This is a genomic window from Dolichospermum planctonicum, assembly GCF_005402965.1.
Classification (GTDB): domain Bacteria; phylum Cyanobacteriota; class Cyanobacteriia; order Cyanobacteriales; family Nostocaceae; genus Dolichospermum; species Dolichospermum planctonicum.
In genome coordinates, this window is sequence record NZ_BJCF01000004.1 from 115015 (window position 1) to 170429 (window position 55415).

At 38.5% G+C, this 55415-nt stretch carries 45 protein-coding genes, 2 tRNA genes and 1 pseudogene (1 of these 48 running past the window's edge); 29 read left to right on the plus strand and 19 right to left on the minus strand.

Features of this window, described 5'->3' with window-relative positions:
* The 3 genes from FFO06_RS03290 to FFO06_RS03300 form a co-directional block, all read left to right on the plus strand.
* A protein-coding gene (locus FFO06_RS03290) for a cytochrome c oxidase subunit II (protein ID WP_137906741.1) crosses the window boundary here: on the plus strand, window positions 1-194 show its end. Its footprint begins 730 nt before the window's first position; 194 of the gene's 924 nt are visible here — the last part of the coding sequence; its start codon lies beyond the left edge, outside the window; it ends in the stop codon at window positions 192-194.
* 74 nt (window positions 195-268) lie between these two features.
* Window positions 269-1924 carry a cytochrome c oxidase subunit I gene (ctaD, locus tag FFO06_RS03295; RefSeq protein ID WP_137906742.1) on the plus strand — a complete coding sequence of 552 codons (1656 nt, stop codon included), beginning with the start codon at window positions 269-271 and terminating at the stop codon, window positions 1922-1924.
* A 173-nt stretch (window positions 1925-2097) separates the two neighbouring features.
* A complete protein-coding gene (locus tag FFO06_RS03300; protein WP_137906743.1) occupies window positions 2098-2700 on the plus strand; it encodes a cytochrome c oxidase subunit 3 in 603 nt (200 codons plus the stop codon).
* Between the two features lie 360 nt (window positions 2701-3060).
* Here FFO06_RS03300 and FFO06_RS03310 read toward each other — a convergent pair whose 3' ends face one another.
* The 3 genes from FFO06_RS03310 to FFO06_RS03315 form a co-directional block, all read right to left on the minus strand.
* Window positions 3061-3264, minus strand: coding sequence for a RelB antitoxin-like protein (locus tag FFO06_RS03310; RefSeq protein WP_137906744.1), 204 nt, complete (start codon window positions 3262-3264; stop codon window positions 3061-3063).
* Between the two features lie 450 nt (window positions 3265-3714).
* Entirely contained in the window at window positions 3715-3849 is a 135-nt protein-coding gene (locus FFO06_RS22255; protein WP_268904583.1) for a hypothetical protein, read from the minus strand.
* A gap of 49 nt (window positions 3850-3898) precedes the next feature.
* The gene (locus FFO06_RS03315; RefSeq protein ID WP_236097058.1) at window positions 3899-4270 is read right to left on the minus strand and encodes a hypothetical protein; all 372 of its coding nucleotides are present in this window, start codon (window positions 4268-4270) and stop codon (window positions 3899-3901) included.
* Between the two features lie 52 nt (window positions 4271-4322).
* Between FFO06_RS03315 and FFO06_RS03320 the strand changes: the two genes are divergently transcribed.
* The 3 genes and pseudogenes from FFO06_RS03320 to FFO06_RS03330 all read left to right on the plus strand — a co-directional run bounded on the left by FFO06_RS03320 (window position 4323) and on the right by FFO06_RS03330 (window position 7562).
* Entirely contained in the window at window positions 4323-5516 is a 1194-nt protein-coding gene (locus FFO06_RS03320; protein ID WP_201275408.1) for a DNA cytosine methyltransferase, read from the plus strand.
* Window positions 5517-5646: 130 nt separating this feature from the next.
* Window positions 5647-6432 (plus strand): annotated as a pseudogene (locus FFO06_RS03325) (Uma2 family endonuclease).
* A gap of 110 nt (window positions 6433-6542) precedes the next feature.
* Complete coding sequence (locus FFO06_RS03330) at window positions 6543-7562, plus strand: ABC transporter ATP-binding protein (RefSeq protein WP_137906746.1); 1020 nt, start codon at window positions 6543-6545, stop codon at window positions 7560-7562.
* 62 nt (window positions 7563-7624) lie between these two features.
* Here FFO06_RS03330 and lepB read toward each other — a convergent pair whose 3' ends face one another.
* Both lepB and FFO06_RS03340 read right to left on the minus strand, forming a co-directional pair.
* Window positions 7625-8701, minus strand: a complete 1077-nt coding sequence (lepB, locus tag FFO06_RS22435) for a signal peptidase I (protein ID WP_137906747.1) — start codon at window positions 8699-8701, stop codon at window positions 7625-7627.
* Window positions 8702-8861: 160 nt separating this feature from the next.
* Window positions 8862-10121, minus strand: a complete 1260-nt coding sequence (locus tag FFO06_RS03340) for a dicarboxylate/amino acid:cation symporter (RefSeq protein WP_137906748.1) — start codon at window positions 10119-10121, stop codon at window positions 8862-8864.
* 206 nt (window positions 10122-10327) lie between these two features.
* On the opposite strand from FFO06_RS03340, the gene FFO06_RS03345 reads away from it, so the two are divergent.
* Window positions 10328-11053, plus strand: coding sequence for a cyclase family protein (locus tag FFO06_RS03345; protein WP_236097059.1), 726 nt, complete (start codon window positions 10328-10330; stop codon window positions 11051-11053).
* A gap of 475 nt (window positions 11054-11528) precedes the next feature.
* Here the strand turns inward: FFO06_RS03345 and FFO06_RS03350 are convergent, their stop codons facing one another.
* Complete coding sequence (locus FFO06_RS03350) at window positions 11529-11723, minus strand: hypothetical protein (protein WP_028083365.1); 195 nt, start codon at window positions 11721-11723, stop codon at window positions 11529-11531.
* Window positions 11724-12471: 748 nt separating this feature from the next.
* On the opposite strand from FFO06_RS03350, the gene FFO06_RS03355 reads away from it, so the two are divergent.
* Both FFO06_RS03355 and FFO06_RS03360 read left to right on the plus strand, forming a co-directional pair.
* Window positions 12472-13581 carry an SGNH/GDSL hydrolase family protein gene (locus tag FFO06_RS03355; protein WP_137906749.1) on the plus strand — a complete coding sequence of 370 codons (1110 nt, stop codon included), beginning with the start codon at window positions 12472-12474 and terminating at the stop codon, window positions 13579-13581.
* A 219-nt stretch (window positions 13582-13800) separates the two neighbouring features.
* Window positions 13801-14667, plus strand: a complete 867-nt coding sequence (locus tag FFO06_RS03360) for a hypothetical protein (protein ID WP_137906784.1) — start codon at window positions 13801-13803, stop codon at window positions 14665-14667.
* A gap of 33 nt (window positions 14668-14700) precedes the next feature.
* Here the strand turns inward: FFO06_RS03360 and nadA are convergent, their stop codons facing one another.
* Window positions 14701-15666, minus strand: coding sequence for a quinolinate synthase NadA (nadA, locus tag FFO06_RS03365; protein ID WP_137906750.1), 966 nt, complete (start codon window positions 15664-15666; stop codon window positions 14701-14703).
* A 151-nt stretch (window positions 15667-15817) separates the two neighbouring features.
* On the opposite strand from nadA, the gene FFO06_RS03370 reads away from it, so the two are divergent.
* Both FFO06_RS03370 and FFO06_RS03375 read left to right on the plus strand, forming a co-directional pair.
* Window positions 15818-16729: a TIGR04168 family protein gene (locus tag FFO06_RS03370; protein WP_137906751.1), complete on the plus strand. Its 912-nt coding sequence runs from the start codon at window positions 15818-15820 to the stop codon at window positions 16727-16729.
* Between the two features lie 76 nt (window positions 16730-16805).
* Window positions 16806-16890: transfer RNA gene (locus FFO06_RS03375), tRNA-Ser, on the plus strand.
* Window positions 16891-17024: 134 nt separating this feature from the next.
* On the opposite strand, the gene purF is transcribed toward FFO06_RS03375, so the two are convergent.
* From purF to ptsP, 3 genes are all read right to left on the minus strand, one after another.
* Window positions 17025-18515 (minus strand): amidophosphoribosyltransferase, encoded by a 1491-nt coding sequence (gene purF / locus FFO06_RS03380; protein WP_137906752.1) that lies wholly within the window; start codon window positions 18513-18515, stop codon window positions 17025-17027.
* Between the two features lie 212 nt (window positions 18516-18727).
* Window positions 18728-21112, minus strand: a complete 2385-nt coding sequence (purL, locus tag FFO06_RS03385) for a phosphoribosylformylglycinamidine synthase subunit PurL (RefSeq protein ID WP_137906753.1) — start codon at window positions 21110-21112, stop codon at window positions 18728-18730.
* Window positions 21113-21216: 104 nt separating this feature from the next.
* A complete protein-coding gene (gene ptsP, locus FFO06_RS03390) occupies window positions 21217-23718 on the minus strand; it encodes a phosphoenolpyruvate--protein phosphotransferase (RefSeq protein WP_137906754.1) in 2502 nt (833 codons plus the stop codon).
* A gap of 280 nt (window positions 23719-23998) precedes the next feature.
* Here ptsP and FFO06_RS03395 point away from each other — a divergent pair, with 280 nt between their 5' ends.
* Complete coding sequence (locus tag FFO06_RS03395; RefSeq protein ID WP_137906755.1) at window positions 23999-24364, plus strand: hypothetical protein; 366 nt, start codon at window positions 23999-24001, stop codon at window positions 24362-24364.
* A gap of 58 nt (window positions 24365-24422) precedes the next feature.
* Here the strand turns inward: FFO06_RS03395 and aroB are convergent, their stop codons facing one another.
* Window positions 24423-25520 carry a 3-dehydroquinate synthase gene (gene aroB / locus FFO06_RS03400; RefSeq protein ID WP_137906785.1) on the minus strand — a complete coding sequence of 366 codons (1098 nt, stop codon included), beginning with the start codon at window positions 25518-25520 and terminating at the stop codon, window positions 24423-24425.
* 142 nt (window positions 25521-25662) lie between these two features.
* On the opposite strand from aroB, the gene petL reads away from it, so the two are divergent.
* The gene (petL, locus tag FFO06_RS03405; RefSeq protein WP_137906756.1) at window positions 25663-25755 is read left to right on the plus strand and encodes a cytochrome b6-f complex subunit PetL; all 93 of its coding nucleotides are present in this window, start codon (window positions 25663-25665) and stop codon (window positions 25753-25755) included.
* A 168-nt stretch (window positions 25756-25923) separates the two neighbouring features.
* Here petL and FFO06_RS03410 read toward each other — a convergent pair whose 3' ends face one another.
* The 3 genes from FFO06_RS03410 to bioB all read right to left on the minus strand — a co-directional run bounded on the left by FFO06_RS03410 (window position 25924) and on the right by bioB (window position 28815).
* Window positions 25924-26601 (minus strand): MAE_28990/MAE_18760 family HEPN-like nuclease, encoded by a 678-nt coding sequence (locus FFO06_RS03410; RefSeq protein ID WP_137906757.1) that lies wholly within the window; start codon window positions 26599-26601, stop codon window positions 25924-25926.
* On the minus strand, window positions 26601-27683 hold the full coding sequence (locus tag FFO06_RS03415; RefSeq protein WP_137906758.1) for a DUF262 domain-containing protein: 1083 nt from the start codon (window positions 27681-27683) through the stop codon (window positions 26601-26603). The genes FFO06_RS03410 and FFO06_RS03415 overlap by 1 nt, the downstream gene beginning before the upstream one ends.
* Window positions 27684-27813: 130 nt before the next feature.
* The gene (bioB, locus tag FFO06_RS03420) at window positions 27814-28815 is read right to left on the minus strand and encodes a biotin synthase BioB (RefSeq protein WP_190396176.1); all 1002 of its coding nucleotides are present in this window, start codon (window positions 28813-28815) and stop codon (window positions 27814-27816) included.
* A gap of 160 nt (window positions 28816-28975) precedes the next feature.
* On the opposite strand from bioB, the gene FFO06_RS03425 reads away from it, so the two are divergent.
* The 3 genes from FFO06_RS03425 to FFO06_RS03435 all read left to right on the plus strand — a co-directional run bounded on the left by FFO06_RS03425 (window position 28976) and on the right by FFO06_RS03435 (window position 32103).
* Window positions 28976-29548, plus strand: coding sequence for a GNAT family N-acetyltransferase (locus tag FFO06_RS03425; RefSeq protein WP_137906760.1), 573 nt, complete (start codon window positions 28976-28978; stop codon window positions 29546-29548).
* Window positions 29549-29594: 46 nt separating this feature from the next.
* The gene (locus tag FFO06_RS03430; RefSeq protein ID WP_137906761.1) at window positions 29595-30446 is read left to right on the plus strand and encodes a DUF6671 family protein; all 852 of its coding nucleotides are present in this window, start codon (window positions 29595-29597) and stop codon (window positions 30444-30446) included.
* 199 nt (window positions 30447-30645) lie between these two features.
* Entirely contained in the window at window positions 30646-32103 is a 1458-nt protein-coding gene (locus FFO06_RS03435) for a protein adenylyltransferase SelO (RefSeq protein WP_137906762.1), read from the plus strand.
* Window positions 32104-32250: 147 nt separating this feature from the next.
* Here FFO06_RS03435 and FFO06_RS03440 read toward each other — a convergent pair whose 3' ends face one another.
* Together FFO06_RS03440 and FFO06_RS03445 are read right to left on the minus strand one after the other, a co-directional pair.
* Entirely contained in the window at window positions 32251-33291 is a 1041-nt protein-coding gene (locus tag FFO06_RS03440; RefSeq protein ID WP_137906763.1) for a glycerate kinase, read from the minus strand.
* Window positions 33292-33295: 4 nt separating this feature from the next.
* The gene (locus tag FFO06_RS03445; RefSeq protein ID WP_137906764.1) at window positions 33296-33628 is read right to left on the minus strand and encodes a DUF565 domain-containing protein; all 333 of its coding nucleotides are present in this window, start codon (window positions 33626-33628) and stop codon (window positions 33296-33298) included.
* A 168-nt stretch (window positions 33629-33796) separates the two neighbouring features.
* On the opposite strand from FFO06_RS03445, the gene FFO06_RS03450 reads away from it, so the two are divergent.
* Together FFO06_RS03450 and FFO06_RS03455 are read left to right on the plus strand one after the other, a co-directional pair.
* The gene (locus FFO06_RS03450; RefSeq protein ID WP_137906765.1) at window positions 33797-34417 is read left to right on the plus strand and encodes a hypothetical protein; all 621 of its coding nucleotides are present in this window, start codon (window positions 33797-33799) and stop codon (window positions 34415-34417) included.
* Between the two features lie 93 nt (window positions 34418-34510).
* Complete coding sequence (locus FFO06_RS03455) at window positions 34511-36349, plus strand: ArnT family glycosyltransferase (RefSeq protein ID WP_137906766.1); 1839 nt, start codon at window positions 34511-34513, stop codon at window positions 36347-36349.
* Between the two features lie 244 nt (window positions 36350-36593).
* On the opposite strand, the gene FFO06_RS03460 is transcribed toward FFO06_RS03455, so the two are convergent.
* Window positions 36594-39800: an ATP-binding protein gene (locus FFO06_RS03460; protein WP_137906767.1), complete on the minus strand. Its 3207-nt coding sequence runs from the start codon at window positions 39798-39800 to the stop codon at window positions 36594-36596.
* Between the two features lie 897 nt (window positions 39801-40697).
* Here FFO06_RS03460 and FFO06_RS21405 point away from each other — a divergent pair.
* From FFO06_RS21405 to FFO06_RS03500, 8 genes are all read left to right on the plus strand, one after another.
* The gene (locus FFO06_RS21405; protein ID WP_190371183.1) at window positions 40698-41282 is read left to right on the plus strand and encodes a KaiA family protein; all 585 of its coding nucleotides are present in this window, start codon (window positions 40698-40700) and stop codon (window positions 41280-41282) included.
* 124 nt (window positions 41283-41406) lie between these two features.
* A complete protein-coding gene (kaiB, locus tag FFO06_RS03470) occupies window positions 41407-41721 on the plus strand; it encodes a circadian clock protein KaiB (protein WP_028083970.1) in 315 nt (104 codons plus the stop codon).
* Window positions 41722-41902: 181 nt separating this feature from the next.
* Window positions 41903-43462, plus strand: coding sequence for a circadian clock protein KaiC (kaiC, locus tag FFO06_RS03475; protein WP_028083971.1), 1560 nt, complete (start codon window positions 41903-41905; stop codon window positions 43460-43462).
* A gap of 109 nt (window positions 43463-43571) precedes the next feature.
* A complete protein-coding gene (locus FFO06_RS03480) occupies window positions 43572-45524 on the plus strand; it encodes a TolC family protein (protein ID WP_137906768.1) in 1953 nt (650 codons plus the stop codon).
* Between the two features lie 306 nt (window positions 45525-45830).
* The gene (locus FFO06_RS03485; RefSeq protein ID WP_137906769.1) at window positions 45831-46220 is read left to right on the plus strand and encodes a hypothetical protein; all 390 of its coding nucleotides are present in this window, start codon (window positions 45831-45833) and stop codon (window positions 46218-46220) included.
* Between the two features lie 53 nt (window positions 46221-46273).
* Window positions 46274-46774, plus strand: a complete 501-nt coding sequence (locus FFO06_RS03490) for a hypothetical protein (RefSeq protein ID WP_137906770.1) — start codon at window positions 46274-46276, stop codon at window positions 46772-46774.
* A 137-nt stretch (window positions 46775-46911) separates the two neighbouring features.
* Window positions 46912-47691, plus strand: coding sequence for a photosystem II electron transport protein, Sll1252 family (locus tag FFO06_RS03495; protein WP_137906771.1), 780 nt, complete (start codon window positions 46912-46914; stop codon window positions 47689-47691).
* Between the two features lie 94 nt (window positions 47692-47785).
* Window positions 47786-47859, plus strand: a tRNA-Val gene (locus FFO06_RS03500).
* 22 nt (window positions 47860-47881) lie between these two features.
* On the opposite strand, the gene FFO06_RS03505 is transcribed toward FFO06_RS03500, so the two are convergent.
* On the minus strand, window positions 47882-48169 hold the full coding sequence (locus tag FFO06_RS03505) for a small RNA NsiR4-regulated ssr1528 family protein (protein WP_028090770.1): 288 nt from the start codon (window positions 48167-48169) through the stop codon (window positions 47882-47884).
* Between the two features lie 139 nt (window positions 48170-48308).
* Between FFO06_RS03505 and FFO06_RS03510 the strand changes: the two genes are divergently transcribed.
* Together FFO06_RS03510 and rdgB are read left to right on the plus strand one after the other, a co-directional pair.
* A complete protein-coding gene (locus FFO06_RS03510) occupies window positions 48309-49751 on the plus strand; it encodes a phosphoglucomutase/phosphomannomutase family protein (protein WP_137906772.1) in 1443 nt (480 codons plus the stop codon).
* A gap of 100 nt (window positions 49752-49851) precedes the next feature.
* Complete coding sequence (rdgB, locus tag FFO06_RS03515) at window positions 49852-50430, plus strand: RdgB/HAM1 family non-canonical purine NTP pyrophosphatase (protein ID WP_137906773.1); 579 nt, start codon at window positions 49852-49854, stop codon at window positions 50428-50430.
* A gap of 36 nt (window positions 50431-50466) precedes the next feature.
* Here rdgB and recN read toward each other — a convergent pair whose 3' ends face one another.
* On the minus strand, window positions 50467-52197 hold the full coding sequence (recN, locus tag FFO06_RS03520) for a DNA repair protein RecN (protein WP_137906774.1): 1731 nt from the start codon (window positions 52195-52197) through the stop codon (window positions 50467-50469).
* A gap of 497 nt (window positions 52198-52694) precedes the next feature.
* Here recN and FFO06_RS03525 point away from each other — a divergent pair, with 497 nt between their 5' ends.
* Window positions 52695-54728, plus strand: coding sequence for a glycoside hydrolase family 10-like protein (locus tag FFO06_RS03525; protein ID WP_137906775.1), 2034 nt, complete (start codon window positions 52695-52697; stop codon window positions 54726-54728).
* Window positions 54729-55415 lie beyond the last annotated feature (687 nt).

Consider the following 55415-nt stretch of genomic DNA (forward strand, 5'->3'; position numbering starts at 1 on the left):
CTATGCGGGCAAAAGTAATTGTGGAATCACCTAGTCAATATCAGCAGTGGTTAAGCAAAGCTGCAAGTCAAGAACTCACTCCAGCACCTAACCAAGCGGCTTCTGAATACGCTCAAAAACTCGAAAACGGGATTAATAGCGGTTGGAAAACTGTTAAACCCGCTACACCCCCTTTGGTCAATTTCTCTGGTTAACTAACCTTTTGCTTTTAGATTTGGTCATCAAAAATCTAAAAATTGGCAATCTAAAATCTAAAATCTAAAATCGAATGACTAACATCCCCATTGATATCACTGGTGAATCACATCACCACGAACCGCCCCAAACCTGGAGAACCTACTTCAGTTTCAGTACAGACCATAAGGTTATCGGTATTCAATACCTCGTTACCTCTTTTATTTTCTTCCTGGTTGGTGGTATCTTCGCTATGATTTTGCGCGGAGAACTGATTACCCCAGAAGCTGATTTGATAGACCGCACAGTATACAACGGAATGTTTACCATGCACGGAACAGTGATGCTGTTTCTCTGGACATTCCCCTCCCTTGTTGGTATGGCTAACTACCTTGTTCCCCTGATGATTGGGGCGCGAGATATGGCTTTTCCCCGTCTCAACGCTGTCGCTTTTTGGATGGTGCCGGTGGTGGGTATTCTCCTCATGGCCAGCTTCTTTGTCCCCGGTGGACCGGCTCAATCTGGGTGGTGGGCATATCCCCCCGTCAGTACCCAAAACCCCACGGGAAACCTGATTAACGGTCAAGTTCTCTGGTTATTAGCGGTGGCTATTTCCGGTGTCTCTTCGATTATGGGTGCGGTAAATTTTGTCACTACTATTGTGAAAATGCGATCGCCGGGAATGGGTTATTTTAGAATGCCTCTCTTTGTGTGGGCAGTATTTAGCGCCCAAATTATCCAATTATTTGGACTCCCAGCTTTAACCGCAGGGGCTGTAATGTTACTTCTTGATATTACAGTAGGAACTGCCTTTTTCGACCCCACCAAAGGCGGAAACCCGGTGATGTTCCAGCATTATTTCTGGTTCTATTCTCACCCCGCAGTTTATGTGATCATTTTGCCTATTTTCGGCATTTTCTCGGAAATCTTCCCGGTTTATTCCCGCAAACCTTTATTCGGTTATAAAGTCGTTGCTATTTCTTCCATGTTAATTGCTGTAGTTAGCGGCATTGTTTGGGTACACCATATGTATGTCAGTGGTACTCCTGCTTGGCTACGGTTGTTTTTCATGGTGACAACCATGTTTGTATCTATTCCCACAGGGATTAAGGTATTTGCTTGGGTGGCAACTATTTGGGGTGGTAAAATTCGCCTGACTACACCCATGTTATTTGCTTTGGGTGGTTTGGTAATGTTTGTGTTTGCTGGCATTACGGGAATTATGCTTTCTTCTGTTCCTGTAGATGTTCATGTTAATAATACCTATTTTGTTGTCGGCCATTTCCATTATGTTCTCTATGGAACTGTAACTATGGGAATGTATGCCGCTATCTATCATTGGTTTCCTAAAATGACGGGCAGAATGTTCCACGAAGGTTGGGGTAAAATCCATTTTTGGTTAGCATTTATCGGCACAAATTTGAATTTCTTACCTATGCACCCATTAGGTTTACAAGGAATGTTACGCCGCGCTGCTTCCTATGCACCTGAATTAATTGGTTGGAATATTGTTGCTAGTTTGGGTTCTTTTTTGTTAGGAATGTCTACTCTTCCTTTCATTTTCAATATGTTGATTTCTTGGATAGACGGAGAAAAAGCTCCTGCTAATCCTTGGCGGGCTATTGGTTTGGAATGGACTGTTTCTTCTCCTCCTCCTGTTGAAAATTTTGAGGAAATTCCGGTGATTACTTGCGAACCTTATGGTTATGGTAAGTCTGAGGATTTAATTGCATCTGCTGAACATGAGTAATGGGTAATATAGCGATTCTATTTGATGTGTGTTCAGGATTTTTTTTAACGAACCACTCCAGGCACAGAGAACACGGAGGAAGAGAGTTTTTCCCGTCTGGTTTAGAATCGCTATAGTTTTTCTCATTACTTTTTTCCTAATTACTATTTTCCTGTTTTTGGAGTTTTTTAACAATGGATGTTTCTGTTTCTCCTGATGATTTAGATCATGTTAGTCATGAGCATGGACATGATGAAGAAGGCAGTAAGATGTTTGGTTTTATTGTTTTTCTGTTATCTGAAAGCGTCATTTTCTTGAGTTTCTTTGCTGGCTATATTATCTACAAAACTTCTACTGTTAATTGGTTGCCGGCTGGTGTTTCTGGTTTGGAAATAAAAGAACCTAGCATTAATACTGTTGTTTTAGTTGCTAGTAGTTTTGTGATTTATTTTGCAGAAAAAGCTCTGGAAAGACATGATTTAACGAGTTATCGGCTGTTGTTATTTTTGACAATGGCTATGGGTGGTTATTTCCTCTATGGTCAAGCTGTGGAATGGAGTCAACTGGAGTTTGGTTTTACTTCTGGTACGTTTGGAGGAATGTTTTATCTGTTAACTGGTTTTCACGGTTTGCACGTTTTTACGGGTATTCTGTTACAGTTAATTGTCTTATTGCGTTCTTTTATTCCTGGTAATTTTGATAATGGCCATTTTGGCATCAATGCCACTTCTTTATTTTGGCACTTTGTTGATGTTATCTGGATTATTTTGTTTCTGCTTATCTACGTTTGGCAGTAGGTATTTTAGTAACGAAAAATCAATAAATTATGTAGGGGTTTAGCATTGCTAAACCCTTACTCATGTATTTGTATGATTATTGTGAAATTATCTATTTGGGGAAATAGCGATAAATTTCTTTTCGGTGTAAAACTCTTTCAAAAATTAATGTTTCACCATCGAAAATAATACCAAGACGATAATCACCTATACGAATCCGATAAGCATTATCATATCCCTGAAGTTTTTTGATATTTGTGATTTATGCAAAATTTGATATTTCGATTATTTCTTCAAAAGCAAATTTCTTAATAGACTCATAGTAAGGTGTACTTTTGAGTGCTTTCAAATCTTTAATAAAACTTGGTAGATACTGGGTATTCACTCTTCTTCTAATTCCGCTAAAGCTTCATTTAAATCTAATGGTGTCTCATTTTCTACTTCTTTCATGGCTAGAATAAGTCCTTCATCTTCTATAGCTTCTAGCAACCTTAGATAGTCGTGAAAATCAATGACTACTTTTCTGATATTACCTTCAATATCAGTAATCAATTCTTGAGCAAAGGGATATTTATTAGTTTGCATTTTGTTTATATAGGATTAGTATTTTACTATTTACATTTAATGTAGCATATTTTTATCAGGATCGAAAATACTAGAATTGATTTTTAGTTCGTAGTGGGTACTTTAACTAAAGTGCCTACCATGAGCTTATTTGACAAAGTAAAATTATAAAAATTAGGTATTCGTATATAGGAATAATATTTGATTTATAAAAAGATACCTAGGGTGCGTCAGATATTACAAATCTGTTTATTGATAGAATTTATGCAGTAGTAAAGCACCCTACAATACCTAATTTTTTCAAAAATCAAATACGAGTTCTATATCTTTATGAAAACACTCTTTAACATAAGCCTGCTTTCTAATTTGTCTAAGCCATTTAGTAAAATCTCTTTGTTTTGATGTTTTATTGTTCATTACCGTTATGCTCCCCTTGTAGATATTTTTATAGATTACCCTATTGACAGGTACTTATACAATATTCTGAATATCACGAGGTGGTATTTCATCTGCTGTCAAAGTCACAACTTTACCATCTCGCAAAATACTAATAGATTCTCTTAACCTGCGATGTCTTTCTATAGCATTCGCAATAGCAAATTTCACACCAGCATCTATTTTTTGATGTAACTATGTAACGGGAATATGAGATTTATTATCTTGCTCTAATTTGATTCCAGATTCTGTATTCATAAATTATCACTTCCTGATTTATACCTGTTTCAGCAAGTAATTGAGGTTCATCCCCAGAGTTATTATATACTATCCAAGTATTACACAAAGGTAAATAAAGGTCAGTTAGATTTCTGCGTCCCCGTTCATAGCGTCTGCGGATGATATCTTCGGGAATATTATGACCTCCACTTGCTACCCGTCTGCGGACTCTCGTTATTGCTAGTTCTGGACTTTCCAGCCAAAAGTATATCAAATTTATTATATAATCTTGGTTTTTACATTCTCTAATAAAACGCGCAAAATTACGAGCAGCTAAAGTTGTTTTAAAAGCAAAGTCAGCTTTATCATTCACCAGATTCTCTAAAAATGCTATTTATAATATTGATAAAATAAAAATTACCAACATGATCAATAATCAACCTATTTGCATTTCCTTATTCACAGGTGCTTATGGCTTAGATTTAGGACTAGAACAAGCAGGATTTTATACTGTTAGTGTAGTTGAAAAAGATAAAGATACAGTTAAAACAATTGCTCTTAATAAACCTCATCTCCAAGAAAGTGCTATTCCCAGAGAATTAGAAAAAGTTACTTCCCAAGAATTATTAGAAGAGGGAGGAAGAGTTTTAAATTTAGGTCGTGCTTTACTTCCAGGAGAAATAGATTTAGTCACCGGTGGTCCTCCTTGTCAGCCTTTTAGCACCGCAGGAAAACGGGGTTCAGTTATGGACCCACGGGGGAGTTTATTTATGGATTTTATTCGCATTGTCAAAGAAGTCCAGCCGCGATTTTTCTTAATGGAAAATGTCAGAGGATTACTTTCTGCTTCTTTGCGTCATCGTCCTATTAATCAAAGAGGAAAAGATTACCCAGCTTTAGAACTTGATGAAATAAATGGTGCAGCTTTGAAAGTTGTTTTAGCAGAAATGAAGCAATTAGGCTATAACGTAGTTTATAACCTATTAGAAGCCGCAGATTATGGTGTTCCCCAAAATAGATCCCGTGTATTTTTTATTGGTTCTAGAGATGGTGAAACTGCTGCATTTCCTCTAGCTAAATATAGTAAAGATGGGAAAATTTTACCAAAGTGGAGAACTTTAAAAGATGCGTTAACAGATTTTGTAGATATTGAACCAGAATTTATTAGTTATTCAGAAAATCGGCTCAAGTTTTTAAGATTATTAGCAGCAGGAGAAAATTGGAAAAATTTACCAGAAGAATTACAGAAGGAAGCAATGGGAGGTGCTTATAATTCCGGTGGGGGAAAAGTCGGTTTTTATAGAAGATTATCTTGGGATAAACCTTCACCAACTATCACAACCAGTCCCCAACAAAAAGCTACAGATATGTGTCACCCTGTAGAAATTCGTCCTTTAACCGTGCGCGAGTCTGCGAAAATTCAAACTTTTCCTGATGATTGGATTTTTCATGGTTCGATAAGTTCTAAATACAAACAAATTGGTAATGCAGTTCCGGTATTGCTTGCTAAAGAACTGGGTGAATATCTGATTTATTTAATGCAGGGAAATCAACCAAAAGGGAAAGAAGTTACTGAACAACTCTCTCTATTTTCTCTAGAGAATTTACTTTGCAAATAACTCAGCAAATTCATGATCATATTCAAGATGAATCATATCCCAAAATTCTTTACCAGCTATGGGAGGAATTTTATAATTGTCATATCCATCACAAGCTATACTAGAATTTAATCCCTTATTTGTGTTTCCTATGGTTGTAAGTGCTTCGACCACCAAAATCACTTGGGAACTCTTACCCGAAGACTTCGTTTTAGACGATGAACCTGTGGATAATGTCAATCAAGCCAGTCTAGCAGCAGCACTCACGGAAAGCCTAGAACTGGCTGGTAAACTTCCAGAAACAGCGATCGCTACCACCAATTACGGCATCTGTGCCACGGTAAATGGTAAATTTGTCATCAAAGCCCCTGACTGGGCTTACGTGCCATAAATTACAGTGTCTAGAGAACAAATCCAACGCAGTTACACCCCCCATAAACAGGGACAAATTCCTGCGGTGGTCATAGAATTTCTTTCCGATAGCGATGGTAGTGAATATTCTAATAAACACACTTATCCCCCCGGAAAATGGTTTTATTATGAACAAGTTTTACAAGTTCCTAACTACATCATTTTTCAACCAGATATCGGTGAATTAGAAATATATCACTTGTATGAAAATGGACACTATAAATTACAATCTCCAGATGAAAATAACCGTTACTGGTTAACTGAAATGGAATTATTTATTGGTGTTTGGCCAGGAAAACGCGAAAACCGTCAAGGTTACTGGTTACGTTGGTGGAATCAAGATGGTAATTTGCTACTTTGGGGTTCTGAGTTAGTGCAGCAAGAACGACTTGCTAAGGAACAAGAACGACTTGCTAAGGAAACTGCCCAACAAGAAGCGAATCAAGAACGACTTGCAAAAGAAACTGCCTTAAAACGCTTGGAAGAGTTAGAAAAACGCCTTCGAGATGCAGGTATTTCCGACTAACTTCCATTGACATCCCCGACTTCTTTAAGAAGTCGGGGATCTTTGATCGCTCAACTTGTACAATAGAAAATAGATTGTTGCGAATTGTATAGTTAAGGATTATAGCTGTCATGGCTGCCGCCGTTTTCATCGAAAATCTCAAAAAAAGCTACGGTAATGTGGTCGCAGTCCAGGATGTCTCTTTTCAAGTGCAACCAGGAGAAATATTTGGACTGCTAGGACCAAACGGGGCGGGGAAAACGACCACTCTCCGGGCTTTGTGTACGCTAACAACCCCTGATACGGGCAAAATTGAAGTTTCAGGCATTTCGGTACTAGATCACCCCAAATTAGCCCGTCAAAGGCTGGGTTATGTAGCCCAGGAAGTAGCTTTAGATAAAGTCCTGACTGGCCGGGAGTTACTACAGTTACAAGCCGCCCTTTATCATCTTCCTGGTAAAGTGATCAAAGAGCGAATTAACACTATTCTCGATTTACTGGGTTTACAAGAATACGCAGATAAAAAAACTGGCACTTATTCCGGTGGTTTACGCAAGCGGTTAGATTTGGCTGCGGGTTTACTCCATGCACCCGATGTTTTAGTATTAGATGAACCAACGGTAGGGTTAGATATTGAAAGCCGGGTTGTAGTCTGGGATTTCTTGCGTCAATTGCGGGCTGGGGGAACTACTGTGGTAATTACCAGCCATTATTTAGAAGAAGTTGACGCTTTAGCTGATAGAGTGGCAATTATTGATAGAGGTTTGGTTATTGCTAATGGTACACCTTCTCAGTTAAAAGATCAGGTAGGTGGCGATCGCATCACTTTAAGAATCCGCGAATTTTCACCTCCAGAAGAGGCCGAAACCGCCAAAAACCTGTTAGCAGCTTTACCTTTTGTGCAAGAAATTATCATCAATAGCGCCCAGGGTAACTCCCTAAATTTGGTAGTTACACCGCAAAATGACGTTTTAATCACGATTCAACAGGTGTTAAATCATGCCAAATTACCAATTTTTGGTATCGCCCAATCTCGTCCGAGTTTAGATGATGTTTACCTAGCAGCAACAGGAAAAACCTTAATGGATGCGGAATTAGCTGCTGTGGCTAATCGTGATCCTAAAGCTGAGAAAAAGCAGAATATGAGATAGAGATAAACACAGATTTTGATTTTTCCCACGTCTTTTGGCGTGGGATTTTAGAATCATAAAAACTATTCAATCTTTCTCATCCGGTTGAGAGGGAAAAATATTTTGTATGCTTTACCAATGATCATATTCCGAGGTACAACTCCCCAACAACGCCCATCATAACTGCTACTACGATTATCCCTTAACATTAAATATGAATCTGGTGGTATAGTGACAGGTTTTGATAGATAAGGTTGCCCATATAATGATATGCAAGCATCAATTTCAGTTCGTTGTTTTGAAACGAGATATTTATCTTCTGCTAATGGTTTATTGTTAATAAAAACTCTTCCATCTCTGAGTTCTACTTTCTCACCAGGTAGTCCAATTATTCTTTTAATATAGGCATCTTTAGATCTGAGTTGTAGTGTTTCTTCAGTAAGCAAAAATACTACAATATCGCCACGTTGAGGGAGTTGAAACCGATAGCTAAATTTATCAATAAAAATCCTATCTGCTTCCCACTTATTTATAGTCCCATGTAATGTGGGTTCCATAGAACCTGAAGGCATCCAGCGGGATTCAACTCCATAGTTTCTTATAGCAAACCCAAGTCCAGTCGGGAATAAACCGGATATTGCAAATAGTAGGGAAACAATAAATGCTAGTTTTTTGGAATTTTCTCGCTGAACTGGTGATAAGGTATATGTGAAATAACCAATATACCCATAAATAACTGGCAAAACTACAGGAAAAATCTTTGAGAAAATCAAGATAATAATAACAGCTAAAATACCAAACAACCATTTACCAATGTAAAAGTTACCAACTCCTAAAAATAGCTGTGAAAGAAACATCCCCAACCAAGGGTCTTTATTCTGTTTCCGTAATTCCTCAAATTCTTGGCTGTTATTACTTTTAGCACTTGCATAAGCATCAAAAAGATTCCAGAATGAAAAAATTAAATTACCAATTAAACACCCAATCCCAACTAATATATCTCCATCAGGACTGAAGATAAACCAAAAAGCAACTATATTTAAAGTAATGGTTAAAAATATCAGCAAATATCCTTTTTGTTTCTTTCCAGAATATATTTGTCCTAGTCCAGGGAATATTTTGGATAAATTGACTGCAAGCCAAGGTTCTTTGTTATACATTGGTGTAATTAATTAAGAATTTAGTGTTTATATGTCAACCATTATCTAGCAATTTTAATCATTTATAGCCATTTTTAGAAATAAACAGCTATAAATAAGAGTTTAAGGAAAAGTGCGAGTTAAACTTAGATAAAACCGAATCAATTAGGAAATTATTGAATCACTCAACCCGACGCTGTTTACCATCAAGTAAACAGCTAACAGTCATATCACCCATAACATTAATAGCAGTGCGACAACGATCAAGAAACCAGTCCACTGTCACCAACAAAGCGATATATTGAGTAGGTAAACCAACGGAAGTAAATACCAGGGTCATTGTCACCAAACCAGCTTCTGGGATACCTGCTGCACCGACAGAAGCAAAAATAGATGTCAGTACAACAATTAACTGTTGTGGCAAAGACAGATGTAAACCCAACACTTGGGCAATAAATAATGCTGACATAGCCTCATATAGAGCAGTACCATCATTATTAAAATTACTACCGACTAACGCCCCTAAAGAAGCAGAAGATTCTCGTAAACCAATTTTTTCCAACAAAGCCTCAAAAGTAATTGGTGTTGTTGCTGTGGAAGAAGCGGTAGAAAAGGCTGTTAACAAAGCTTCTGAACCCCCACGTAAAAAGTGAGTTGGCTTCACCCAAGAACCAAATTTTACCCGCAGCAAGTAATAACAGGCTTGCAAACACAAAGCTAATAGTACGGATACAATAAACGCACCCAAAGCTTTAAATGGTGCAAAACCCTGAAGGGCAACGGTTTTAGCAACTATTCCAAAAACTGCTAACGGCACTAAAGCGATAATCCAGTGCAGAATACGGATCACAGCTTCAAACAAAATCGTAATTACTCTCTCAATAGCTTGGTAATCTGTTTTATCTTCAGATATTTGTTGTGCTTTCAAAGCCCGCAGAACTACCCCAAATGCCAAAGCCATAAAAATCAGTTGAATGACGTTGTTATCAACTAAAGGTTTGAGGATCGAATCAGGTACAATCTCTTGTATCAGTCCCCAAGGATCAAGGGTTTTACTTGGTGCTTCAGTGCTTAATGGAGCAGCAAGAGAACCCCATGAACCGGGTTTTAACACATTAGCGACAAAAAGACCAATAAAAATGGCTACAGTTGTATTAGTGATTAGCAGTGTTGCTAAACGGCGACCAGATTTACCTGGAATATCAGCAGTTAGAAATGAGTGAAGTACCGCCAACATAATTAGTGGTGTTGCTAATGCCCGCAGAGCCTTGAGTATTAAGTTACAGGGAGTAGCTAGATGATTGATTAAATCAGGATTATTTGCTGCTTGACCACTTAGCAAAGTCCCCAGGCTAACTGCAAAGACGATAGAAATTACAATCTGTAATGCTAAAGGAATATGTTTCCATGATCTGTATTTTTTTGAGGTAACTTTGCTCATACTTTTTTGCAGATAAGGTATAGGATGGTTTTGAAGTATCCGTTCTTTTATTCCCCCAATTCAATCAAGATAATTTACGTGATATTTGATAAAACTTTACACTTTCCCCTTCCCCAAAATTGGTAAAATCAAATACCTGATATCCTATTAATGTGTGTATTTTGGGAATTATTTGTTAAAATTTCCTCAACTTACGAATAAATCCTGTGACTATCCAAAATCCCCGACAATCAAGTAATATAAATTACTCTCGTGTTATCCATCTCAGTCATCTAATTGATACAGATATACCCAAATGGACAGGTGATCCTCCGGTAGAATTTACCAGTGTTGCAGAAATTGAAAACGATGGTTATTACCTGCGACGCTTTTCTTTAGGAGAACATAGCGCCACTCATATTAATGCCCCCAATAGTTTTGATGGTAATGGTGCAAGTGTTGACAAATACCCAGCAGCATCATTAATATTACCTGCTATAGTTATTAATATTTGCAGACAAGCCGCAGTCAATTCCGATTATGTTTTGACAATTGGTGACATCCAAACTTGGGAAAATGAGTTTGGGGAAATTCCTGTGGGTAGTTTAGTAATACTATATACTGGTTGGCAAGAAAAATGGTTAAATCACCAGGCGTTCTTTGGACAGGACACAGCCGGAAAAATGCACTTTCCCGGTTTTAGCTATCAGGCAACTGAGTTTTTAATTAAACATAGAAAAATAGCTGGAGTCGGTATTGATACTCACGGTGTAGACTCTGGGCAGGATACCAGTTTTACTATAAATCGTTTGCTGTTAGAGCGATCGCTAATTGTCCTGGAAAATCTTACGAATTTAGATCAGTTACCACCTCAAGATATTACCTTAATCATTGGTATTCTTAGATTAAGAGGAGGTTCTGGTTCTCCGGCTGCGGTAATGGCATTATTTTGAATTTTTATTTTTTTAAGTTATTTTTTTAAGTTATTTTTTAAGTTATTTTTTTAAGTTATTTTTTTAAGTTATTTTTTTTAATATTTTCCAGCATAACACCGGAAAATGTTTAAGGTTGATTAAATTTGTGACAGATGAAGAATATCTAAAACTAGATATCTTCACTTTTTTAAACACAGCGGAGGTGATTGCTAAAGATTAGCAATACCGCTGGTTAGGTTTTCAAATACAGCAGTTTTCGAGAAGATGAGATACATATTTAGCGGGCAAGATGCCCGCACCACAGGAGTTTGATTATTCCGGTTTGTACCCCATTTGAATCAAATATCCTGTAAATGAGAATTACTTAATGGGAGTTTGCTATTATTCCGGTCAAGAGTAGAGACGTGGTTTATTGTACTGCTACTCTTGCCATTAATTCTAGATTATGAACTGGAGGCTTGAGACTTGGAATTATAGACTCTGACCAGCAGTTTTAGATTTCACCATTAACCTGCATTTGATGAACTTGATCTGCTAACTCTTGACGCTGTTGGGCGTCTAACTTATCAATTGCCAACATTCCCATGAGAATAACCTCTTTCAAGGTTAAGCGAGTTGAATGTGCCTGTTTTTGCACAATCTCCTTAATGATGGGACTAACACCGATTGCTGTACTAGCTCTAGCCACGGAATAAAAGGAAACATTAATAACTTCGCATACATCCTAGCACTTTTCGCGCAGTTATTCTACACCTCTAGAACTGATATGCTTTTGTTTTGATAGATGTTCATATATCTAATCCAGACTATAAGTGGCAAGCAGACCCGGTAATTCTGCAAATATAACTTTTTGACGACGGGTATAACCATTCTATAGCAAGCATTTCCACGATTTACTTATTTTGCCATACAAAACTATGTTTTTTGCATAACACAAAAAAGTTAAATATTTTTACTTAAAATAACTAAAGTATAAATTATATATAAATATATATAAATAATATGTCATGTAACCCTTGTAAATTACACCTTTTAGCTTTTCTTAGAAATTTTTATTGATATGTATTTATACATAAAAAATAATTTATTAATTTTTATTAAAAATAAACAGCACAAACAACTCATAATTGTCATCTATCAAAAGTATGAGATTGTGGTTTTGACTAAAATTCATGTGAAAACAATGGTGAAAGATGAACAGACAAAAGGCAGGAAAGATTATGTAGTCAAGATTTCAGACTCCCGACTCTAAAAACTGGGTATTTTTTAATGCTGACATTGGGGTATAGCTGATAGCCAGGTTAATCTAAGTCCATGACATTGCTGAATAACGCTAAATATCGTCAAATAGTACAATGCTCGAAATCTTCCTGAATTCACCTAACTAAGGCCGTCATAAGAAAAAGTAGTGAATACCTACAAGGAAGAAAACAACTATGAGTGGATCTTATCTCTTGGCCGCAAGCTTATTAACAGGATTAGTAATACCAACACCAGTGCTTCCACAGATACCTAATCCTGGGAAAAATTCTCCATCTTTGTTGGATTTAGCGCCGGGTTTCCAGTCTGACAACAGCAGAAAAATCTCCCTCCGGGAAATTGCTGTACCTGAATTTAGCAGTCAAACTGAACCTTCTTCAGCAGGTGGAAAAAGTATCTCCGGGATTAATACATCATTACCAGAATTTAGCAAACAAACTTTTTCGCCTCATAAAAAGTCGTCAAAATTTAGACAATATAGGTTATTAAATCCAGTTAAATCATCATTCAACTTTAATAGCCAAAAAAGTAAAACAAAGCCACATATCTCTGGTCGTAAACTTTACCAGCAAAGACTAGCCTCACTGAGAATTGGTCAAATTTATACGCGCACGGATAATGATGACAATTTAGAATCATCCTGGCAGTTAGACAAAACATCTAAACCAACTTATCAAGACTGGAAAAGCTTATTAACCATGGAAGCTAAGGCCATTAGTCAAGGTCAAGGTACAAATCGTTTGAGTATCTTGGTAGGTGATTCTTTGAGTTTGTGGTTTCCGAAAGAAAACCTGCCTGTGGGTAAATTATGGCTAAATCAGGGCATATCTGGAGATACTTCCCAGGGTGTTTTTCAAAGATTGTCGGCATTTTCCACAACCAGACCAGATGTGATTTACTTAATGATTGGGATTAACGATTTACGTAAGGGTGCTAGTAACAAGTCAATTTTGCTCAATTCCCAGCGAATTATCCACAGTTTACGTCAGAGTCATCCCACAAGTCAGATTATTATGCAATCTATTTTACCTGTGCGATCTGGGAAAATTGCTAACAGTCGGATTCGTTACATTAACGCCCAACTAGCTGTAATTGCCAAACAGCAAGGAGTTAATTATCTGAATATTCACCATTTGTTTACGGATGTTGATGGCAACTTGCTTCCTGAATTAAGTACAGACGGATTGCATTTATCTCCAGCCGGATATCAAGTGTGGCAATTCGCACTTGAGCAAACAGAATATAGGGTTGCCCAAATTAACAATTCAGGTTCATTGGGGAATTAGAGTGGTGAAGATGCGTATTCTACAAGACTTCCATATAATTGATCTATGCAAATTAAATGTATATTAACGTAAGTTGCTGGTTGAGAAAAAAGGCAAGGGGCAAGGGCAAGAGGTAAGAATTTCTACCAATTACCAATCACCAGCCTAAATTTACATAACTAGCAACTTGGGTTATGTTATTTCACAGGTCAGGGTGTGAGAACTATCACTAAATATCAAATGGTAGATCGGATAAATGATATCGCTTGGCAAGCTCACCAAGGAAGCGTTGCAGCGATTATTCAAGTCTTGAATGAAAGGCTAATTATATCTGGTGTGAGAACTAGGGCGATTTTCGCGGCTGGTGTGTTGCAAATTTTGTGTGAAGCGGCTACGGTGGAGCAACTTGAGCAATGTACCTTGGTTCCAAAAATCCAACAAATTTTGGAGTCAATTGCACCGCGTCACATTCGTCGAGTCTATATCAATAGTCGAATTGTACGAGAAGAACAATTACTATGGTTAAAGGAAATTCACCGTGATGCCGATCATCAATTTCTATGGTCACAGGAAGTTATATTGTCCCAACCAAATTTCTGGAAGCGGCTAATTCGAGATCTAAGGGAAACTGATGCCAAATCCAGAAAACCTATTTTAGCTCAACCGCAATCTTTACTCAAGAATCGGGATCAAGGGAAAATTTCAGTCAACACTGGGGTAATAGCAGTTTCTGGTTTATGTTCACTAATTTTACTGGCTTGGTTGGATTTTCGCTTAGGTAATACACTAAAAAGTTTGTTAATATTCACAGGTTCTCAATCTTCGCAAACAGCAAATCAAAGATCGTCTAGCCAAAGTCTTTTAACACTATCTGATGATCCATTTGCTGCTTCTGTACGACTGGCTAACCGGGCTAGTGTTGCTAGTAGAACAGCTATCACCTCAACTCAGTGGTTGGAATTAGCTGCTACTTGGCAACGGGCTTCTGATTTAATGGGTCAGGTTTCACCTAGCCACAGCCGCTATCAAGAAGCACAAATTAGAACTAAATTATACAAGAAGTTTAGTCAGGTAGCCCAGAAAAAAGCTGAGAAAAGTGAATTGTGAGCAGGTTCAGATTTCAGATTTCTGGAATTTCCACTATTTACTCATTTCTAACATCCGTCGCATGGGTCGCAACGCAGCTAGGCGGATTTCTTCTGACATGGTAATTTCTGGTGTGCGATTTTTCATGGCTAAATACAGTTTTTCTAAGGTATTTAACCGCATAAATGGACATTCGTTACAGTTACAATCATTCTGTGGAGGTGCGGGAATGAAGTTTTTCTCAGGTGCTAGTTTTTGCATCTGGTGAATGATTCCTGGCTCTGTAGCCACGATAAATTCCTGGCTAGGGCTGGTTTGACAATAATTGAGTAAGGCAGCTGTAGAGCCAATAAAGCTGGCGTGACGTAAGACGCTGGTTTCACATTCGGGGTGAGCGATCGCTTCTGCTTTAGGATGTGTAATTTTTAACTCCACTATTTTCTTTTCCGAAAAAGTTTCATGGACAATACAACTACCTTGCCATAGAAGCATTTCCCGTCCAGTTTGTTCGATTACATACCGTCCCAAGTTCCGATCTGGGGCAAAAATAATTGGCTGTTGAGGGGGTATTTGCTGGACAATTTTCACAGCGTTGGCACTAGTGCAGATAATATCGCTCATGGCTTTGATTTGAGCCGAGCAGTTAATATAGGAAATAACTAAATGGTCAGGGTGTGCGGCTTTGAAAGCTGCAAACTCTTGAGGAGGACAACTATCTGCTAAAGAACAACCTGCATTGATATCTGGTAATAGTACCAATTTATCCGGGTTGAGGATTTTGGCGGTTTCCGCCATGAAGTGAACACCAGTAAAAACAATTACATCTGCTTTAGTATTTGCCGCAGCTTTGGCTAATTGCAAGGAGTCACCAATAAAGTCGGCAATGTCTTGAATATCAGGGTCTTGGTAGTAGTGGGCTAATATTACCGCATTCAGTTCTGTTTTGAGATCCTCAATGGCAGTAAATAAATCTAATGGTAGATTATCTGATTTCGGTTGAGTAAGTGTAGTTGTAAACACAATTAAAAACTGCTGTTTTAGAGAATGAGATGACCTTGTGGATTAAATTATAGTAGTTTTTACCAAAAATAGGGGATGATTGATATTAGCAATTTATGCCCAAATTCCTTGGAGTTTCCTATCCTGGAGATATACGGCTTTTTAAAGTGGCATGACCAGTCAGAAAACTCAATCAAAACCTGTGAAAATTGCTGTAGTTGGGGATATTCACGACCAATGGGACGTGGAAGATGGTATGGCACTTAAACATCTTGGTGTGGACTTAGTGCTGTTTGTCGGCGATTTCGGGAATGAATCAGTAGAAGTGGTAAAAACGATCGCTTCCCTAGATATTCCCAAAGCAGCGGTAATGGGCAACCATGACGCATGGTACTCGGCCACCGAATGGGGACGCAAAAAATGTCCTTATGACCGCACCAAGGAAGACTGGGTACAGAAACAGCTAGATTTATTAGGGGCTGTCCAAGTCGGTTATAGTAAGTTGGATTTCCCGCAGTGGAATTTAACTGTGGTGGGTGGTCGTCCTTTTACGTGGGGTGGACCTGAATGGAGATTTGCGGAAATCTGTCAAGAACGTTATGGTGTTTCGAGTTTAGATGATTCCGCAGATAAAATTGTCAATGTAGTTAAAAATACTACTTGCGACAATATTATTTTTTTAGGACACAATGGACCTAGTGGTTTAGGCGATCGCGCTGAGGACCCTTGTGGCAAAGATTGGCATCCCATTGGCGGTGATTTTGGTGATCCTGATTTAGCGGCGGCCATTTCTCAAACTCTCAACATGAACAAAACAGTTTCTTTAGTTGCTTTTGGTCATATGCACCGGACTTTGCGCCATACTAAGAAACTAGAAAGGAAAGCTGTATTTAAAAGCCCAGAAGGGACTATTTACTTAAATGCTGCTAATGTCCCCAGAATTGTCCAGGAAAACGGCGTAAAATTACGGAATTTCTCCCTGGTCTTTTTAGATGGGGGTATGGTGACAAAAGTTGCTCTCGTTTGGGTGGGTAAGGACTACCAGGTGGCGGCTGAGGAAATTTTTTATAATTCTTTGGTTTGATCGCTGCCAATTCTGTAATTATATGTTATGATTCTATTTGTCAGTTTTGATTTTCAACAATTCTGGCAAATAATCTGGAGAGGTGGCAGAGTGGTCGATTGCGCCTGACTTGAAATCAGGTGAAGTGAGAGCTTCCGGGAGTTCGAATCTCCCCCTCTCCGTTTGATTTTTTTATCGCATTGACTTGTTAATTATCAATTACAGCACGTTCGGCTTGAGTAAGGTACACCATTGGCGGGCAAGATGCCCGCACCACACTGGCTAGAATTTAAGTTACAGTTTCAAACCCAATTTTCTAAACTACAACCTTTTCCAAAATCAATTTAGAACGCTTTACTTGTTCAGGAATAGCAACGGGATAATTACCAGTAAAACAAGCAGAACAAAAACTATTAGTATCTTCTCTGGTGGTTTCTAACATTCCTTCCCAACTCAAATAAGCCAGACTATCAACTTGTAATTGTTTGGCTATTTCCGCTACTGATTTTGTGGCAGCAATTAATTGATCTTGAGTATCAGTATCAATACCATAAAAACAAGGGTGTGTGACAGGAGGAGAGGAAATTCTCATGTGAACTTCCGCCGCGCCAGCATCACGTAAAGCCTGGACTAGTTTGCGGCTAGTAGTTCCCCTAACAATGGAATCATCAATAATTACTACTCGCTTACCGAATAACACATCTTTGAGGGGGTTAAGTTTCATGCGGATACCTGATTCTCGCATGGCTTGGGTAGGCTGAATAAAGGTGCGGCCGACGTAGCGATTTTTAATCAGTCCCTCACCATAGGCTATACCGGAAGCTTGGGAAAAGCCAATGGCCGCAGGTATACCAGAATCAGGGACACCAAATACTAAATCGGCTTCTACGGGGGATTCTGCTGCCATTTTCCGTCCTAATCGCATTCGATAACTGTATAAAGTTTCATTGTGCATGAGGCTATCAGGACGGGCAAAATAAATCATTTCAAAGATACAAAGTTTACGTTCTGACTGTTGATGCCACTGAAATGATTCTAAGCCAGTTTCGGTAATCCATACTAATTCTCCAGGGGCGACATCACGCAGATATTCCGCACCGATAATATCTAAACCGCAAGTTTCGGAAGCGAGAACGTAACGGACGGGGTTACTATCTAAAGTACCAATTACTAAGGGACGAATCCCGTTAGGATCACGGACTCCCATCACACCTACGGGTGTAGCAATAGTTAGGCTAAATGCACCTTGACAACGATGAAAGGCACTCATGGCCGCTATTACCCAATCTGCACCAGCATTAACTTCTTGAGCGATCGCATAAGCAATCATTTCTGAGTCCGTTGTCGTGACTAAGTTAAACTTATCTTTGACCAGTTCGGAACGCAATTGGACGGTATTGACTAGATTCCCGTTATGTGCTAAGGCTAATAAACCCAAACGAGTTTCCACCACAGCCGGTTGGGCGTTAACTTTACGACTAGAACCAGTAGTAGAATAACGGGTATGACCGACTGCCAGATTTCCGGGTAATTGCTCTAGAATAGTCTCATTGAAGACTTGAGATACCAGTCCCATATCCTTGTGTTGGTGAACGCGCGAACCCTCAAATGTAGCAATGCCAGCAGATTCTTGACCCCGATGCTGGAGAGCGTATAGTCCAAAATATGTTAATTTAGCAACATCTTGTTCTGGGGCATAAATGCCAAAAATACCACAAGCTTCTTCGGGCTTGTCACTAGTATTTTCATGACTGTTGATTGAGTTATTGAGGTATTCATCCGCAATTACGGAATTAGCGAGAATCATGCTGGTATTACTCCTGGTGGGGTGTCGAGTCACTGGGGATTGGAAATTACTCACAAGAGCGCGGGGGAGAGGGGGAAAATTAAGAACTATTACCCATTACCTTTTGCTTCTTAACAAATCGTTAACCATCCATTAAAACAGTACCTTAAATTGGTGAAGGATCAAGTATGAATTGTAAATTTTTATGTTCAAACCTTGATTTTTGCCCTGGTCTAGGTGTTATTCTGAACTCCCAGACGTTTAGAGATTGCCCCATAATAGCGATCGCGCATATCTTCAATACTAACCTGGACTAACTTATGGTTATCTGCGGTTAAAATTTGCAAATTGCCAGAATTAACTACTTTACCGAGTTTTTGCCAATATTCCCCCAAATGCTCCTGTAAATAAGATTCCCAAATTTCTTGATTTTCGTCACTGACAGAAACTAAAATTCTGGACCCACCTTCACCGAATAGGACTTCATCAAATCGTAAATCATGATTTGTCGTGATTGGGAAATTAATTTCCGCCCCCAAATTCCCAGAAAGACAAGATTCCGCTATTGCAACAGCCAAACCACCCTCAGCGGTATCATGGGCGGATTTTACCCAAAGGGCGCGAATACCATGACGACAAGCCTTTTGTACACACCGTTCTAACTCAAAATCAACTCTAGGCGGCCTACCTGCAATTGTATGATGAATCGTGGCCAAATATTCAGAAGCGCCTAATTCGATTTTAGATTTTAGATTTTGGATTTTGGATTGAATAGGTAAACCAAGCAGATAAATTATATCACCTGGATTTTGCCAAGCTTGTCCGCAAATTTTAGTCAAGTCTTCAATTAAACCCACCATACCCACAACCGGAGTCGGGTAAATTGGTTGAGGATTACCCTCCGCGTCAAAAGTTTCATTATATAGGGACACATTCCCTCCAGTTACTGGCGTTCCCAACTCCCGACAACCTTCACTCAAGCCTTCACAAGCGGACGCTAATTGCCAATAACCAATGGGGTTTTCTGGACTACCAAAATTGAGGTTATCCGTCACAGCCAGGGGTTCAGCACCCACACAGCTAAGATTCCGGGCAGCTTCTGCTACTACTGCCTTAGCTCCTTCATAAGGATCAAGATAGACATAGCGAGAATTACAGTCTACCGTAGCCGCAACAGCAAAGTTGCGATTTTGGATTTCAGATTTCGGATTTTGAATTTCTACTAAGGGACGAAGACGAACTACAGCAGCATCAGCCCCTCCTGGTAATAATACTGTGTTATTTTGAACTTGATGATCATATTGGCGATAAACCCAGCTTTTAGAAGCAATAGTAGGAGTATCTAACAAAGTCAATAAAATATGATTCCAACTTTGCCAATTTCTGCCAATTTCAATTCCTGTCACATCACAAGCGGGTAAATTATCTTTTGTCCATTGCCAAGCCTTGTAAGCATACTCTGGTGCTTCTGTCAATAATTCTCTTTCATATAAAGGTGTATTTTCCGCTAAAGCCTCAGCGGTAATTTCGGCGGCAATTTTCCCCTCAAACCAAATCCTGACAATGGGTTCAGCAATTACCGTACCTGCAACTACCGCTTGTAGTCCCCAACGGTGGAAAATAGCGATTAATTCCTGTTCTCGTCCTTTTTCGGCGACAAATAACATTCTTTCTTGAGATTCCGACAGCAGATATTCATAGGGTATCATTCCTGACTCCCGCACCGGAATTTTATCTAAATCAAATTCAATACCGACACCACCTTTAGCGGCCATTTCCGAAGTTGAACAAGTGATACCCGCAGCACCCATATCCTGCGCTGCTACTACAGCCCCAGTTTTAAATGCTTCTAAACAAGCTTCAATTAAGGATTTTTCTAAAAATGGATCTCCCACTTGCACCGCAGGACGATTATCCATGGACTCCTCGGTTAATTCCGCACTAGCAAAACTTGCCCCGCCCATACCGTCCCGTCCGGTGGTTGAACCCACATACAGCACCGGATTTCCCAGTCCTGAAGCCCCTGATTTGACAATTTCCGACGTTTCCATCAAACCCAGAGCCATGACGTTAACTAGGGGATTTCCAGAGTAAGCGGGGTCAAAATACACTTCACCACCCACTGTGGGAACACCAACACAGTTACCATAATGACTTATGCCCGCAACTACGCCTGTAAACAATCTTTGAGTTTTCGGGTCATTCAAGTCACCAAAGCGCAAAGAATTTAATAAAGCAATAGGACGCGCCCCCATTGTAAATATATCTCTTAGTATCCCACCTACTCCAGTAGCAGCACCTTGAAATGGTTCAACAGCGGAAGGGTGGTTATGGGATTCTATTTTAAACGCTAATTGTAGTCCATCGCCAATATCCACGACTCCGGCATTTTCACCAGGTCCAACGAGAATACGCGGTCCTGTGGTGGGAAACTGTTTGAGTAAGGGACGGGAATTTTTATAACAGCAATGTTCAGACCACATGACCCCGAACATACCCAGTTCGGCTTTGTTAGGGTGACGACCTAAACGACGGACGATTTCTGTATATTCTTCTGGTTTTATGCCTTCTGAGGCAATTTCTTGGGGAGAAAAGGGATTTTCGGAGGTGGTGGTCATGGTAGTTATACACCAAGAGGACAGAGGAATATTTTATAGCAACATAACGCATAATTCAGGACTGCTATATAAATTCTAGCAAAGCTAGACATTTAATTCTGAGGCTAACTGAGGCTAACTCTGACACTGGTTGCAGAATCTTGTTTTAATGCAACCAAGGCCATGGCTTGTGCTTGTGTCATAGTTAGCTTAGTAATCTCTTGTTTCAGTGTTGCTACTGATTGGGGATTGACACTCAACTCATCTAAACCCAAACCTAATAAAATTGGTGTAATTAAAGTCTCTGCGGCCACTTCTCCACATAATCCTACCCAAATATTTGCTGCATGGGCAGCTTGTACGGTTTGCTGAATCATGCGTAATACCGCAGGTTGTAAAGCATCGGCTAAATTTGCTACTCTGGGATTATTCCGATCACAGGCCATGACATACTGACTCAAATCATTAGTCCCAATACTAAAAAATTGTACTTCCTTAGCTAACTGATCAGCAATCGCTACGGCTGCGGGTGTCTCAATCATAATTCCCAGTTGCATATTTTCATCAAAGGGAATTTCTTCTTGACGCAATTCTCCCTGTACTTGGGCTAAAATTACCTTGGCTGCCCTAACTTCTGCTAGACTGGTAATCATCGGCAACATAATTTTGAGATTATTCCCAGCACTAGCGCGTAAAATTGCCCTTAAGTGAGTTTTAAATAACTGAGGATTTTCCAAACAGAAGCGAATACCGCGCACTCCTAAAAAAGGATTCGCTTCTGTCATTCCCGTATTCATATAAGCCAGTGGTTTATCTCCACCCACGTCAAGGGTGCGTATAATTAAAGGGCGATTTTCCAGAATTTTGGAAATAGACTGATATACTGTTAATTGCTCCTCTTCTCCGGGTAAACTATCACCATTGAAGTATAAAAATTCAGTTCTTAGTAGTCCTACACCTTCTGCTCCGTTGACAATTGCTACTTTAGTATCAGCAATACTACTTATATTAGCTAAGACTGTAATCCGCCGCCCGTCCAGGGTAATAGCTGGTTTTCGCGCCTGTTTTCGCGCTTCCTCCTGGGCGGTTTGCCAAGCTTGACGTTTCGCTTCTAAAATGCCTAAAATCCCTGCTGCTGGGTTAATCCAAGCTTTACCACTTTCCCCGTCCAGTGCCATTAGAGTCCCATTTTCCACCTTTAATATTTTTGCGTCTACACCCAAAACCGTGGGAATTCCCAAAGTCCGCGCAATAATAGCACTGTGGGAAGTCGCACTACCTAAAGTTGTACAAATACCTATAACTTGAGTAGGATCTAATCTAGCAGTATCGGAGGGAGTTAAATCTGTAGCCAGAACTATAGATGGTGTGGTTATTTCCAAGTTAGCAGGAGCATTACCAAGTAAGATTCGCAACACACGCTTCCCTATATCTACTAGATCAGCCACCCGTTCTTGCAAGTAAGTATCCTCAAGTTGATCATAAGAATTTGCTACTTCATCCACTACCGCTTGCCAAGCTGCTTCTGCATTAATATGTTTCTCGAAAATCTGTTTACGTACCGATTCTAATAGTACAGGATCTTCTAAAAATAGGAGATGGGCATCAAAAATCGCTGCTTCCGCATCACCAAGCAAATAAGCATGAGATAATAACGCTTGAACTTCTTGTTTAGCTACTTGTATAGATGCTTGTAATCTATGCCACTCTATTTCTACGTTCTCTACATTATATTGCGTAATATGAATGGGTACAGACCCGTAGTGAACTACCGGAGCGATCGCTATTCCTGGTGAAGCAGCAATTCCCAGTAGTTCACCTTCTGTCACTGCTGTAACTTCCTTGGGTGTCACTATTCGCATTTTAACAACACTATCATCTTCTCCAAAATTATTGACAATTAATGCTTTTAATGCTGTTAATGCTGCTTGAGCATCTGTACCAGTAGCGGTAATTAATAATTCATGGCCTTGACGCGCCCCTAAAGTAGCAACTTGGTTAATACTATCACTGCGAACCGCTGCTGTACCCCTTGTTAAATTTTGTACCTGAATTTGGGATTTATAGCGGGATGCAGTCGCTACAAATTGCGCTGCTGGACGGGCGTGTAAGCCTAAGCGGTTCTTAATAGTCAGTCTCATTTCCTGAGAATTTTCGTCACTGACACTCCCTGTCTGCACTAAAGGACAAGTGTGGGGCTTGAGATGATCCTGAACACCTAACATTGTAGCTTTCGCTGATAATGCTCCCTGGGCTTCAGCGATAACTTCCTGAATATTGTTACCAGCAGCGGCCGAAACAGCCGCCGCTAGAGTTCCTTCTACTAAAGGTGCTGAACATAAATATACTTTGGCTCGTTGTTCTGGAGATAGAAACTCTAAGGCCATTTCTGCACTCATCACTGCGCTACCTAAATCCATCAATACTAAAACACCATGATCTGAAAAGACAGAATTGATAGCTTGACATACCTGCATCACATCTGTACCCAGCGGATTCTCGGAATCTTCAATTCCTGCTGCAATAGCTATGGGAACTCTTTCATCAACCATTTGCACAGCAAGTTCCCGCACTCCCAGTGCTAATTGTTGACTATGAGAAACTATAACTAGTGATATAATGCTCATATTGTGTTGACGGATAACTACTTAAATATTAATAAATTAATGATTGTTTAGATTTGAGCTTTTCCGGGCAAAATACTGATATTTTCTAACTTAGATGAGTGATATTTTTAAACGTGGCTAAATACAATATTTATTATATTTAAGTCCATTTTTTAGACATCTATTCTCATTCTATCAACTTAGCGATTCAATGTCAAAACTAAGATATAGTAATTAATAACCAAGTTCTCGGAAAAGATAAATTGGTTTATTCCCTCAATTATAAGATTTTTAAAAGTACATGAACAAAAGATTTATTTTAACCTTGATTTCTAGCCCCGTCTTGTTCACATCCATGCTATCTATGGTGGTGATGGCTAGACCTGCTCATGCTAATCAGGTATCTGATACTACTGGTACTCATCTATCTTGTGTCATGTCTCCCCATTCTGCAACTCCAAAACAGGTATGTATACAAGTTAGTAATACTCCTCCCTCTGTTGCCAAAGAACCTGTCCAAATAGCACAAGCGCAAACAAATAACCCCAAAGAATTAGAATTTTCTGATGCCGAAAGTGATCTGGCGATCAAGTTATTTGGCTGTGATTGTCCAGTTTGTATCAATGCTGCTCGTCAATTAGACGGTTTAGCTCCTTTACCAGTTTAATACCAGTTTAATAGGTGACAGGGTAATTGGGAAAAATTTACCCATTACCCATTACCCATTACCCCTTATTTCCTAACAATACTTCTCTAATTATTTCCGTTGGTACTTCGTCAGTAACTTTCACTGCACCAATTTGGGTAGGTAGTACAAACCGGACTTTACCAGATTTAACTTTTTTATCTAACTGTAAAGCATCAATAATTGCTTCAACATCTAAACCTGTGGGTATTTGGGTGGGTAAACCTGCTTTTTTAATTAAGGCCTTTTGACATTCTGTGTCTGTTTGTGGCCAAAGTCCTAATTTGACAGCAATTTCTCCCGCTGCTACCATACCAATACCTACAGCTTCACCGTGTTTTAACAGACGATACTCAGTTAAGCTTTCCACAGCATGACCGATAGTATGACCATAATTCAAAATTGCCCTCAGTCCAGATTCTTTTTCGTCTTTGCTGACCACATCTGCCTTTGCTTGACAGGAATGAGTTAATATGCTGTTTATCAGGTCGGATTTTACATAGCGGAGTTGGTCAAGGTGTTTGCTTGCTGCTAATTGAGTAAACAATTCGGTATCCCAAATGATCCCATATTTGATCACCTCTGCCATTCCTGCTCGAAATTCCCTAGCTGGGAGGGTTTTTAACACTTCTGGGTCAATTAAGACTAAACTAGGTTGATGGAATGCACCAATCAAATTTTTACCGTGGGGATGATTTACACCAGTTTTTCCACCAATAGCTGAATCTACCATAGCCAGAAGACTGGTAGGGACTTGCACAACGTTGATTCCTCTCAGCCATGTAGCGGCTGCAAAGCCTGTCATATCACCAATAACACCTCCCCCCAAGGCCACCATGGTTGAGGAGCGTTCTAGGCGATTTTCCAGGGCGATATCGTAGAGTTTTTGAATGGAGTTGAGGGTTTTGTAACGTTCTCCAGGGGGTAGGTTGTAGCTAACAACTTGAAAACCGGCATTTTCTAAAGATGCGATCGCTCTTGGTCCATAATGTTTAAATATGATCGGGTTAGAAACTAGCAATACTTTCTTACCTAGTTTCAAACCGGCCATTTGTTCACCTAGTTGATTTAAACTCCCGGGTGCAATGGTAATATCATAGGATTTTTCTGGTATATCTACTTTAATTACAGATTTAATTACAGAACTCATTCCCTGACCCTAATATAATCACTCGTCTGGGTATTTTACCCCAATTTGATCACCTCTTTTCTATTCCCTGTTCCCTTTCATAATTATTGATGATTGAATAGAAATAAGTAACTAATGTGGAGAAAAACAAATGGCTGTAGTTGAATATGTTGTCTTTTTAGGCGTGTTTATGGGTGTAGCTGTTGGCTTGCTATTTGGTCTACGCGGCGCTAAGATACTGTAACCCGAAAACTAGACGCTAATTAAACCCACATAAAGTGGGTTTAGTCTATATTTAAAGTATATTAATTTGTGTAATTGCTTTTAGTAACATTTTTAAATCTCAGATTATTAATATTTATTATTTGTATCTTTTAAGACTTTTATTATAATACATAATTTCAGATATTTACTATTTGAGATAGGACTTTTCTATAAACCCAGTTTTAATTCTCTCAAACACTAAATCCATAAGTTTATCAACTACTTTAATTGCTCTTTCTAAGTCTTCTCTTGTTACAAGAATAGCGCCTTCTTGCCCATGAGCAATTGTATTTCTTTTGTCGAGCAGGAATTTATCGAGTTCTTTTACTAAGGAATAACCAGATCCAGGTTCTGGATATTCTGGAATCTTTTCTATATTAAAATCACTTAAGATTCTATTTAATACATCAAAACGAACATTGCTTTCTGTATTGAACTTCTTGGGATCAATTTCCAAGTGATTAGTTTTATAAAACATTCCCAATTTATTGAAAAAATTCACTTTTTTATGAAATTTATCTGCATCTGGATATTGTTTAAATTGCGGAAATGTAGATTCGATATGATAGATGAGAATAGGATTGCAAACATCATCAATACTAAGTTCTAATTTATTTAACTCTTGAACATATGTTTTAAAAGCAGTTTGAATAAAACCTTCCCAAATAGAATAAATTATTGGGATTGAGTGGTAAAGAAATAATTCTTCATCTCTTTGTGAAAATCCGTATCTGACATAGAGCAATCTTAACCGTGACATTAATTCTCTTCTTTCCTCAATGTCTGACATTATTTTTTGTTCTAAAAGAGTAATCTGATTAGTCATTATTTATTGATGTTTCCAAATATTCTCTTTGCTTCTGTCAGACGATTGATAATTCTGTCTTTTTGATTATTTCCTCCTCTTCTAGACAACTTGGTTAAAATTGTATCTTTACGTACTTCTTTATCTATTTTATTTAAGATCACTTCTGATGGTTGAGATTTGTAATCATCATAGTTTTCTGCCACACCTATTGTAATAACATCATAAAGGGCAGTGGCAAAATTGCCGTCATCCTGACGAAAAATCTTTCTTCCTAAAGGTTTAAGTAATGCAAATACTTGAGTAAATATTTTTTTGTATCCGTCATAATCAAAACTTTCATTTTCTAAAGCATCTTTCATAAATTTAGTCATGTGTTGTGAAATACTGGTGCGGACTTTTTTGAGATTGTTGTAAAGAGAAATAAATCTCAAAGCCAATTCTTCATCATATAATTGCTCATATTGCTCATGACTTAAAGCGATTAATGTCCGAAAATCTTGATTAGCTGCAAGTTCTTTAAGAAAATCATTAAACTTGGGTGAAATATCTCTATAAATACAATTCCGAATCTCCTGAGTAGTTAAAGGAGAACCACCTGTATTCAATCTATTGAAAAGTTCAAAGCGCATATCATATTTACTATTCCATCTCAGAATTTCAACTCTGCAAGTTGATCTTTTTATGTTTAGTCGAAATTGATTTGGTATTGTTTCATAAGTGAATCCTTCTAAAGATTCTACTCTTTCACCTTTCATCAACTCCCAATTATTTTTATTTCTAATACCTTCATCTTCACTTTTCAAAACTCCAAAAAACGAAAGTACAGTAGAAATTCTTTGGAGACCATCAACTAATTCCCATACTCCATCCCCATCTTCGGCTACAAATATTGGAGGAATGGGAATACCTAAAAGTATAGACTCAATAAAGCGTGTTCTCTGTTCTTCATCCCAACGAAAATATCTTTGAAATGCAGGTTTAATAACAATTTCTTTATCTTCATACATACGCATTATTTCCCCGAAAGATACATCAAGTCTATCGGTGTGTAATAAATTTCTCTGTTCTTCAATTTGTATTTTCAGTTGTTCAGTATCCATATTATGTAATGTTTAAAAATTTGCTGTGACTTATGGCTGTTTTTGATTATATCAATTTTTCTAAATGAAATAGAAGATAATTTAGGTCAATTGGTTGGGTGGCGCTGTCGCTTAACCCAACCTACTTTTGTTATATCATCGCTGGAGTTGGTGTTTTTTCCTGCTTTTGAAATGGGGGACGCATTTCTAAACCAAGTAAATTCAACATTTCTTGATCTGCGTCATAATCGGGACAGGGAGTGGTTACAGTCAACATTTTATGATCATCGCTGGAAAAGATGGAATTTGCACCAGCCATGAAGCATAAAGCCTGTTCTACTTGGGAAAGTCTTGCTCTACCCGCACTTAACCGCACGTCAGATTGAGGCATAATAATTCTAGCAGTCGCAATCATCCGCACTACATCCCAAATTGGGACATCGGGTTGATTTTCTAAGGGTGTACCGGGAACTTGGGAAAGAATATTGATGGGTACAGATTCGGGGTGAGGTTGTAAACTGGAGAGAGTATGTAACATTCCTACTCGATCACTAATATTTTCCCCTAAACCGAGAATACCGCCCGAACATACGGTAACATTAGTTTGGCGAACATTGGCAATTGTATTTAAGCGATCGCTATAAGTTCGGGTAGTAATTACAGTGCTGTAGTATTCCTCTGAAGTGTCAAGATTATGGTTGTAAGCATATAATCCCGCATCTTCTAAACGCTTGGCTTGGTTTTCTGTCAGCATTCCCAAGGTACAGCATACTTCTAAACCCATGCTGGTTACATCCTTGACCATATCCAGGACTTCCTCAAATTGGGAATTATCCCGGACTTGTCTCCAAGCAGCGCCCATACAAACTCGACTAACACCGCTTTCTTTGGCTGTTTTCGCAATATTCATCACTGTTTCTTTTTGTAGCAGTGCTTCGGGTTTTACCTCGGTTTTGTAGCGGGAAGATTGAGCGCAATAACCGCAATCTTCTGGACAAGCACCAGTTTTAATAGAGATAAGCTTACAAACTTGTATTTGTTCTGGTTTATGATATTGACGATGCACTGTAGCGGCTTGGTAAATTAGCTCTAGAAATGGGGTATTATATATTGTTAAAATCTCTGTCGGTTGCCAATTGTAGCGTATTTCCACTGTAATGATCCTTTTTTTAGTTGAAATTAACCAGTCTGAGCGATTATGAATCGCGGTTATACAGACAAAACCCGAATTTTCTTAGTCCGCGTAGGCGTACTTTGGTTGTGTAGTAGCGATTTCTAATCGCCTGAGAATATTTAAATTTAAATTTGAGTATATGACATCAGAGCCACCAATTTTGAGAAGCGATCGCCTATTATTAAGAATGGCGGTGATGGAAGATATTCCCTATATACTTAAATACTTTACGGAAAATAAAGAACATCTTACGCCATTTTATCCTCAATGGGATGAAAATTTTTTTACCGAAGAATATTGGGAATATCAAGTAGAAACCAGTTTTTGGGAATTTGTGAACAACTATTCATTAAAACTATTTATTTATGGCAAGCACCAGCCCAGAAAAGTAATTGGAACTGCTAATTTTAGCAACTTTGTTTATAATGCTGCTCAATTTTGTCAGTTAGGATACAGTTTAGCAGAATCAGCCCAAGGTTATGGTTACATGAAAGAAGCGCTCTCTATTGCTATTAATTATGTTTTTGAAGAATTAAATATACACCGCATTATGGCTAATTATATGCCACATAATAGCCGCAGCGGTAATGTTCTTAAAAGACTCGGTTTTGTAGTCGAAGGATATGGTAGAGATTATTTAATGATTAATGGTAAATGGGAAGATCATATTTTCACAAGTTTGACAAATCCCCACTGGCGATCAGATTTATAATACCTGAAGAAGTCGGTCATTTGCAGATAATTATGGAGAATAAATTATGTCAATTTATAATAATCGCCTGGCTATTTTAGCGACAATGCACAATAAAGAAAAAGTAATTTCTCCTTTATTGAAAGAACATTTAGGAATTAATTTGATAGTTCCTCAAGGGTTAAATACTGATGTTTTTGGAACTTTTACTAGAGAAATTAAACGTCCAGATACACAAGTTATTACTGCTAGGTTAAAAGCTAAAAAAGCCTTGGAAATGTATGATCAAAAAATAGCGATAGCTAGTGAAGGAAGTTTTACACCTCATCCCCTAATTCCCTATATTTATGCTAATCGAGAAATAATTATTTTTTTGGATCAAGAAAATGATTTAGAAATTATTGGTGAAGTATTTTCCATAGAAACTAATTTTAATCATCAAACTATCTCTAGTTTAGAAGAAGCTGAAGAATTTGGAAAAAAAGTTGGTTTTCCTGAACATGGTTTAATAATTTCATTTGATAATATATCCACAGGAAAAACAGAATTTATTAAAGGTATTACCAGCCAAGAAAACTTGATCAATTCAGTAGAAATTGCTATAAAAAACACAAGCTGTAAATTTAATATAGAAACAGATATGAGAGCAATGTATAATCCTACCAGGATGAAAAATATTGCCCTTACTACTCAAGACTTAATTAATAAAATTAATAGTTTATGTCCGCGATGTAATACTCCTGGTTTTATTATTAATCAAAAAATACCTGGACTGCCTTGTGAACTTTGTCATCAACCAACTTCATTAATTAAAGCAGTAATTTTTCAATGTCAAAAATGCAATTTTACCCAACAACAATTATTTCCTAATAATCAAGAATTTGCTGATCCTAGTTTATGTGAATATTGTAATCCTTAAAGCCTGGATTTTTTTAAGACCGCCTGGGAATAAATTCCCATTCTCATAGCCAAAGTCATCTGAAGATGACTAAAAATCCCCAGTTTACTCTAGTAAACTTTATTTATTGGCACTGAAATGAATTTCAGGGTGGGTTTGTCAGCCAATGGTAGGCGTTTTTTGTCTATTATTAAAGAAATATCAATTAAGCCTAATTATAATGACTCTGGATGAAACTCCCAATCATACCTATTCTACCAATCCTTTGCTGACCCTCAACTATGAACCAGCCTTAGAATCCCTTGGTGATGAATATTACGATCAAGTTGTAGCCGAGGAATTTCCCCAACATACTCTCCGTTGGCGTAATGACGCACTATTACCCCGGTTAGGACTTGATCCCAAATCCGTAAAAGACGAAGATTTTATTAACGCTTTTGGTAAATTTGAACAAAGAGAACCCCTGTTAGCACTACGTTATCACGGTTATCAATTTGGACAATATAACCCCCAATTAGGTGACGGTAGAGGCTTTCTTTATGGACAAGTACGGGGTATTGACGGAGAATTATACGATTTTGGCACAAAAGGCTCTGGGAGAACCCCCTACTCTCGCGGTGGTGACGGTATGTTAACACTGAAGGGGGGAGTGCGAGAAGTTCTTGCCGCTGAAGCACTTCATCGTTTAGGTGTGGGTACTTCTCGCTGTTTAAGTATGATTGAAACAGGTTTACAACTATGGCGTGGTGATGAACCCTCACCGACTCGTTCCTCTGTGATGATACGTATGAGTAAATCACATATTCGATTTGGGACTTTTGAGCGATTAAACTATTTCCAACGACCTGATTTAACTCAAAAGCTTTTAGATCATGTCATTGAGCAATATTACCCTCATTTACAGGCTGAAGATGATAAATATGCTTTATTTTACGCCGAATTAGTGCAACGGGTCGCAGAGTTAGTAGCCCAATGGATGGCAGCGGGTTTTTGTCATGCAGTGCTGAATACTGATAATATGTCAATTACCGGGGAAAGTTTTGATTATGGACCTTATGCTTTTATTCCTACCTACGATCTGCAATTTACAGCGGCATATTTCGATTATTATAGACGTTATTGTTACAGTCAACAACCGGGAATTTGCAAATTGAATTTAGAACTTTTGCAAGAACCGTTAAAAGCGATAATTTCCCAAAATGATTTAGATACTGGTTTATCTAAATTTGGTGAATATTATCAAAACGAATATCGAGCTTTGATGTTGAAGAAATTGGGTTTTGCAGATTTCCAATTAGAGGAAGCTGATGAATTTTTGCGGTTAACTATTACCTTTTTACATGATAGTCAAGTTGGTTATCATCAATTCTTTGCTGATATAGCTGCTACCTTTTCTAGTAAATGGAGAGATGATCCAGCTTTAGTAATGAATGGTTCAGAAATTATCCCCCCGTTGGGACAATCAGTAATTTTTGATAATTGGTGTTTGCTTTATCATAAAATCCTGAATCATTTTGATCTTGAACAAATGGATAAAATTGGGAAAACTTTAACCGAAACTAATCCAAAAACAGCATTATTAAGACCTGTAATTGAGTCAGTTTGGGAACAAATTACCCAAGATGATAATTGGCAACCTTTTTATGATTTAGTAGAAATACTGCAAAAAGGGAAGTAATACAAGAACCCCACCCCCAACTCCCTCCCCGCAAGCGAGGAGGGGGCTAAAATTTATCCATTCAAGTACATACCAGTATACCGATCATAAAAGAGATGTAAATATCTCCTTTCTCACTTGTGATCTCTGTGCCTGGAGTGGTTCGTTTCAAAAAGTCGGGGATCTAAACTTACCAAAACTATGATCAGCATTAATTTCAATTACTAAATCAACAGATAATGATTGAATTAAAGGATTAATGAATAATTCCGGGTGTAAAGAACGCCAAAAATAATTCACAAATTCCTCTATTTGTAATTCATTCATTCCTGATTTACCAGTAGCAATCATTTGTTTTTCCGCTTGTTTTCGCCATACTAAAGAATAACGATAATCTGTAGGATAAAGAACTATTAAACTATTCAATCTTTCCCAAAGTGGTAAATAATCTTTAAGTTGATCATTCATATCAGCAGCAAATTTTCTATCTGCATCTGTAATAATGGGTGGTGGTGCAGTTAAAAACGCTCTAGGGTGAATTGGTTTTACACCCACAAACCAACCTTCAAAGAGAACAATATCTACAGGATTTGTGATAAATTCAGGAGTAGTGCGATCGCCAACGCCCCCATAAGCAGATTTATCAAATCTAGGAACCATGACAGGACCCTTGCCTTGAGCAATTTGATCGAGTACACTTAAAGCTAGGTGAATATCGTGGGTTCCAGGCGGTCCGCGCCAAAGCAAACGAGAATCCTGTTGTATTAAGACCAAACGATCATTATAAGTTTTGTACAAGTCATCCAAGGACAAACTTAAAGTCTGGTATCCCAACTGCTGGAGAATCAAAACCAGTATTTTAGACATGGTAGTTTTACCGGTTCCTTGTGAACCTAAAATCCCTTGGATAAAAGGTTTACCTAACTGTTGACGCTGGTCTGCAATTTTGATACTCAAAGGTAGCCACAAATCCCATAGTACCTCTAACATTTTTTGGGGTTCAGTTTTTAAGGTAGTTTGACAAAACTGGCTAAAATCAGGGAAAACTAACTTCAATAAGTCCCCTCTCCTTTGCATAACTTGGGCTACATTATCAGCAGTGATATTAAATACCTTAGCTCTCAAAGGATCTGCCAATGCTGCGGCTTGTGCTAATAGTTGCCAAGACGTATCCATTGTGAAAATTTTACTTAGCCATTCACTACTCATAAAATTACGAACCCAGTTTCAAAGCTTCTAGAAATAGGCTGTAGATAAAACCAACTTTCAAATAGTTGAGTGTTTCTACCCAAAGTGCTGCCCGCGCCAACCAGGAGCGACTGTAAAATAATTTACTAAATATCTCAGTAAATACAACTAAAAATGCAGCTACTACAATGTCTAATTCTGCTTTTTGTCCAGCGGTTGTTGATACTGCTGATCCCAAAAAAAAGCCAAACAAAAAACTAATTAGTATCAATGATAACCGCCGCCAAGGATTAAGAAACCATTGACTTAGGCTTCTAGTTATGGTGTCTAACAGGTTGTTGAGACGAGTATTTTGCATGGTAGCAAAGAACAGAAAACAGGGTGAGAAAAACTAGTTTTGATGCTGTGAAATTGAATAATCTACTTTGGATAATCTAAGTAAACCCGTTTAATTACCATTGGGGATCATTGATAAACATAATCGTTTTAGGCTAGCCTTTAATTTTATTTCTAACTGTATCTGACTATGAAAGATTCCATGTATCAGTATCGTAACTTGATGATTGTTTTTTTGGCATTAGGACTAATTGGGATGATAGCAGCATGGTTAAATGTCAGCATATCTTTTGAGTCTACAAATCCAGAAACAGTATCAAAAGTTACCAGAAATACACCATCTGGAGTGACAAACACTGAAATTAATGGAGAGGAAACTAATTCAAATAGTACACCAATTCAACCAGTAGAATCGAGTAGCCAAAAAAGAGAGTCTACCGTTTTGTCTAATCAGGTTAATTCAGATACTAAAACCAAAGTACCAGGATTGCTGCGCGTGAGCAACAAAACAACTCAGCCCGTACGTTTGGTATTATTAGCCAGACAATTATCTCAAAAAAGTGCCAATATTAATAAAATCAAATCTACACCCCCCGCTCATTGGGATTTTGCACCAGAGGAGGGAAGTGAGACAGGATTAGTTGTATCCTTACCTCAAGCTAATTTAAGACTGGAGAAAGGTGACATTTTAGCAGCTTTTGCCCAAGATGGTTCTCGACACTATTGGGGACCCTATGTCGTCGGGGAAACTTCCTCCCCCCAATGGCAACCTCAAAGACAAGAATGGCAGTTGGTGTTACAAAATAGGTAATTGATCACGGCAGGAGTTTATTTGTATTTTGTTTGAGTGTAAACTATTGTGTAGTAGCCAGGACACGATTACCGCGTCTTTAAGTACAACTGCATGGACATAAAAGTGAGTATTTCCGGTAAAATGGTTGAAAAGTGGTTTCATGATTTACAACAGCGTCCAGTTTTAGCTGTAGCGGTTTCGTCTCTGTGGTTATTGGTAATTGGTTGGATAGCTTTTGGCTGGAATTTGGGTAATGTGGGCTTAATTGATGAAACTGAGCCACTTTTTGCCGAAGCTTCCCGACAAATGCTACTTACTGGTGATTGGATTACTCCGTTTTTTAACGGAGTAACTCGCTTTGACAAACCTGCTTTAATTTATTGGTGTCAAGCCATCGCCTATTCTATTATGGGCGTGAATGAATGGGCTGCCCGTACCCCTTCCGTATTATCAGCTATGGGCGTAACTGTTTTGGCGTTTTATACTGTACAGTGGTATTTTACTCAAAAGGACGAATTAGAACAAGTTACCAACTTACCCAGACGTTACTTGACAGCAGCCGTAGCCGCAGCTTTAATGGTGCTTAACCCAGAAATGATCGTTTGGGGCAGAACCGGGGTTTCTGATATGTTGCTCACCGGTTGTATAGGTTCAACTTTGTTATGTTTTTTTCTGGGATATGCTCAGAATAAGAGAGCAATTGTCATTGCTAATTGGCAATTTCCTAACCAATGGTACTTAGCAAGTTATGTTTTAATTGCTGGAGCAATATTAACCAAAGGTCCGGTAGGAATTGTTTTACCAGGACTAATTATGATTGCTTTTGCCTTGTATGTCGGCAAATTTTGGCAAATTTGGCGGGAAATGCGGCCGATTTTGGGCATGGTTATAGTTTTAGTTTTATCACTTCCCTGGTATATTTTAGTAACTTGGCGTAATGGCTGGAATTTCATTAACGCTTTCTTTGTGTATCATAACATAGAACGTTTTACGGAAGTTGTCAATGGTCACTCAGCGCCTTGGTATTTCTACTTTTTAGTTGTGTTGCTGGGTTTTGCTCCTTATGCAGTATATATCCCTGCGTCCCTAGTGAAGCTAAAATTGTGGCAGCGATCATATTGGCTAAAACAAGAACGGTCTCAACACTTAGGTTTATTTGTCAGTTTATGGTTTTTGGGAGTATTTGGATTTTTCACCGTTTCCGTCACCAAATTACCCAGTTATGTGTTACCCTTGATGCCAGCGGCAGCTATTCTTGTGGCATTATCCTGGAGTGATATTTTCCCCATTTCACAAAACCCCACCCCAACCCATCTCGCATCTTTACGTATCAGTGGTTGGATAAATGTAGCTTTTATTACTTTCATTTCTATTGCTCTATTTAATCTTCCCCAAATTGTTGGACCTGATCCTGCGGCTCCTAAATTATATGCAGAAATGGAGAAATCAGGTATACTCAAATATGGAGGCATAATTTGGTTAATAATTGCTCTGATCTCGTCTATCTTGATCTTAACTCACCGTTACCGACAGATTATCATAATTAATTTAGTGGGATTTACAGCCTTTATTGCTATTTCTTTAATGCCTGCAATTTTAATTATGGACCAACAGCGTCAGTTACCTCTTAGGGAATTATCAGCTTTAATTGTTGAATTAAAACAACCCAATGAAGAATTGATTATGGTTGGTTTCAAAAAACCTACTGTGACGTTTTACACGAAGCAAAATGTTAATTACATCAAATTTTCCCAAGCAGCTTTAAAATATATTCAAAACCCAGGATTCTCAAAAACTAAATTATCATTATTAATGCTTATTGAGCAAGAAAAATTTCCAGAAATGAAGTTACAACCAGATACTTACAAAAGTCTAGCCACAAAAGGAGCTTATCATTTAATTCGCATTTCTTTGCCAAGAGTCAACAAGGATAAGTTAAATCCATCCTGAAATTTCATTACCGTAGTATTAATTTTATCATCAAAAAATTTTCTTTTTTTAGGTTAAGCCTATTGACTTCCGCCTGCGGGGATGGTATTTTTATAATGGGAATGCGTGGGTATTTAGATTAGTTTTCACATCCCATTATTTACGCACTATCATCATACCACGACCGCTGCGGATGAAAACCGTAATTATTAAAATTTTCTGGAAAGATTTATACAAAAATAATGTAAGTATGATGGCACGCAGGCTATGAGCAAACCTTAGATAAAGCTTGATTTATCTGAGTTAATAGCTCTTCCATAGAGATAGAACGGGGTAATATCTGGGTAGCAATTTCACTTACCGCAGTTTCTACAGAAGATGTATATCTGTGCTTACGGGATTGAGAGCTATTTTCATAATTAGGCTGGTTTAATTTTTGGTCAAGTACCAAAATTGGGGGTAATTTAAAGGATAAATCCCCCAAGGATTGTATAGCTTTGTGTACTTCTTGATGCATCGGCGTTTCCTGTAAACAAATTAATAGTAAGTCAACACTTTTATGACTAACTTGTTGTAAAACTTCGGACCAACAACTAGCAATAGAAGCTCTAAAACCAGCAGTTTGTAAGTATTGAATTAGAGCTTGAAACCATTCATAGCCTCTATTACCCGGCTGATTTTTGAGATTGAGAGGAGAATTTTTAATTAACTGATAATTCTTGACTGGTTTGCGATTTATTTTGGGTAAATCATGCAACGACGTTATATCTACCACAAGAATACTGAGTGGACAACTGATGCCAGCGGCAATTTGTAATACAGATGATAAAGCATTTCCCTGGTAATTGTGGGCATCATTTTCCTGATGCAAGGGACTTAAACAAGGAAATACAGACAATCCTGGTATTTGGGAAGCAGCTAAAGTAGTAGCAACATCACAAGTGACCAATGGTAAAGTTGCTAATCGCTGGTGTTTAGTTAATTGTTGTAGATAAGTGCGAGCCGTAGAAATTTCCATATCTAGTAATATCAAATCAAACTGCCAGACTCGTGCTAACAAATCTGCTTGATCTAAATCATCTACTTCAATAACTCGATGTTCTCGGAGGGAAGGGTAGAGATTAACCGCTTCTAATTCTGGATTTACTAACCGGAGAATTCGTAGAGGGACAATCTGAGGACGGTGATTATTTTCCATCTCTGAATGCTGAACGTTTAGAGATGTGGATAATTTTTCTAATAGTGTAGTCAATAGGTGGTGTTTGATGGGTAAACTTAAAAAACTATCAGCCTGTTTAGTAAGTGCTTGCTCCTTTTCAGCCGCTGTAGCCGTGACAACAACATGAATGTGACGAGTTAAAGCATCAGATTTCAATATAGTTAAAACATCCCAACCTGAGAGTAAAGGTAATAAAGGGTTTAAAAATATAGCCTTTGGTTGTAAACGTCGAGCTTTTTCTAATGCTTCTGTTCCCGATCTAGCAATGACAACACGATAACCTAAACCTTTGAGTTGTTCAGTTAATTCTTCAATATATTGGGCTACTGCTTCCACCACTAACACCAATCTTGGGGAGGAATTAGGTTGGTATTGTGGAGAATTATGGAGATTTTGACGGGAAGAATTGGCAGTGTTGCCTATTTCCCGCTTTTCTGGTTTTATATCTTCAGAGTCACTAAAACTGAGTTTTGGTGGACTCGGTGGTAAAAGCAGGGTAAATTGACTACCTTTACCCTCACGAGATAGGAAACTGACATCTCCACCATGTAAGCGAGCCAAAGCTCTGGTTAAGACTAATCCTAAACCCGTTCCTTCAAACTGACGGGTGAGGGGGTTTTCTAATTGCTGGAATTTTTGAAAGATTAAATGTTGTTGTTGTTCAGGAATCCCAATACCTGTATCCCAGACAGTAAAAGCAATCCAGCCTTCCCAACGACTTACCCGTAACCCAATTTCTCCAGATACTTCTGTGAATTTAAAAGCATTAGAAAGTAGATGTGCCAGCATTTGACGCAAGCGTAATTCATCCGCTACCATTTGTTCTAAACCCGGTTCAATGGCCAGACTAAATTGACGGTGAGAAGAATTTTGATTTTCTGCTGGGGATAATTGTTGAGTTTTGTGAGTTTGCTGATGGATGTTTTTGACATCTGACAAAGCTCGTTCACATACTACCTGAATTTGTACTGGGGTGAAGGTGAGTTGCATTTGTCCAGTTTCCATGCGAGTCAAATCTAAAATATCATTAACTACACTCATCAAATGTCTGCCACTTTGGTGAATTAGCCCAGCATAACGAGCTTGGCGCTCATTTAATTGTCCCAACTGTTGGTCTACAAGTAGTCGAGATAGTCCTAAAACTGCCGTTAGTGGTGTTTTTAATTCGTGACTGATACAAGCTAAAAATTCATCTTTTAAGCGATTGAGTTGAATCAAATCGGCGTTTTTTGTTGCCAATTCCTTGCAAAGTTGTTGTTGTTCCGTTACATCTGTGGCTAATATCAGCCACAGGTCGTCGGTAGTTGCTGGCACTTGTGACTCAGAAACCCAAATTTGCAACTCCCTACTATCCAAAGGGATTTTGGCAAATTGCCAAACCCGTTCCTGACCATTTTTGATTTCCACCACACAAGTACAAATACCCAGATGCGTATCTAAAACACAGCGATCAGAACTACTATTTACATTGACGGGTGACTCTTCCAGAAATGGTAAAGCTGATGACTCATCAGGTGAAAAAACCGTTGGGGAGATAGTTGTTTTGGGACTCGTGAAAGGATCTGGTTTCTGATTTTCAGACCCATTAGCATAAATATAAGCAGATTTTTGAGCATGCGTTGGGGCAAGTATGGTCTCTACCTGTTTTCTAACTCCTTCGATGTCTTTTAATGCTCCCAATTGTTGCCACCAAGCAGGATTTTGCGTGATTACTTTGCCATGACTATTTTGTAACATAATTGGCCAAGGCAGTTGCCCCAACAAATGGACTATGGATGTGTGTATTTTCGGCGGTTCTTTTTCCTGATTGATGATTGAGTTAATAGGATTTTTGTTTTCAGCTAAGAGTTGCAATAAGCGTAAAATATCCACTATTCCCAGGAGTTTACCATCTGAGTCAACCAATGCCCAATCTAAATTTCTTTGTTGTTTAGTTTCTTGGTATTTTAAAAATAGGCGGAAATGTTCTAGACTCTCTGCGGCTGATATGGTTTGTATTGGTTCTAGGAGCGATTTATCCACTTGTGAGATTGGTCGCTGTAAATTTAAAAGGTAGTCATCAGTAGTTGCTGCTAATAATTGTGGCAGTAACCGAGCAGAGTATAACAAACCAATTGGGACTTGTTGTGAATTGACTACCATCAAGCGATCGCACTGTTCTTCGGTAAAAATATCCAGCACGGTTGCTAGAGTATTTGTTTCTAAGCAGATTGGTACATTTGCTAGAAGTTGATAAAGCGGGTACTGTAGCATTGATATAATTCCTCAGTGGTCATTCTTCTGATGATCAACTCCGGCCTCACCATTAGCTTTCGTTGAGATGGTCTTCAAGCCTGAAGCAATATCCGGCCAGAATATTGAGAATGGCTACGCTATTGTGGGATTCCCGTTAGACATTTAGGAATTACGCACAATATCTGGAGAAACCTTCTTTCCTTCCTGTTCTATCCTTTGAGGGCGCTTTGCGAGCGCTCCTTCCTGGTTCATGCTTTCGTCGTTCGTTGTTTCGTAACTCGTGCGTAAGTCCTAATATTGACAAACTGCGCTGAAAAATTTCCCTCAAACCAGATAAATCCAGACAAACCAAATCCAAATATTGAATAGTTTTGGTATTTTCATTGGTGTTAAACACGGTCAGTAGTTTGATACCATTTACACATAAATAATCCGTAAGCTACAGGCTAGATAAAGAGCCAGTCTGGGGGTTGGGCTATGACTTTGGGACAGTCCATGGCATCAAAAAAAATACATGAACTCGAAGCCAATGACCGATTATTTTTCCCCTCACAGTGCAAGATGTGAATTTTCATGGTGAACAAGTAACCATCTTGACAAGATTATTACTTGTATTGAAAGTCATTACTTTTGAGAGTGACAACTACAACAATAATTATGACTCCAAAGATTCGCTTTAGAACCTTGAGGAATTATAATGATTTAAAATGCGACAATTCTTTAAGTTTGTTTAAGTATCTTATCAAGGAGTAAAGTAATGTAACCTAAGTCCAATTTTGATATGTTAATGCACTCATCAATGATTCCCAACTACGCCAATTTGTATAAGTTATCCTATTTAAGCTAAATAAATATGCTTATTTACTAACTTATATATCCCACTCCTACATAATACCCATGATTTATCAACCGTAGATGTTAGTACCTATATTGCTTTTACAAATAAATATAAAACAAATTTGCGGTAGACCATTTGCACAAAAGAGGCACAAAGGTTTACTTATTCACAGATGGAATTTCATGAGTAAATTCCTTAGCCAATACTACCGATTAATCAGCGAATGGTATTGGCTGCCAATTACTACTACACCTGATCAGATATACTATTTACCTAATCAGACATTAGATAAAAAAAATAATTATTTCCTGTCCTTTGCCCAGCAGAGAAAGGCACAAAACTTTCAGGATATGACTACTACCGAAAAACGGGAAATTCTAGAAGAACTGAAATCAGATTATCGGCAAATTATTGTAAATTATTTTTTAACTGACAAAGCAATAAAAGAAAAAATTGATAAATTTATCAACGCCCTATTTTATGCTAATATTCCTGTGCCACAAATTATAGAAATGCACATGGAAATCATTGACGAATTTGCCAAACAATTAAGACTAGAAGGTAGAAGCGATGAAACATTACTAGATTACCGTTTAACCTTAATAGATATTTTGGCACATCTTTGTGAAATCTATCGTTCTACTGTTGCTAAAATCAATTGAATGTGGCGAAGCAGAATTTGCGTCTCCATTGATTGTGAGTAAATACTAAAAGTATAGATAAAACCAAAACCTTTGCTTTTTTTATTTGTCACATTTATTGCTTATTTTTAGGAGTCTATATTGTATGAATCAAGCCAAAAAAACCTATGTTCTCAAGCTTTATGTGGCAGGGAACACCCCCAATTCAGTGCGAGCCTTAAAAACCCTCAAAGATATCTTAGAGCAAGAATTTAAAGGTGTTTATGCCTTAAAAGTAATTGATGTCCTGAAAAACCCCCAATTAGCTGAAGAAGATAAAATTCTTGCCACTCCGACATTATCAAAAATTTTGCCGCCGCCGGTGCGGAAAATTATTGGTGATCTCACAGACAGAGAAAGAGTATTAATTGGATTGGATCTGCTGTATGAAGAATTGAACGAAGAATACGAAAAAGAGTAGGATAACATACAGTAGATTGGGGGTAAAAGAAGTACAAAATTTTCATAAAAAATCAATTTAATTATTAAGCAGGTTTTACCAAAGGACTCTTAACTTAGTAGATTCTGCTGTATTTATGAAAAATGATCAAAAACTTTCTTGATTTTAAAAAACCAGGTTGAATATCCATATTAGATAAACCATGACAAAAAAAGAGCAGTTTGACCAAAAAAAAATACCTGTTGGTGGCGTAGAAAAAATTCGGACAATGATCGAGGGCTTTGACGATATTAGTCATGGGGGTTTACCCGTGGGTAGAACCACCTTAGTGAGTGGCACTTCCGGGACAGGAAAAACTTTGTTATCACTGCAATTCCTTTATAATGGCATCACTTACTTTGACGAACCAGGAGTATTTGTCACCTTTGAGGAATCACCCAGTGATATTATTAAAAATTCCCATATTTTTAATTGGAATTTGCAACATTTAATTGATGAGGGTAAATTATTTATTCTCGACGCTTCTCCAGATCCCGAAGGTCAAGATATAGTCGGTAATTTTGATTTATCTGCCCTGATTGAAAGGTTACAATATGCAATTCGTAAATATAAAGCAAAAAGAGTTTCCATTGATTCAATGACAGCCATATTTCAACAATATGAAGCTGTAGGAGTAGTGCGACGGGAAATTTTCCGTTTAGTAGCGCGTCTGAAACAATTAAACGTCACCACAATCATTACCACTGAAAGAGGTGAAGAATATGGACCAGTAGCATCTTTTGGCGTTGAAGAATTTGTTTCTGATAATGTAGTGATTGTTCGCAACGTTTTAGAAGGAGAACGCCGTCGTCGAACTATTGAAATTCTCAAATTACGGGGAACAACTCACATGAAAGGTGAATATCCCTTCACAATTACCAACGAAGGAGTTAATATATTCCCCTTGGGAGCAATGCGATTAACACAAAGATCCTCTAATGTGCGAGTATCTTCTGGGGTGAAAATTCTTGATCAGATGTGTGGTGGTGGTTTCTTTAAAGATTCGATTATTTTAGCAACAGGAGCTACAGGAACTGGTAAAACCTTATTAGTGAGCAAATTTATCCAAGATGGCTGTATTAATGGTGAAAGAGCGATATTATTTGCCTATGAAGAATCTCGCGCTCAACTTTCACGTAATGCTTATTCATGGGGGATTGATTTTGAGGAATTAGAACATCAAGGACTGTTAAAAATAATTTGTACCTATCCCGAATCAACTGGCTTAGAAGATCATTTACAAATTATTAAATCAGAAATATCTCATTTTAAACCTGCTCGCATTGCCATTGATTCACTTTCAGCCATGGCTAGAGGTGTTAGTAATAACGCTTTTCGTCAATTTGTCATTGGTGTTACAGGTTATGCTAAACAAGAAGAAATCACTGGTTTTTTTACCAATACTACAGACCAGTTTCTCGGTTCTCATTCCATTACCGACTCCCATATTTCCACAATTACAGACACAATTTTGATGTTGCAGTATGTAGAGATTCGGGGAGAAATGTCGCGGGCAATTAACGTCTTTAAAATGCGAGGCTCTTGGCATGATAAGGGCATTCGTGAATATAATATCACAGCCGACGGACCAGATATTAAAGATTCACTGCGTAACTATGAGCGAATTATTAGCGGTGCGCCTACTCGCGTTATTATAGATGAAAAAGCAGAACTTTCTCGCATTGTCAAGGGTTTTGAAGACAAACAGAGTTCTGATGCTTAAAATAGGAAGAGTGCGATATTCCTTCACAAATCTATGGATCATGCTATATTTTGTGGTGAAGACAAGTATTCTGCCGCTAAATTGATATTTTTTTCTGTGAGGGGACGCGGTGAAAAGACAGCAATTATTCCATAGTTTCTTACCCGGTTTTACAGTAGCAGTATTAACAACTCAGCCCGCTTGGGCTAATGTTGTGAATATGAGTGAGGTACAGCCAGGGTCTTATCCTAATGTTTCGATTTCTACCAATAGTAGAAATTTATTCACACAAGTTACAAATCACCCAGGATTATTATTTAGCAGTTATTTCCGTCAGGGTAGTATAAGTCATGCTGTTAACTACAGTCTACCAATAATTACCGCTGACAATAATCTTGGTCATGAGGGGGTAAAAATACTTAAAAAAGATGATGGTAGATTTGTCAATTTTTCTGATCTATCAAATCATAATTTCCTGGCTGTTAATAATCCCAATTCTGAGCAGCAATTTACCAGCGGTAATACCAGTGTATCAGAATTAATAGAATCTAGTAAATGCCCACAGCAGAAGAGTCAAGCAGCTTTACTACTTGCCTCTAACACCTGTTTACCTAAAAATACTTCTGATTGGATAGCGCAAACAACTATCCCGACTACATCAGAACCCAGTAAACCCTTTTCTGGTAGTAATGTAAAATCCCAACTTAGTCAGTCCGTAGATTTTACTAATACTCCTAATGACTTAAATCCTAACCCGAATCCGCTGTTATTTCCAAGACAAGCGGAGGAAGTAAAAATACAGGCAACTCGGCCAATTAGTTTGTCAGAGGCTTTGGAACTGGCTAAACGGAATAACAATGATTTACAAGTGTCCCTATTACAATTACAACGCAGTAAATCAGTTCTGCGGGAAGCTCAAGCGGCTTTATTTCCTAGTGTAGATTTGAGTGCAGATGTAACAAATAGTCGTAACGTTGGGACAACACTACAGTTTGACCAAGCTAGAACAAACAACCCACGAGTAGGTGATGCTCCAGCAAATACAAATTTTAGCGGAACAGCACAGATAAAATATGATTTGTATACCTCCGGTAGACGCAATGGGGCTATTCAGGAAGCTGAAGAAAGGATACGTGTACAAGAGTTTGATGTCGAAAGACAATCTGAGGAAATTCGCCTAAATGTGTCTAAGGCATATTATGATCTGCAACAAGCCGATGAAAACGTGAGAATTACCCAGTCAGCGGTAGAAAATGCTCAAGCTAGTTTAAAAGATGCCATGGCCTTAGAAAAAGCTGGCGTTGGTACTCGTTTTGATGTATTGCGATCGCAAGTAAATCTAGCCAATTCTCAACAAGAATTAACTAATTCCATCTCTCAACAACAAATTGCCCGCCGCAAATTAGCACCATTGTTGAATTTATCCCAATCAGTGAGCATTAGTGCGGCTGATCCAGTAAAATTAGCAGGTTTATGGCAGCAACCACTAGAACAGAGCATTGTTTTAGCCTATCAAAACCGTCCTGAACTACAACAAACTTTAGCACAGCGAAAAATCGGCGAAGCACAAATAAAACAGGCTTTAGCTTCTTCTGGTCCACAAGTGAGTTTAGTAGGGAGATATAACTTATTAGATCAATTTGATGATAGAACTAGTGTCAGCGATGGTTATTCATTAGGACTACAAGCCAGCATTAATTTATATGGTGGGGGAGCAGGAACCGCAAGAGCAACCCAAGCTAAAACCAGTATTGCGATTGCTGAAACTCAGTTTTCTGAACAAAAAAACCAGATTCGCTTTCAAGTAGAACAAGCTTATTCCACCCAAGCCTCAAGTTTAGAGAACGTACAAACTGCTAATGTAGCCTTAGAACAAGCTAGAGAATCTTTACGGTTAGCGCGGTTAAGATTCCAAGCAGGTGTAGGTACTCAAACCGATGTAATTAACGCATTAAATGATCTGACACGTTCCGAGGGAAATCGCGTCAAAGCCATATTAGACTACAATCGAGCTTTGACAGAATTACAAAGGTATGTAACAGCCAAAGGATTAAAACAGTTAGAGCAGTCAGGAGTCAAATAAGAGGTAAGATTAGTAGGTTGGGTTGAGGCAAGAAACCCAACTTACAAGAAATGACCAAGGATCAATGATGTTGCAAGTGCTAAACTATTGACATACTCACCGACCTGAAGGTGCGATGATTCTTGACACTTCACTGGAACACACCACAAGTGGTCTTATCGTCCCTCCATGTCCGTTTAAAGTCTCCCAATGCCCTATGGCGACTATAACCGAATTTTAACATAAAGCCGTCCTAAAAGCGATGCACTGAGCTTGCCGAAGTGGACGGGGCTTGTATCCCAGATTTTTGGTCAAAAACTCATGATCATGACTAAAGTTACATCACAAGAGATTGCAAAATTTCGTTCTCTGATGGTAGATGATTCCCAAGCAATGGAAGCATTAGACTTGATAGAGGACTGCGATGGAGATTTAGAAGACGCGGTAATGACTCTGGCTATTAAGGCTGGACAACAACCGGAACAAACTAATTCTGAATGGTTAGATGCCTTAGCCAAAAAATGGCGGGCTGTAATTTGTGAACAGGAATATCGAGAAGACTTGCTAAATGGGTCAATTCAAGAGATGATAGAACATCTGAGGACAATACAGACCTTTCCTAGAAGTCTGGCCACACCGGTTTTAATTTATGTTCTTAAACAAGGTGTAAATAACTTTTGTGAGCCTTTAGACTTGCTAAAATCAGATAAATACTGATTAGTGAATATACTGATGATGTCAACTGGAATTTAAAAAATAGTTGAAGATTAATGAATTATCTTGTTGCTGTATTATCAGATCGTATCCAAGCCGAAGCCGCCGATTTAGCTTTAGAAAAAGAAGGCATAAATGGGACTATTCTTGGTAGAGGATATAAAAGTGCTGATGAATTTGGTTTAATTGATCCCAAAGAAGAAGCGAAAAAACAAGTAAAATTAATGGCGATTTGGTTAGTCCCATTTGGCTTTTTTTCTGGTTTTACTTTCAGTTTGATTACTGGTTTAGATACTTTTGCTTGGGCTGGAGAAATCGGTAATCATGTAATTGGCGGAATTTTGGGCGCTGGTAGCGGAGCTATGGGTAGTGTATTTGTGGGGGGTGGTGTTGGTTTGTTTGAGGGTGGTGGTGATGCTTTACCCTATCGTCATCGCTTAGATGCGGGTAAGTATTTAATTGTCGTCCGAGGTTCGGAAACTTTGACCCGTCAAGCTACTCGGATTTTAAGGCAGTTTGAACCGGAAAATATTCAAGGTTATGCTGAAAATAATTAATTAATCAATTAATTAATTGGTAATTGTTGTCTGAATCAGGATATCCAGGATTTAAGGATTAATCAGGATTCTGAATAACAATTAATAACAATACTTGTGAACTTCGCAATCCGAACTCCTGTAACTGCTATAATTCTATGCTACCTAGAGAAGAACTTTTAAAAGGGGTTGAAAACCGCGATACCATTGCCCGTGTAATTGATCAAGCTGACCAGGCTATAAAGACCTGGGAGGTGGTATTAACAGATTTTTTGTCTCCGCCAGAGTTAGCGGAAATTAAGCGGGTATTTAGCCGATTAACAGAGGTGCATTTAGTGACTTGGGGTGGATATCCCCAAGCGGAAAGACAAAGAATAGCGATCGCTCGTGCTGAGTTACCATTAGATCAGTCTCAAGTTGCTATCATGGCCTTGGAAATTGCTGGTAATTTCTTATTTGATACAGCGAATCACCGAGATTTTTTAGGTGCGATGTTGGGAACGGGAATTGTCCGGGAAAAAACGGGAGATGTGATTGTTTTGGGGGAAAGAGGGGCCCAGGTGATTGTTGTCCCGGAATTGGGAGAATTTTTAGAGATGAGTTTAAAACAGGTGCGTTCTGTACCGGTGAAAACTCAACGCATTGATATTAGCGAGTTAAAAATCCGCGAACCTAAGAAAAAAGAATTAACGACTGTGGAAGCTTCTTTGCGGTTAGATGCGGTGGCTTCCGCTGGGTTTGGGATGTCCCGCAGTAAAATGGTAGATTTAATAGACTCCAATGATGTGCGCGTTAATTGGAAGGAAGTGACTCAAGCCAGTTCCCAAGTTAAAACGGGGGATTTAATTGCTATTCGGGGAAAAGGGCGGTTAGAAGTTGGAGAAATTGCGGTGACAAAAAAGGATCGTTATCGGGTGCAGTTAACTAGATATATGTAAAATAATATATCTAAAATATATCTAAAATAAAGTTTTGGTTTTAGCGGTTGACAGATGATATTTTAGATGATATATTATTAATCTGTGTGGTTAAGGACGGTTAGCTCAGGTGGTTAGAGTACATCGTTGACATCGATGGGGTCGTTGGTTCGAGTCCAATACCGTCCATATTGTTTTTTAAAGTGACTGATTATTTACCGCTGTAGAAAAAGGCAATTTCCTTTTCTTTTAGCGGCGCGAAACCGGCATCAATTAGCTTTTGGTCTAGTTCAGTTTGGGGAATATGTTTAGCACCAATACGGACAATGCGAGAACGCATGGTGTTGGATACACCACTACGCTGTCTATTGGCTTCTAAAGCCATAACTTGTGCATACAATTCTAACTTAGCGGGAGGAATAGGAGAACCATCAAAATCAATTCCTTTAGCGATCGCTTGGTCAATAGCATCAGCACCTGTGGTAGTTTCAGTAGTCATGGTAAATCATTTTCAAAGATAAAGATATAGAAGTATTTTACCACCTCAAGGATTTTTACCCATTACCAATTATCAATTACCCATTACTAATTACCTGCATAAATGCTAAAATCCTCAATTAGAAATTGAGGATATTTTCATGCCAGTTGTAACTAACCCAATCAAGTTTGGCACAGATGGCTGGCGCGGTGTGATAGGTGAGGAGTTTACCTTTGAACGCCTGGCGTTAGTAGCAACTGTAGCCGCCAAGGTTTTACATAATACTTACTTTTCCGAGGTAGGTAGCCGGACAATTATTGTCGGTTATGATCGCCGATTTATGGCGGAAGATTTTGCTCGTGTGGTGGCCAATGCTGTCACGGCAGTGGGCTTTGATGTCCTGTTTAGCGAAACTTCTGCACCAACTCCGGCTTATAGCTGGGCGGCTAAAGAACTCAAGGCTTTAGGGGCGCTAGTTGTGACAGCGAGTCATAATCCGGGTAGATATTTAGGATTAAAAGTTAAAAGTGCCTTTGGTGGTTCAGTCCCTCCGGAAGTTACACAAGAGATAGAAGCTTTATTATCAGAAAAAGTGCCACCAGTAGCGATTCCAGGTCAGGAACATAGTTTTGATCCTTGGCCTAGTTATTGTCAGGCATTAGCGGGTAAAGTTGATATTGACAAAATTAAACAAGTTATTGCTGCTGGTAAATTAACAATATTCGTGGATGTCATGCACGGGGCTGCGGCTGGGGGACTAGCGCGACTATTAGGGTCACAGGTTCAAGAAATAAATAGCGACCGTGACCCTTTATTTGAAGGTGGTGCGCCGGAACCTTTACCAAAATACCTGTCACGACTATTTACAGTCATCAAAAACCATCGCCAAAGCAATAAAGCTGGTTTAACAGTAGGTTTGATATTTGATGGCGATTGCGATCGCATTGCAGCGGTAGATCAAGATGCTAATTTCCTCAGTTCTCAAATTTTAATCCCCATCTTAATTGACCACCTGACCCAGCGGCGCAACTTTCAGGGGGAAATAGTCAAAACTGTCAGTGGGTCGGACTTAATGCCTCGTGTAGCCGCCTTACATAACCTTTCTATCTATGAAACCCCTGTAGGTTATAAATACATTGCTGACAGAATGTTAACTACACAGGTGTTGCTAGGTGGTGAAGAATCTGGTGGGATTGGTTATGGTAGCCATATTCCCGAACGTGATGCTTTATTATCGGCGCTGTATGTATTGGAGGCTGTGGTAGAATCAGGGTTAGATCTAGGCGAATATTATCGTTATTTACAACAACAAACTGATTTTTCATCGGTCTATGATCGCATTGATTTACCTCTAGCGAATATGGAAGTGAGAGGGCGACTATTACAACAGTTACAATCTCAACCTTTAACAGAAATTGCAGGTAAGGCGGTAATAAGTTGTCAAACCATTGATGGTTATAAATTCCGTCTGGCTGACAATAGTTGGCTAATGATTAGATTTAGCGGTACTGAACCAGTTTTACGGCTTTATTGTGAAGCAGCAACAATAGAACAAGTTCAGCAAACTCTAAATTGGGCAAAAACTTGGGCTGAATCAAATTAATGGGTAGTGGGTAGTGGGTAATGGGTAGTGGGTAAAATCTCTACCTTTTGCCTTTTTCCTCACAATGGAAAATGGACAATGGACAATGGACAATGGACGAATGACTAAATTACTCGTAGTAGCGACAGGAAATACCGGTAAATTACGGGAAATGCAAGCTTATTTAGTTGATTCTGGTTGGGAATTAACTATAAAACCGGAAAATTTGGATGTGGAAGAAACAGGGGAGACCTTTGCGGAAAATGCTTGTCTCAAAGCCTCGGAAACTGCTAAATTTACAGGTAATTGGGCTATAGCCGATGATTCTGGTTTGGCGGTAAATGCCCTGAATGGTGCGCCGGGAGTGTATTCTGCTCGTTATGGAAATAATGATACAGAACGGATTGGTAGGTTATTAAGAGAATTAGGTGATGAAAAAAATCGTCAAGCTAGGTTTGTGTGTGCGATCGCAGTTGCTAATCCTCAGGGAGAAATAGTAATTCAATCTGAGGGTATTTGTCAAGGTGAAATTTTATTTGCACCTTCTGGAGATGGTGGTTTCGGTTATGATCCGGTTTTTTATGTCCCAGAAAAACAATTGACTTTTGCCCAAATGACAACAGATTTGAAAAAGTCAATTAGTCATCGGGGAAATGCTTTCCAGGCTTTAGTTCCCCAGTTAAGGAAATTAATCATGTAAACCTATTATTTCTCATCCTAAGATTTGGATGGTTTTTTATGTTCTCCTTTCCCGATGATGAGCAGCTTGTAATAATAAAGACTCGGCAAAAGCGATTGCTTCATTTGCGGATTTACCACCAGCTAATTGTGCTAATTCTTCTCGACGGGTAGTTAAATTATCCAAAGTTGTGACTCTGACAACTGTCCGCTGTTGATCATTACTATTTACGGCTTTATTAATCACTAATTTAGCGACGCGAAAATGACGATCTGCCATAGCTGCAATTAAAGGTTGATGGGTTACACATAATACTTGATGTCCTTGACTAATTTGATGCAATTTTTCTGCTATAGCTTGGGCAACTCTACCGGAAACTCCCACATCTATTTCATCAAAAATAAAAGTTCCCACTTCATTTCCTTGGTGAAAACAAGATTTTAAGGCTAATAAAAATCTGCTCATTTCTCCACCCGAAGCAATTTCGGTTAATGGTTGAATAGGTTCACCAGGATTAGGACTAAACATAAAAGTAATTTTATCTGCACCTGCGGCCGTGGGGGTAGTGGGGACAATTTCGACTTGAAATCTTACCTTATCCATTGCTAGGGGCTTGAGTTCAGCTAGTAACCGAGATTCTAAATCAGCCGCAGTTTGACGACGTAATTGACTTAATTGTTGACTGAGATGATGGAGTTGTTGTAAATATAATTGTTCGTCTTGTTCTAAAGTTTCTATAGATTGTTCATTATTATTTAATTCAGCTAATTCATTTTGAATACGTTGATAATAAGCGATCGCTTCTGTTAAAGTTGGACCATATTTACGACAAATTTGTTTTAATTCCCGTATTCGTTCTTCTACTTCTTCTAACCGCTGGGGATCTGCTTCCAATCCTTCTCCATAAATATTAATTTGTCTACCCACTTCCATGACTGCTGCGACTGCATCCCGCACCAATTCTAATAAAGATTGTAGTTGAGAATCATACTCTATCATTTGAGTTAATATCATCTCTCCATCGGCTAATAAATCAGCGGCCGTGGGAGTTTCCTGATCATCTTGATACAAAGCCTGATATACTTTGTAACTCATTTGTTGTAAATCAACAACATGATTCAGACGGTCTCGTTCTTGATTTAATATTTCCATTTCCTGGGGATCATCAAGATTAGCAGCACCTAATTCTTGTACTTGATATGTGAGTAGATCTAATTGTTGTAGCCTTTCCCGTTCTGATGTTCGGCGTTTTTCTAGTGCTTGACGTGCTTGTTGATATATACTAAAAGCTGCGGTGACGTTTTGGCGTTTTTGTAACAATAAATCACCACCATATAAATCTAACCAATCTCGAACTTGAGCCGATTGTCCTACTTTTACAGTTTGTCCTTGTGCTGTTATTTCTACTAAATGATCTCGCAATCCTCCCATTAATTGACGATTTACCAGGACTCCATTCACCCGTGATCTACTGCGAATATTACTAGTGGTGGTGGCAATTTCTCGACTGATGATCACAGCATTATCATCTATTAAATCAATTTCTTGTTCACTTAACCAAGCAGCTAGGGGTGGGGTGACGCTAAAAGTTGCTTCTACCATTGTTCGATTTGTACCAGTGCGAATGACTCGACTAGAGACTTTACCACCCAAAACTGCATCAATGGCATCTAGTATAATTGATTTTCCTGCCCCGGTTTCCCCTGTTAATACATTCAAACCTGCCCCAAAATCTAATTCTAAATGATCAATTAAGGCAAAGTTTTCAATTCTTAGATATAGCAGCATTTACATAATCCTCAGATTGCAGATTTCCTGGTTACCTCTGAATTACTAATAAGTTATGTTATTTATCTTATTTGGTAATATTTGCCAAATTATGATTAGTTTACCATGTATTATACTTAATCAGGTTAACAAAATAAAACTTTATATTCTCAATGGTTGGCTTTTACCTAACACAGAATTTATTGTCTGGATTTTGAGCCTATAACTTAGTAATGATTATTCTCAGTATATATTTTAGATATAAAAACTTTCAGATGATACACTATGATATTACCACAAAATATGGAGATGTCAATACCCTAGTAAACTCGTTAGCTTATTGACCATATTCTCAATAATCTTGAGAATCAACCAGCTATATTCTCAATAAACATAGGGAGGCGATTTTTTTCCTAAAGGGATATTTAAAAAACTTATATATCTGACTGGATTAAAAATTTAGTAGCTATGGCTTAAATATTGCTACATTAATAAAGGATGTAACTATTTGCAGAAATATGGTATCTACTCCTATAACATTTTCCGATATTCAAAGTCATTGGTCGAGGGCATTCATTGAGGCCTTAGCCGCAAAGGGGATTCTCAAAGGGTATCCTGATGGAACTTTCCGCCCTAATAACCCTGTGACTCGGGCTGAGTTTGCGGCTATCATCGCTGCTGTTTTTTCCCCAGCAGTGAAACGTGAATATGCGGGTTTTGTTGATGTTCCTGATACCCATTGGGGGATAAAGGCGATTAAAAAAGTTTATGAAAGTGGATTCTTGACAGGGTATCCAAATAAGCGGTTTGGCATAGATGAAAATATTTTTAAAGGTGATGTTTTAGTAGCCATGGTCAATGGCTTGGGAATTGCTGCTCAAGTTGGTTTAGACCTAGTGAGTAAACTAGCGGAAATTTATCAAGATGGGTCTTTAATTCCCTACTATGGAATTAATCAGATAGCTGTAGCGACTCGCGTTGGTTGGGTAGTAAATTATCCCAATGTCAAAATCCTTAATTATAAAACAGCGGCTACTCGCGCGGATGTAGCGGCGGTAGTTTATCAAGGGTTAGTATATTTGGGCAAGGCGGAAAAAATTCCTTCTGCTTATATTGTTGTGCCTGGGGCTTTATCTCCATCTCCACCTTTATCTCCAGTCTCTAATACTAAGACTGTCAAGGTAAGTCATCGGCGTGAGTTCCGAGGTGCTTGGGTAGCGTCTGTGTGGAATAGTGACTGGCCTTCTAAACCGGGACTGACTGTTGAAGAGCAAAAAGCAGAGTTATTAGCGATTATTAAACAGTTGCAATCTTTGAATTTTAATGCTTTAGTTTTGCAGGTACGACCAGAAGGTGATGCTTTATATGCTTCTGAATTAGAACCTTGGAGTGCTTGGATTACAGGAACTCAGGGAAAAGCACCAACACCATTTTACGATCCTTTGGAATTTGCGATCGCTCAATGTCATCAGCGCAATATTGAATTACACGCTTGGTTCAATCCTTACCGCGCTAGAGCCAATAGTCAAGTTTCTCCTGTCCGTCCCCACATTGCGGTGACTAACCCAGAAGTTGTTTATCAATGGGGTACTCAACTATGGATGGACCCAGGGGCAAAAATTGTTCAAGACAGGGCCTACAATGTGATTATTGATGTTGTCCGGCGTTATGATGTAGATGCTATTCATCTAGATGATTATTTTTACCCCTATCCCATATCTGGTAAACCTTTTCCCGATCATAAAACCTACGCAGCTTATCAAGCCAAAGGTGGTAAACTCAGTTTAGAAGATTGGCGACGAGAAAACGTTAATCAAATGGTATTGCGACTTTCTCAGGGAATTAAAGCCACCAAACCTGATGTGAAATTTGGTATTAGTCCTTTTGGTATCTATCGTTCTGGAGAACCTGCGGGGATTGTTGGTTTAGATGCCTATAATGTCCTTTATGCTGATTCTAAAAAATGGTTACAGCAAGGTTGGATAGATTATATTGCGCCTCAACTCTACTGGCGTACCGACCAAACAAAACAAAGCTACGAGGCACTGCTGCAATGGTGGACTAAAATTAATAGCAGCCAGCGTCATGTTTATGCCGGTAACAATCTAGGACAATTGGATGGTAAAGCCTGGAAAAACAGCGAAATTGCCAAGCAAATTCAGATTTCTCGGAATTTAGCGGCTAATTTGTCTTTAGGTAATATCTTTTTTAGTATGACTGGCATTCAGGAAAATCGTCAAGGCATCAGTGATGAGTTTAAAACCCATTATCCCACACCTGCCCTCGTTCCTAGTATGTCATGGAAAGGTTCTGCAACACCGATACCGCCTAAAAATCTCAAGTTTGTTGATGGTAAATTAAACTGGCAACCAGGAGATAATCGACCTGTGCGTGCTTGGACTCTGTATCTTCAAAGTGGTCCGAATTGGACAATTAAACGCATTTTATCCGCTGGTACTACCTTTGCGACGGTTACACCCGGTACTTATGCTGTCTGCGCTGTGAATAGATTAGGTAATGAAAGTGAAGGTGTTATGATTACTGTAGCCTAGGTTAACTAGCAACCGCCAGCTAAATAAATGCAAGATAGTTCTTCCTTATCAAGACAAGGATAACATATTTCAAATCCTTTGTCAACACCTAAAAAGCAAATTTTTCGCGGTTTTTTTGCATTTTGTTGGCTGTTCCCTGTCAACTGATGAAAGGATGTACAGGATGAGGAGGGGGATTTTTTGATGATGTCAATGATTTAAAATGGTGCGTTACGAATAGCTAACACACCCTACTCAAAAAGCTATTCCCTGTTCCCTGTCAGCTGTCACCTAATTTATGTCAGAATCAGGATATCCAGGATGAAAGGATGTACAGGATGAAGATGAGGATTTTTTGATGATGTCAATGATTTAAAATGATGGGTTACTATATTATATAGCGAACTGCTTGCAGCAGCGCTTCGCTATCGCTATCCTACTCAAAAAGCTATTCCCTGTTCCCTGTCAGCTGTCACCTAATTTATGTCAGAATCAGGATATCCAGGATGAAAGGATGTACAGGATGAAGATGGGGATTTTTTGATGATGTCAATGATTTTAAATGGTGCGTTACTATATAACCCACATTCCGCACCCCAAACTGTCACAGAGGTAAATTACGTAGAGAAAAAATTAAAGAGAGCATCAAAACAAACATATAAAGTGAAAAAAGGCATTTGAGAAACAGTAAATCACCAAAAACGTCAT

Bases quoted from the DNA above. Each gene is read 5' to 3' on its own strand.
- FFO06_RS03395 (WP_137906755.1), top strand. From the start codon at position 23,999: ATGAACAAAAGATTTATTTTAACCTTGATTTCTAGCCCCGTCTTGTTC.
- FFO06_RS03425 (WP_137906760.1), top strand. From the start codon at position 28,976: ATGACATCAGAGCCACCAATTTTGAGAAGCGATCGCCTATTATTAAGA.
- FFO06_RS03310 (WP_137906744.1), bottom strand. From the start codon at position 3,264: ATGCAAACTAATAAATATCCCTTTGCTCAAGAATTGATTACTGATATT.
- FFO06_RS03460 (WP_137906767.1), bottom strand. From the start codon at position 39,800: ATGCTACAGTACCCGCTTTATCAACTTCTAGCAAATGTACCAATCTGC.
- rdgB (WP_137906773.1), top strand. From the start codon at position 49,852: ATGACTAAATTACTCGTAGTAGCGACAGGAAATACCGGTAAATTACGG.
- recN (WP_137906774.1), bottom strand. From the start codon at position 52,197: ATGCTGCTATATCTAAGAATTGAAAACTTTGCCTTAATTGATCATTTA.
- FFO06_RS03450 (WP_137906765.1), top strand. From the start codon at position 33,797: ATGAAAGATTCCATGTATCAGTATCGTAACTTGATGATTGTTTTTTTG.
- FFO06_RS03525 (WP_137906775.1), top strand. From the start codon at position 52,695: ATGGTATCTACTCCTATAACATTTTCCGATATTCAAAGTCATTGGTCG.
- petL (WP_137906756.1), top strand. From the start codon at position 25,663: ATGGCTGTAGTTGAATATGTTGTCTTTTTAGGCGTGTTTATGGGTGTA.
- FFO06_RS03410 (WP_137906757.1), bottom strand. From the start codon at position 26,601: ATGACTAATCAGATTACTCTTTTAGAACAAAAAATAATGTCAGACATT.
- FFO06_RS03435 (WP_137906762.1), top strand. From the start codon at position 30,646: ATGACTCTGGATGAAACTCCCAATCATACCTATTCTACCAATCCTTTG.
- lepB (WP_137906747.1), bottom strand. From the start codon at position 8,701: ATGTATAACAAAGAACCTTGGCTTGCAGTCAATTTATCCAAAATATTC.
- kaiC (WP_028083971.1), top strand. From the start codon at position 41,903: ATGACAAAAAAAGAGCAGTTTGACCAAAAAAAAATACCTGTTGGTGGC.
- FFO06_RS03330 (WP_137906746.1), top strand. From the start codon at position 6,543: ATGGCTGCCGCCGTTTTCATCGAAAATCTCAAAAAAAGCTACGGTAAT.
- FFO06_RS03505 (WP_028090770.1), bottom strand. From the start codon at position 48,169: ATGACTACTGAAACTACCACAGGTGCTGATGCTATTGACCAAGCGATC.
- FFO06_RS03455 (WP_137906766.1), top strand. From the start codon at position 34,511: ATGGACATAAAAGTGAGTATTTCCGGTAAAATGGTTGAAAAGTGGTTT.
- FFO06_RS03445 (WP_137906764.1), bottom strand. From the start codon at position 33,628: ATGCAAAATACTCGTCTCAACAACCTGTTAGACACCATAACTAGAAGC.
- FFO06_RS03510 (WP_137906772.1), top strand. From the start codon at position 48,309: ATGCCAGTTGTAACTAACCCAATCAAGTTTGGCACAGATGGCTGGCGC.
- kaiB (WP_028083970.1), top strand. From the start codon at position 41,407: ATGAATCAAGCCAAAAAAACCTATGTTCTCAAGCTTTATGTGGCAGGG.
- FFO06_RS21405 (WP_190371183.1), top strand. From the start codon at position 40,698: ATGTTAGTACCTATATTGCTTTTACAAATAAATATAAAACAAATTTGC.
- purL (WP_137906753.1), bottom strand. From the start codon at position 21,112: ATGACCACCACCTCCGAAAATCCCTTTTCTCCCCAAGAAATTGCCTCA.
- ctaD (WP_137906742.1), top strand. From the start codon at position 269: ATGACTAACATCCCCATTGATATCACTGGTGAATCACATCACCACGAA.
- FFO06_RS03495 (WP_137906771.1), top strand. From the start codon at position 46,912: ATGCTACCTAGAGAAGAACTTTTAAAAGGGGTTGAAAACCGCGATACC.
- purF (WP_137906752.1), bottom strand. From the start codon at position 18,515: ATGATTCTCGCTAATTCCGTAATTGCGGATGAATACCTCAATAACTCA.
- FFO06_RS03340 (WP_137906748.1), bottom strand. From the start codon at position 10,121: ATGAGCAAAGTTACCTCAAAAAAATACAGATCATGGAAACATATTCCT.
- FFO06_RS03355 (WP_137906749.1), top strand. From the start codon at position 12,472: ATGAGTGGATCTTATCTCTTGGCCGCAAGCTTATTAACAGGATTAGTA.
- FFO06_RS03360 (WP_137906784.1), top strand. From the start codon at position 13,801: ATGGTAGATCGGATAAATGATATCGCTTGGCAAGCTCACCAAGGAAGC.
- FFO06_RS03440 (WP_137906763.1), bottom strand. From the start codon at position 33,291: ATGAGTAGTGAATGGCTAAGTAAAATTTTCACAATGGATACGTCTTGG.
- FFO06_RS03485 (WP_137906769.1), top strand. From the start codon at position 45,831: ATGACTAAAGTTACATCACAAGAGATTGCAAAATTTCGTTCTCTGATG.
- FFO06_RS03430 (WP_137906761.1), top strand. From the start codon at position 29,595: ATGTCAATTTATAATAATCGCCTGGCTATTTTAGCGACAATGCACAAT.
- ptsP (WP_137906754.1), bottom strand. From the start codon at position 23,718: ATGAGCATTATATCACTAGTTATAGTTTCTCATAGTCAACAATTAGCA.
- FFO06_RS03300 (WP_137906743.1), top strand. From the start codon at position 2,098: ATGGATGTTTCTGTTTCTCCTGATGATTTAGATCATGTTAGTCATGAG.
- FFO06_RS03370 (WP_137906751.1), top strand. From the start codon at position 15,818: ATGACCAGTCAGAAAACTCAATCAAAACCTGTGAAAATTGCTGTAGTT.
- FFO06_RS03490 (WP_137906770.1), top strand. From the start codon at position 46,274: ATGAATTATCTTGTTGCTGTATTATCAGATCGTATCCAAGCCGAAGCC.
- FFO06_RS03415 (WP_137906758.1), bottom strand. From the start codon at position 27,683: ATGGATACTGAACAACTGAAAATACAAATTGAAGAACAGAGAAATTTA.
- FFO06_RS03320 (WP_201275408.1), top strand. From the start codon at position 4,323: ATGATCAATAATCAACCTATTTGCATTTCCTTATTCACAGGTGCTTAT.